Genomic DNA, 43,212 nt, shown 5'->3' with positions numbered 1-43,212 from the left:
GTCTTGTCTTTGCTTGTGTGAGTTTGCGGCCGGGCCCGGGCGGGTATGTTTTGGGTGTGGGGGTGGTGGTCCCGTGTTCATCCCCCCCCCCTCACGTCGTAGTGCTCCCCGGTGGGGCCGAACGGCCCCGGAGGGTCGGACCGGTCAAACCTTCTTAAGGGACCCCCGGCCCTCAGTCGTCGAACGGGTATGCGCCATACTTGCTTGTGAATGTGAACGCGTTCACAAACGTGTCCCGGTTGCTCCGCTGATCTGTGTGATTAATGGGGCAAACTGCCGCTGTTACCGCGGCGAGGTAAGGAGACTGACGACGTGGAATTGGCTCTGGCGCCAGAGACACTGGCGCGCTGGCAGTTCGGCATCACCACCGTCTACCACTTCCTGTTCGTCCCCCTGACGATCTCGCTCGCCGCCCTCGTCGCCGGCCTTCAGACCGCCTGGGTGCGCACCGAGAACGAGAAGTACCTCAGGGCGACGAAGTTCTGGGGCAAGCTCTTCCTGATCAACATCGCGATGGGTGTCGTCACCGGCATCGTGCAGGAGTTCCAGTTCGGCATGAACTGGTCGGACTACTCGCGCTTCGTCGGCGACATCTTCGGTGCTCCGCTGGCCTTCGAGGCGCTGATCGCCTTCTTCTTCGAGTCCACCTTCATCGGTCTGTGGATCTTCGGCTGGGACAGGCTGCCCAAGAAGATCCACCTGGCCTGCATCTGGATGGTCTCCATCGGCACGATCCTGTCGGCGTACTTCATCCTCGCGGCCAACTCGTGGATGCAGCACCCCGTCGGCTACCGGATCAACAACGTGAAGGGGCGTGCCGAACTCACCGACTTCTGGCACGTGCTGACCCAGAACACCGCACTTGCCCAGGCGTTCCACACGCTCACCGCCTCCTTCCTGACCGGCGGCGCGTTCATGGTCGGCATCGCCGCCTTCCACCTGTTCCGCAAGAAGCACATCCCCGTGATGAAGACCTCGCTGCGGCTGGGCCTTGTCACCGTGGTCATCGCCGGCCTGCTCACCGCGATCAGCGGTGACACCCTCGGCAAGGTCATGTTCAAGCAGCAGCCGATGAAGATGGCCGCCGCCGAGGCGCTCTGGGACGGCCAGGACTCCGCGCCGTTCTCGGTCTTCGCCTACGGCGACGTCAGCAAGGGCCACAACAGCGTCGAGTTGTCCATCCCGGGGATACTGTCCTTCCTCGCCGACGACGACTTCGGCTCGTACGTCCCCGGCATCAACGACACCAACAAGGCCGAGCAGCAGAAGTACGGTCCTGGCGACTACCGGCCCATCATTCCGGTCACCTTCTGGGCGTTCCGCTGGATGATCGGCTTCGGCATGGCGTCCTTCGCCATCGGGCTGGTCGGACTCTGGCTGACCCGCAAGAAGTTCATGCTGGCCCAGCACCTCAGGGTCGGCGAGGACGAGGTGCCGCATCTGGTGCTCTTCAAGAACAAGGCGCTCAGCCCGAAACTCGGCAAGCTCTACTGGCTCGTGGCGATCTGGACCCTGGGCTTCCCGCTGATCGCCAACTCCTGGGGCTGGATCTTCACCGAGATGGGCCGTCAGCCGTGGGTCGTCTACGGCGTGCTCCAGACCCGGCAGGCGGTCTCCCCCGGCGTCTCCCAGGGTGAGGTCCTCACCTCGATGATCGTCTTCACCGCGCTGTACGCCATCCTCGCCGTCGTCGAGGTCAAGCTGCTGGTGAAGTACATCAAGGCAGGCCCGCCGGAGCTCACCGAGGACGACCTCAACCCGCCCACGAAGATCGGCGGCGACCCCCGTGACGCCGACAAGCCGATGGCCTTCTCCTACTAGGCCGAGGGAGCTGCACAGTCATGGAACTGCACGACGTCTGGTTCGTTCTGATCGCCGTCCTGTGGACCGGTTACTTCTTCCTGGAGGGCTTCGACTTCGGGGTGGGCATCCTCACCAAGCTGCTCGCCCGGGACCGCCCGGAGCGGCGGGTGCTGATCAACACCATCGGGCCCGTCTGGGACGGCAACGAGGTGTGGCTGCTGACGGCGGGCGGTGCGACCTTCGCCGCGTTCCCCGAGTGGTACGCCACGTTGTTCTCCGGCTTCTACCTGCCGCTGCTGATCATTCTGGTCTGTCTCATCGTCCGGGGTGTCGCCTTCGAGTACCGGGCCAAGCGGCCGGAGGAGAACTGGCAGCGCAACTGGGAGACGGCGATCTTCTGGACCTCCCTGATCCCGGCATTCCTGTGGGGTGTGGCCTTCGGCAACATCGTGCGGGGTGTGAAGATCGACCAGAGCTTCGAGTACGTCGGCAACTTCTGGGATCTGCTCAACCCGTACGCCATCCTCGGTGGCCTGGTGACGCTGACGCTGTTCACCTTCCACGGGGCGGTGTTCACCGCGCTCAAGACCGTCGGGGACATCCGGGAGCGGGCGCGGAAGCTGGCGCTCGTGGTCGGTCTGGTGACCGCCGTGCTGGCGCTGGTCTTCCTGCTGTGGACGCAGGTCGACAGCGGGGACGGCAAGAGTCTGGTGGCCCTGGTCGTGGCCGTGGTGGCCCTCGTGGCGGCTCTCGCGGCGAACCAGGTGGGGCGTGAGGGCTGGTCGTTCGCCTTCTCCGGCCTCACCGTCGTGGCCGCCGTGGCCATGCTGTTCCTGTCGCTCTTCCCGGACGTCATGCCGTCCTCGCTCAACCCGGACTGGAGCCTCACGGTCACCAACGCCTCGTCGAGCCCGTACACCTTGAAGATCATGACGTGGTGTGCGGCGATCGCCACGCCGATCGTCCTGCTCTACCAGGGTTGGACCTACTGGGTGTTCCGCAAGCGGATCGGCACGCAGCACCTCGCCGAAGCCGCGCACTGAGTCCGATCGGGGGTGTGTTTCACGTGAAACACACCCTTCTGGTCCGAAGGGCATGTTTCACGTGAAACCGATCGATCCGCGCCTTCTGCGCTACGCCCGCGCCACGCGCCTCTTCCTGGTGGCTGTCGTCGGCCTGGGAGCCCTCGGGGCAGGACTGGTCATCGCCCAGGCGATGCTCATCGCCGAGGTGGTGGTCGGCGCGTTCCAGCACGGGCTGACGATCGGTGAACTCGGCACTCCTCTGATGCTGTTGGCGGCCGTCGCGGGCGGACGTGCCCTGGTCGCCTGGCTCACCGAACTGGCGGCCCACCGTGCGAGCGCGGCCGTGAAGTCGGAACTGCGGATGCGGTTGCTGGAGCGGGCGGCGGTACTCGGTCCGGGATGGCTGAGCGGCCAGCGCACCGGATCGCTGGTCGCCCTCGCCACCCGGGGAGTCGACGCCCTCGACGACTACTTCGCCCGCTGTCTGCCGCAGTTGGGTCTTGCCGTCGTCGTACCGCTGGCCGTGCTCGCGCGGATCGTCACCGAGGACTGGGTCTCCGCCGCCATCATCGTCGGCACGCTGCCGCTCATCCCCCTGTTCATGATGCTGATCGGCTGGGCCACCCAGTCCCGGATGGACCGGCAGTGGCGGCTGCTGTCCCGGCTCTCGGGGCACTTCCTCGACGTGGTCGCGGGACTGCCGACGCTGAAGGTGTTCGGGCGCGCCAAGGCGCAGGCCGACTCGATCCGGCGTATCACCGGCGAATACCGCCAGGCGACCATGCGCACCCTGCGGATCGCCTTCCTCTCCTCGTTCGCGCTCGAACTGCTCTCGACGCTCTCGGTGGCCCTGGTCGCCGTGACGATCGGTATGCGGCTCGTCCACGGCGAGATGGACCTGTACATCGGCCTGGTCATCCTCGTGCTCGCCCCCGAGGCGTATCTGCCGCTGCGTCAGGTGGGGGCGCAGTACCACGCGGCGGCCGAGGGGCTCGCGGCGGCCGAGGAGATCTTCGCCGTGCTGGAGACTCCCGTCCCGGCGACGGGAACGGCCGCCGTGCCGACGGGAGGTGTCGCCTTCGAGGGAGTGACGGTCAGGTATCCCGGACGCTCCGTGGACGCCGTGGCCGGAGCCTCCTTCGCCGTGCAGGCCGGGGAGACGGTCGCACTCGTGGGGCCCAGCGGTGCGGGCAAGTCGACGCTGCTCCATGCCCTGCTGGGCTTCGTGGACCCGGCCGAGGGACGGATCCTGGTCGGTGGGGCCGACCTGGCCGGCCTCGACCTCGCACAGTGGCGGTCCCGGATCGCCTGGGTGCCGCAGCGGCCGCATCTGTACGCCGGGACGATCGCGGAGAACGTACGGCTGGCCCGCCCCGAAGCGGACGACGAGGCGGTACGCCGGGCGCTGCGGGACGCGGGAGCGCTGGAATTCGTCGACGCCCTTCCGGCCGGGACCGCCACCGTGCTCGGTGAGGACGGCACGGGTCTGTCCGCCGGACAGCGGCAGCGGCTCGCGCTGGCCCGCGCGTTCCTCGCGGACCGGCCCGTGCTGCTGCTCGACGAGCCGACGGCGGCGCTCGACGGCGCCACGGAGGCCGAGGTCGTCGAGGCGGTGCGGCGGCTGGCGGTGGGGCGGACCGTGCTCCTCGTGGTGCACCGGCCGGCGCTGCTGGCGGTGGCGGACCGGGTGGTGCGGCTGGAACCGGCCGAGTCGGCCGTTCCCGAGGCGGCCGGGTCCGCGAGCGCTCCGGCCCGTCCTGCCGAGACGATGACCGGGGAGACGTCCGTCGCCGCCGACGAGGCCTCGGCGCACACCACGACGAGCACCCGGGGCACCCTGGCCCGGGTGCGTTCCATGGCCGGCGCCCGGCGGGGGCGGCTCGTCCTGGCCCTGTTGCTCGGCGGCCTCGCGCTCGGCAGCGCCGTCGGGCTGATGGCCACCTCCGGGTGGCTCATCTCGCGGGCCTCGCAGCAGCCGCCCGTGCTGTATCTGATGGTGGCGGTGACGGCGACCCGGGCTTTCGGGATCGGGCGGGCCGTCTTCCGCTATGCCGAGCGGCTGGTGTCGCACGACGCCGTGCTGCGGATGCTGGCCGACACCCGGGTCGCCGTGTACCGGCGGCTGGAGCGGCTGGCGCCCGCCGGGCTGCGCCAAACCCGCCGGGGTGATCTGCTCGCGCGGCTCGTGGCCGATGTCGACGCCCTTCAGGACTACTGGCTGCGCTGGCTGCTGCCGGCCGGAGCCGCCGTGCTCGTCTTCGCCGGGTCCGTCGCGTTCACGGCCTGGCTGCTGCCCGAGGCGGGCGCCGTGCTCGCGGCCGGACTGCTCGCGGCCGGGGCCGGGGTGCCGCTGGTGACCGCTGCCGTGGCCCGGCGTGCGGAACACCGCCTCGCCCCCGCCCGCGGCGTGCTCGCCACCCGGGTGGCCGACCTGCTCACCGGCACCGCGGAGATCACCGTCGCCGGAGCCCTGCCCGTGCGCGCCGAGGAGGTCCGCGCGGCAGACAGGACACTCACCCGGATCGCCTCGCGGGCCGCGGCGGCCACCGCGCTCGGCGACGGGCTGACCGCGCTGCTCTGCGGCCTGACCGTGACCGCCGGCGCCGCCGTGGGCGCCCAGGCCGTCGCCGCCGGGCGGCTGGACGGGGTGGCGATGGCCGTCGTCGTCCTGACACCGCTGGCCGCCTTCGAGGCCGTCCTCGGGCTGCCGCTCGCCGCACAGTCCCGGCAGCGCGTCCGCAGGAGCGCACAGCGTGTGTACGAGGTGCTCGACGCCCCCGAGCCCGTTCGCGAGCCGCAACGGCCCCGGCAGGCACCGGCGTCGCCGTTCCCGGTCGTCGTGAAGGGACTGTCCGCCCGGCACGCCGGACAGGACCGGGACGCGGTCCGCGGGGTCGACCTCACGCTGGCGCAGGGGCGCCGGATCGCCGTCGTCGGGCCGTCCGGATCCGGCAAGACGACGCTCGCACAGGTGCTGCTGCGCTTCCTGGACGCGGACGCGGGCTCGTACACGCTGGCGGGTGTGGACGCGCAGGCCCTGGACGGCGACGACGTACGGCGGCAGGTCGGACTGTGCGCGCAGGACGCGCACCTCTTCGACAGCTCGGTGCGCGAGAACCTGCTCCTCGCCAAGAAGGACGCGACCGAGGACGACCTGCGGGACGCGCTCGTGCGAGCCCGGCTGTGGGACTGGGCGGACAGCCTGCCCGACGGCCTGGACACGCTGATCGGCGAACACGGGGCCCGGCTGTCCGGCGGGCAGCGGCAGCGGCTCGCGCTGGCCCGGGCGCTCCTCGCCGACTTCCCCGTGCTCGTGCTCGACGAGCCCGCCGAGCATCTCGACCTGGCGACGGCCGACGCGCTCACCGCCGATCTGCTGGCCGCCACCGAGGGCCGCACGACCCTGTTGATCACCCATCGGCTGGCCGGTCTCGAAGCCGTGGACGAGGTGCTCGTACTGGACGAGGGGCGTGTGGTGCAGCGCGGGACCTATGCGGAACTGGCGGCCACGGCCGGGCCGCTGCGCAGGATGCTGCTGCGGGAGGCGGAGTCGGAGCTCCTGGTGGCGACGGGGTGACCGGCCGACCGCAGGCCGCCGCGCGATGACCGGCCGACGCTGTCGACTTTCGGTGCAAAACGGTACTCATTAGGCTCGGGGCATGTCCACGGCCTCGTCCCGCGAATCCCGGTCGGAGCCGTCGGCCGAACCGGCGGGACTGGTCCTGCGGCTGCTGGAGGCCATGCGGTCCGTCGGCGGGGGCCTGGAGCTGCACTCCACCCTGGACCGTATCTGTGAGACGGCGGCCGACCTGACCGGGGCCCGGTACGCGGCCATCGGTGTCATCGCCGAGGACGGTGAGGGACTCTCCGACTTCGTGCACCACGGGATCGACGAGGCGACCGCCCGCCGGATCGGACGGCGGCCCGACGGGCGCAGGGGACTGCTGGGCGCACTGATCCGCGACCCGGAGCCGGTCCGGCTCGCGGACCTTGCCGAGGACCCGCGGTCCTGCGGCTTTCCCGCGCACCATCCGCCGATGCGCAGCTTCCTCGGGGTCCCCATCTGCGTTCACGACGCCGTCTTCGGCAATCTGTATCTGACCGAGAAGCGCGGTGGCGGCCCCTTCCACGACCACGACCTCGACGTGGTCCGGGTGCTGGCCATGGAGGCGGGCATCGCGGTGGGCAACGCCCGCCTGTACGAGGCTGCTCAGCAGCGTGAGCGCTGGATCGACGGTTCGGTCGCCGTCACCACCGCCCTGCTGTCCGGCGGTGACGCCGACGACGCCCTCCAGGTCGTCGCCGAACAGGCCTGCCGGCTGTCCGGATCGGCCGTCGGCGCGGTGCTGCTGCCCGCCGACGAAGGCGGCCTGGAGATCGTCGCCGTGGCCTCCCGTCCGCCGTCGGCCCTGCTGGGGGTGGTCGTCCCGCCGGAGAACCGGGTCGTCGCCGAACTCCTCGACGGGCAGCCGGTCTTCGTCGACGACGCGGCCACCGACCCACGCCTGTCCACCGGGTTCATGCACGGCTACGGGCCGACGATGATGCTGCCGCTGAAGAGCGACGGGCGCGTTCTGGGTGCCCTCGTCACACCACGTGCCCGCGGGGAGCGGCCGTTCACGCGGAGCGAGCGCACCCTCGCCGCGCAGTTCGCCGCACAGGCCGCGCTGGCCCTGATGATGGCGGAGGCACAGCGCGACCGGGAGCGGCTCGCGGTGTACGAGGACCGCGAGCGCATCGCCCGCGGCCTGCACGACGTCGTCGTCCAGCGGCTGTTCGCGGCGGGGACGATGCTGCAGCACGCCCGGCGCGGGTCCGTCGTGCCCGAGGTGCGGGAGCGGGTCGACAGGGCCGCCGTCGAGCTCGACGTCACCATCCAGGAGATCCGCAGCGTGGTCTTCGCGCTCCGCCAGGACCTCGGCACGGCCGCGTCGCTGCGCACGCGCATGCTGCGCGAGATCAACACGGCCGCCGTACCGCTCGGCTTCAGGCCGGCGCACCGATTCGTCGGTGAGGTCGACGGCCTGGTCGGCGACCTCACCGGGACGAACCTCGTCGCCGCGCTGCGGGAGGCGCTCTCCAACGCCTTCCGGCACGCGGGGGCCGCTCGGATCGATGTCGTGGTCGACGCGACGGCGACCCTGCCGGACGGCCGGCCCGGCGTGCGGCTGACGGTCGCGGACGACGGTGTCGGAATCCCCGAGGGAGGCCGGCGCAGCGGCCTGTGCAATCTCGCGCGGCGTGCCGAGTCGCTCGGCGGCGGCAGCCGGTACGGGCCGGGCATCGGGCCCGGCGGCCGCGGCACGACGCTGGTGTGGGAGGCACCGTACTGAGCCCGCTGGGCTGTCCGTACCGGGTCGTCCGTGCTGGGCCGTCCGGGGTGACGGGTCCCCCGTGCGTACGACTTGAACAGGACCGGGCCCCCTCGACCCGGTGATGATCACTGACATGCACTCAGTTCGCCTTCGCCCGCTGCTGGTTCCGGTGCTGCTGTGCGCACTGGCGGTGTTCGTGGCGCACTCCACGGGAGCCGGCGGGGATGCCGGGGAGGGACAGGATGTCCAGGGTTCGGGTGCGGGCGCGGAGGTGGTGCGGCTGTATCAGGCGGACGCGGCGGTGGCGCGGCAGTACGAGGCGGGGCGGCACGAGGCCGAGGAGCTGCTGGCCGGGGTGCGGCGGGCCGGGCGGCTCCTGGACCGCGAACGCCGGGCAGGTGCCGCCCTGCGCCAGGACCGGGGCCGGACCGCCCGCTCCCGGGACGGCGAAATCCCCCGGGACGATGCCGGAATCCCCCGGGGCGCCGCAGTCCCACGGGCGGCCGCGCGGCTCGCCGGGGCGGAGCGGGCCGTCGACGACGGAATCGCGAGGAGCCGCCGGGCCGAGGCACGGCTGGTGGCCGAGCAGGCGAAGGCCACCACGCGCTGGCGGCTGGCGCAGAAGCGCAACCGCGTGCTGGCCGAGGTGCGAAGGAGCATCGCGGCGAAGCTGGGCGAGGCCCGAGAGCGGTTGCAGGCGCGGGCCGCCGCCTCGGTCGCCGCGGGCAGCTGCGGCGGCACGGTCCGGCTCGGCCGGCCGTCGAAGAGCGTCACGAGCGCGTGGGTGGCGCCCGTGGAGGAGTACGGGCTGTCCGCGGGCTTCGGCAGCCGGGGCGAGCGATGGGCGCACCGGCACACCGGGCAGGACTTCGCCGTGCCGATCGGCACCCCGGTCCGGGCCGTCGGCGCGGGCCGGGTGGTGAAGGTCGCCTGCGGGGGTGCCTTCGGCATCCAGGTCGTCGTCCGCCACGACGGCGGCTACCGCACCCTGTACGCCCATCTCGCCGCTGTCTGTGTCGAACCGGGCGACCGGGTGACGGCCGGCCGGTGGATCGGCCAGTCGGGCACCACCGGCAACTCCACCGGCCCGCACCTGCACTTCGAGGTACGGGCCGGTGCGGAGCCGGAGTCGGCACTGGACCCGGTGCCCTGGCTCCAAGGCCGCGGGGTGCCGGTGGGACAGCCGGCGGACCGGCCCTAGAGTCGCTCCGCCAGAATCCGTTCGATCACGACCGCCACTCCGTCGTCGTTGTTGGCGACCGTCCGTCCGGAGGCCGCGGCGACCACGTCCGGGTGGGCGTTGCCCATGGCGTACGACCGGCCCGCCCAGGTCAGCATCTCGACGTCGTTGGGCATGTCCCCGAAGGCGACGACCTCCTCGGGGGAGATGCCGCGCTCGGCACAGCACAGCGCGAGGGTGCTGGCCTTGGAGACGCCGTGGCCGCTGATCTCCAGCAGGGCGCTCGGGCTGGAGCGGGTGACGCTGGCGCGGGTGCCGATCGCGAGGCGGCCGACGCCGAGGAAGGCGTCGGGGTCGAGGTCGGGGTGGTAGGCGAGGATCTTCAGTACCGGCTCGGTGCCACAGGGGCCGTCGGGCGCCAGCAGGTCCTCGGCCGGGGCGAGATGGTCGGGGATCTCCATGTGCAGCTTCGGGTAGGCGGGCTCCTGGTGGAAGCCGTAGGTCTGCTCGACGGCGACCACCGTGCCGGGGGCCGCGTCGCGCAGGAGCTGTACGGCGTCCAGCGCGTTCTGCCGGGCCAGCTCCCGCACCTTCACGAACCGGTGGGCGCCGGGGCCGCCGTGCAGGTCGACCACGGCCGCGCCGTTTCCGCAGATCGCCAGGCCGTGCCCGTGGACATGAGCGCTGACGACGTCCATCCAGCGGGCCGGGCGGCCGGTGACGAAGAAGACCTCGATCCCCGCCTCCTCGGCGGCGGTGAGGGCGGCGACCGTGCGCGGCGACACCGACTTGTCGTCGCGCAGCAGGGTGCCGTCGAGATCGGTGGCGATCAGCCGTGGGGGAACGGCGGCGGCCTGGGTCGCGGATGCTCTGGTCGCTGAGGTCACCCGGTCATTCTCGCGCATGCCCACGCAGGCATGCCGGTGTGTACCGGTGAGACATGGACGACCCGGTGCCGGAGGTCAGCCCAGCTGTGCCAGGGCCTCCATGGCGATCTGTTCGAAGACCTTCATGTCCGCGGCGAAGTCGGATTCGGGGATGGGCCAGTGGACGACCAGCTCGGTGAAGCCCAGCTCCTGATGCCGGCCGGCGAAGTCCACGAACGCGTCGAGCGACTCCAGCGGACGGCCGCGGTCCGGGGTGAAGCCGGTGAGCAGGATCTTGTCCAGCTCGTTCACGTCCCGGCCGAGCTCGGCACAGGCGTCGGCCAGTTTCCCGACCTGGCCGCCGAGGGCGCGGAGCGATTCCTCCGGGGTGCCGTTCTCGTACAGCTTGGGGTCGCCGGTGGTCACCCACGCCTGCCCGTACTGCGCGGCGAGCTTCAGTCCGCGCGGGCCCGTGGCGGCCACGGCGAAGGGCAGCCGCGGACGCTGTACGCATCCGGGGATGTTGCGTGCTTCGTGCGCCGAGTAGAAGTCGCCCTCGTACGACACCGAGTCCTCGGTGAGGAGGCGGTCGAGCAGGGGGACGAACTCGGCCAGCCGGTCGGCACGCTCACGCGGGGTCCAGGGCTCCTGCCCGAGGGCGGTGGCGTCGAAGCCGGTGCCGCCCGCGCCGATGCCGAGGGTGACCCGGCCGCCGGAGACGTCGTCCAGGGAGATGAGGTCCTTCGCGAGGGTCACCGGGTGCCGGAAGTTCGGCGAGGTCACCAGGGTGCCCAGACGCAGTCGTTCGGTCACGGCCGCGGCAGCGGTCAGCGTCGGGATCGCACCGAACCAGGGGCCGTCCCGGAAGGTGCGCCAGGACAGGTGGTCGTAGGTGTACGCGGTGTGGAAACCGAGGTCCTCGGCGCGGGTCCATGCCGTACGGCCGCCCTCGTGCCAGCGGAGGTACGGAAGGATCACAGTGCTCAGGCGCAGACTCATGGATCGAGCGTAAGCGGCCGTCTGCGTTTCACGTGAAACGGTCACCGCACGCATCCGAGCCGTTGGCGCGCGGTCACGTCTTCAGTGTGGCTGGGGAAACCGCAGATACTGCGGGGGCACGGCTTTCGTCAACCACACTCCGTTCGCACTGACCTGGAAGACATGGCCGTCGCGGTGCATCGCGGCGGCGTCCACGGAGAGCACGACGGGCCGTCCGCGGCGGGCGCCGACGCGGGTCGCCGTCTCGCGGTCGGCGGAGAGGTGCACGTCGTGCCGGTTCATGGGCCGCAGGCCCTCGGCGCGGATCGCGTCCAGACGGCCGGCCACGGTTCCGTGGAAGAGGTACGGCGGTGGGGGCGTCGGCGGCAGTCCGAGGTCGACCTCGACGCTGTGGCCCTGGCTGGCCCGGATCCGGGTGCCCTCGACCGCGAAGCGCTTCTTGTCGTTCACGGCGACCACATGGTCCAGCTCGTCCCGGGTGAAGCGGAATCCGTGGGCGGAGGCCGCCGCCATCAGCGCCTCGATCTCGACCCAGCCCCCGTCGTCGAGGGTCAGACCGATGCGCTCGGGCTGATGACGCAAGTGTTTCGAGAGGTACTTGGACACCTTCACGGTGCGTCTTTCGTCCATCCCGACAGCATGGCGGGAGAGACGTGGATCACGCACTTTGTTTTGCCGTGGATGTTTGGTCCACAGCCAACTCTAGTTATCCACAGATGAATTGAGCGATCTGTGGACAACTGCTTGTCGATTCAGGTGATTTCGTCAAGATCGACTGCTGCGGGGCGACTTGAGGCAACCCGACCCGAGGTGTCCGGACCCGGCGGGCGGGCTGGCGCGCAGGCGCGCAGGCGGACAGGCGCGCAGGCAGGCAGCGCAGGCAGTCAGCCCGCGGCGGTCGGACCGGCGGCTTCACCCAGCCCCAGGCTTGTTCCCGCGATCCCCCGGGAGCCCCCTCTCCGCATCGGTCGCGAACTCGGCGATCCAGGCGGCGAGCTGATCGGGCCGGGTGCGTGGGATCCAGTGCCCCGTGGGGAGGGTGCGCCGGGTCAGCCGTGGAGCCCACTGCTCCAGTTCGTCGTAGAGCCGCTGCGACAGGAACACGTCCCCGAGCGGCGTCACGAGTTGCACGGGCGCGTGCGCGCGGGCGTCCGGGCGGGGTCTGCGTAGCCTGGCCCGGACGTTGTCCCGGTACAGCCAGGCGCCGTGCGCGGCGTCCGAGGGCAGCGACGAGGTCGGGTAGTCGCCCGCAGGGACTTTCTCCAGGCGGCGCAGGAGCGCCGGCCAGCGTCTGCCGAGCGGTCCGCGCCAGGCCAGCTCCGGCAGCACGGGTGTGTGCAGCAGGTACACGTACCAGGACCTGGCGCCCTGGCCGAGGAGCTGGCCCAGCCGGCGGGGGGTCGGCCGCTTCACCCGCGACCTGATCCAGTGCCCGAAGTGGTCGAGCGACGGCCCGGACATCGAGGTGAAGGACGCGATCCGGCCCTCGGTGCGGCCGGCCGTGACGAACTCCCAGGCCTGCACCGACCCCCAGTCGTGCCCGACCAGGTGCACCGGCCGGTCCGGGCTGACCGCGTCCACGACCGCGAGGAAGTCGTCCGTCAGCTTCTCCAGGGTGAAGCCCCCGCGCAGCGGGCGCGGAGCCGTGGAGCGGCCGTGGCCCCGGACGTCGTACAGGACCACGTGGAAGCGGTCGGCGAGCCGCACGGCGACCTCCGACCAGACCTCCTTGCTGTCCGGGTAGCCGTGCACCAGGACCACCGTCGGCCGCCCTGGGTCGCCCAGCTCGGCCACGCACAACTCGACCCCGCCGGTCCGCACCCGGCGCTCCCGCGCGTCCTTCAGCGTCGTCACCCGTGTCGCCCGTGCCACCCGCGTCACCTGTCCTTCGCCCCGCGCCGCATGCGCGGTAGATCGTCGTCCAGCCGGAAGGTGCTGCACCGGCGAATCTCGCAGTTGTTAGAGGAATCGTCAATAGGGAGGGAGGCGGATGGTCCGGCACGCCCGGGGGAAGGGATCCGGCCGGACGGGCGGGGGGGCGACCTCAGGGTGACCCTGAGATTCCCGTACGACTCCAGACCGACATCAAGACAGCTCTGCGGGGTGACGACCCGCGTGGTACGCGTCACTACCGTCGACGACGTGACTGTGATCGCGACCGAAAGCCTGAGCAAGCGGTTCCCCCGGGTGACCGCGCTTGACCGGCTCTCCGTGGACGTCGGCCCCGGTGTGACCGGGCTCGTCGGAGCCAATGGAGCCGGCAAGTCCACATTGATCAAGATCCTGCTGGGTCTGTCCCCCGCGACCGAGGGCCGTGCCGAGGTGTTCGGCCTCGACGTCGCCACCGAAGGCGCCGCCATCCGCGAACGCGTCGGGTACATGCCGGAGCACGACTGCCTGCCGCCCGACGTCTCGGCCACCGAGTTCGTCGTGCACATGGCCCGCATGTCCGGCCTGCCGCCCACCGCCGCGCGCGAGCGCACCGCGGACACCCTGCGCCACGTCGGTCTGTACGAGGAGCGCTACCGTCCGATCGGCGGCTACTCGACCGGCATGAAGCAGCGGGTGAAGCTCGCCCAGGCTCTGGTCCACGACCCGCAGCTGGTCTTCCTCGACGAGCCGACCAACGGTCTCGACCCCGTGGGCCGCGACGACATGCTCGGCCTGATCCGCCGTATCCACACGGACTTCGGCATCTCGGTCCTGGTCACCTCGCACCTCCTCGGCGAACTGGAGCGCACCTGCGACCACGTCGTCGTCATCGACGGCGGCAAACTGCTGCGCTCCAGCTCCACCACCGACTTCACCCAGACCACCACCACGCTCGCCATCGAGGTCACCGACACCGACGAGCACCCCGACGGCACCCGCGCGGTGCGCGAGGCGCTGCACGCGCGCGGCGCGGAGGTCGTCGACGGCAGCGGCGGACTGCCCGGCGCGGGCCACGTCCTGCTGCTCACCGCCCAGGGCGAGCAGACGTACGACCTGGTCCGCGACGTCGTCGCCGACCTCGGTCTCGGCCTGGTGCGGATGGAGCAGCGCAGACACCACATCTCCGAGGTCTTCAAGAACGACACGGACAGCGACACACAGCGCAAGGAGGCGGTCGGCCATGACGGTTGAGCACCCCGTCGCACCCGTCCCGGCGGGTGACCAGAGCCGTATCCACGACATCGGCTACCGCGGCTACGACGGCCCGCGCCTGGGCCGCGCCTACGCCCGCCGCTCCCTGTACTCGCAGTCCCTGCGCGGGGCGTACGGACTGGGCCGCTCGGTCAAGTCCAAGGTGCTGCCGATGCTGCTGTTCGTGGTGATGTGCGTGCCGGCCGCCATCATGGTCGCCGTCGCCGTCTTCACCAAGGCCAAGGACCTGCCGCTGGACTACACGCGCTACGCGATCGTCATGCAGGCCGTCATCAGCCTGTACGTCGCCTCGCAGGCGCCCCAGTCCGTCTCGCGCGACCTGCGCTTCAGGACCGTCCCGCTGTATTTCTCGCGGCCGATCGAGACCTCCGACTACGTCCTCGCGAAGTACGCGGCCCTGGCCTCGGCGCTGTTCGCCCTCACCGCCGCCCCGCTGCTCGTGCTGTACGTCGGCGCGCTGCTGGCCAAGCTCGACTTCGGCGACCAGACCGAGGGATTCGCGCAGGGACTCCTCGCCGTGGCCCTGCTGTCGGTGCTGTTCGCCGGTATCGGCCTGGTCATCGCCGCCCTGACCCCGCGCCGCGGGTTCGGCATCGCCGCCGTCATCGCCGTACTGACCATCTCCTACGGGGCGGTCTCCACGCTCCAGGCGATCGCCGACGTCCAGGACAGCGCGAACGTCATCCCCTGGGTCGGCCTGTTCTCGCCCATCACGCTCATCGACGGAGTGCAGTCCGCCTTCCTCGGCGCGACCTCGTCGTTCCCCGGCGGCGTCGGCCCCTCGCACGCACAGGGCGTGGTGTACGTCCTCGCCGTCCTGGGCCTGAGCGCCGCCTGCTACGGCCTTCTGATGCGCCGCTACCGAAAGGCCGGACTGTGACCACGCTCAGCATCGACCACGTCTCCCGCTGGTTCGGCAACGTGGTCGCCGTCAACGACATCACCATGACCATCGGTCCCGGCGTCACCGGCCTGCTCGGCCCCAACGGCGCCGGGAAGTCCACCCTCATCAACATGATGGGCGGCTTCCTCGCCCCCTCCACCGGGTCCGTCACCCTCGACGGCCGGCCGGTGTGGCGCAACGAGCAGATCTACCGGCAGATCGGCATCGTCCCCGAACGCGAGGCGATGTACGACTTCCTCACCGGGCGCGAGTTCGTCGTCGCCAACGCCGAACTGCACGGACTGGGCGACAAGGCGGCCCGCAAGGCGCTGGCCACCGTCGAGATGGAGTACGCCCAGGACCGGAAGATCTCCACCTACTCCAAGGGCATGCGCCAGCGCGTGAAGATGGCCTCCGCGCTGGTCCACGAGCCGTCCCTGCTCCTGCTCGACGAGCCGTTCAACGGCATGGACCCGCGCCAGCGCATGCAGCTCATGGACCTGCTGCGGCGCATGGGCGACGAGGGACGCACGGTGCTGTTCTCCTCCCACATCCTGGAGGAGGTCGAGCAGCTCGCCCGGCACATCGAGGTGATCGTGGCCGGCCGGCACGCGGCGAGCGGCGACTTCCGCCGCATCCGCCGTCTGATGACCGACCGCCCGCACCGCTATCTGGTGCGCTCCAGCGACGACCGCGCCCTCGCGGCCGCGCTGATCGCCGACCCGTCGACGTCCGGCATCGAGGTCGATCTCGCCGAGGGCGCACTGCGCGTCCAGGCCGTCGACTTCGGCCGGTTCACGGCCCTGCTGCCCCGGGTGGCCAGGGAGCACGGCATCCGGCTGCTCACGGTCTCGCCGTCCGACGAGTCCCTCGAGTCCGTCTTCTCGTATCTCGTCGCGGCGTAGGAGGCCGAACATGTACGACCCCACAGTCGCCCGGCTCACCTACCGGGCCCTGCTCGGCCGCAAGCGGGCCCTCGTCCTCGGCGCGCTGCCGCTGCTGCTGATCGTGATCTCGGTGGCCGTCCGGGCCCTCACCGGGGCCGACGACCAGACCGCGGCGGACGTGCTGGGCGGGCTGGCGCTCGCCACGATGGTGCCGATCATCGGCGTCATCGCCGGCACCGGAGCGATCGGCCCGGAGATCGACGACGGCTCGGTGGTGTACCTGCTGTCCAAGCCGCTCAAGCGGCCCACGATCATCTTCACCAAGCTGATCGTGGCGATCGCGGTGACGATGGTGTTCTCGGCGCTGCCGACCCTGCTCGCCGGACTGATCCTCAACGGCAACGGGCAGCAGATCGCCGTCGCCTACACGGTGGCCGCGCTGGTCGCCTCCATCGCCTACGCGGCGCTCTTCCTGCTGCTGGGCACGGTGTCCCGGCACGCGGTGGTCTTCGGCCTCGTCTACGCCCTGGTCTGGGAGGCGCTGTTCGGCTCCCTGGTGCCCGGCGCGCGCACGCTCAGCGTCCAGCAGTGGTCGCTGGCCGTCGCCCACAAGGTGGCCGGCGGGGACCTCGTCACCTCCGACGTCGGGCTGACCACGGCGACGGTCCTGCTGGTCGCGGTCACCGTGCTGGCCACCTGGTACGCGGGCCGCAAGCTGCGCACGCTGACCCTCGCCGGCGAGGAGTAGCGGCCGGGCCCCGGCCCTGACGGCGGCTTCATCCCGGTCGGCGCACACTGGGCAGAACGGATGGACGGCTGGGAGGGCCGGGCATGGCAGAGGAGACACCGCGGGACGACGATCGCGAAGCGGGCACGCCGGACGGCGACGGCTGGGACGATCTCGTCCTGGACGAGGGGTTCATACGGGCCGCCGAGACGGCCGAGCCGTCCGCGCGGGCCCGGATGCTCGCCGCCCGCTGGCGGGCGGAGCAGCCCGGGCCGCAGCCCTGGCGCTCCGACGAACCGCCCGCCGGATGGTTCTTCAGCAAGGCCCGGCGCCGCAGATGGCGGCGCCGGTAGCGGCCGCGCGGGCCCCCGATATTCGGTGGCGTCGGGTACGGCGGTCGGGCACAGTGGTGATGTCCGAGCGGCCGGACCCGAGCCGGCGCCACGATCTGGGAGAGGAGCGGGACGATGTCCATGCACGACAGTACGTCCAGCTCCCGGCAGGGCAGCGTGCGGCGGATTCCGGAGTAGTCACCTCCGTCGATTCCGCCCTGCTGGTGAGCTGCCCGGGGCGGCCGCTTCGAGCACGCGAATCGCACTCGCGTGGGCCGCCCACCCGGAGGATTGGCCGAGAGGCAAGGCACCGGCTTGCTAAGCCGAGGTCGGGGTGTCCCCCCGCGCACGTTCGATCCGTGCATCCTCCGCAGAACCGAGAGCCCGAGAGAACCGAGAAGCCCGAGGGCTCAGCCCAGCAACCGCTCCAGCACCACCGCGATACCGTCCTCCTCGTTGGAGGACGTCACCTCGTCGGCGACCGCCTTCAGCTCCTCGTGGGCGTTGGCCATGGCGACGCCGTGGCCGGCCCACCCGAACATCGGGATGTCGTTGGGCATGTCGCCGAAGGCGATCGTGTCCGCTGCCTTCAGACCCAGGCGGCGGGCCGCCAGGGACAGGCCGGTGGCCTTGGACAGCCCCAGCGGCAGCAGCTCGACGATGCCGTGCCCCGCCATCGCCACCGTGACGAAACCGCCCGCGGCCTGACGGGACGCCTCGGCGAGCTCGTCGTCCGTGAGCGTCGGGTGCTGTATGTAGATCTTGTTCAGCGGGGCGCTCCACAGGTCGGAGACGTCCGTGAACGGGGTGGCCGGAAGCGCGCCCGTGACCGCGTAACCGGGGCCCACCAGCACCTCGCCGTCCAGACCGTCGCGGCTCGCCGCCAGGAACAGCGGGCCCACCTCGGCCTCGATCTTGGCCAGGGCCAGCGCCGCGAGCTGCCGGTCCAGGGTCACCGACGTCAGCAGCCGGTGCGCGCCGGCGTCGTAGACCTGGGCGCCCTGGGCGCAGACCGCGAGACCCCGGTAACCGAGGTCGTCGAGGATGTGCCGGGTCCAGGGGGCCGCCCGTCCGGTCACCACGATGTGCGCGGCGCCCGCCGCGGTGGCCGCGGCGAGTGCGTCACGCGTGCGCAGCGACACCGACTCGCCGGAACGCAGAAGCGTTCCGTCGAGGTCGGTCGCGATCAGCCGGTACGGGAAGTCCGGGGTGGTGCTCACTTGGCGACCGGCTCCAGGACCTCACGGCCGCCCAGGTAGGGCCGGAGCACCTCGGGCACGCGCACCGAGCCGTCGGCCAGCTGGTGGTTCTCCAGGATCGCCACGATCGTGCGCGGTACGGCGCACAGGGTGCCGTTGAGCGTCGCGAGCGGCTGGACCTTCTTGCCGTCGCGCATGCGGACGGACAGCCGGCGGGCCTGGAAGCCGTCGCAGTTGGAGGCCGAGGTCAGCTCGCGGTACTTGCCCTGGGTCGGGATCCACGCCTCGCAGTCGAACTTGCGGGACGCGGAGGCACCGAGGTCGCCGGAGGCCACGTCGATGACCTGGAAGGGCAGTTCGAGGCCGGTCAGCCACTGCTTCTCCCACTCCAGGAGCCGCCGGTGCTCGTTCTCGGCGTCCTCGGGGGCCACGTACGAGAACATCTCGACCTTGTCGAACTGGTGCACGCGGAAGATGCCGCGGGTGTCCTTGCCGTACGTGCCGGCCTCGCGGCGGAAGCACGGCGAGAAGCCCGCGTACCGCAGCGGAAGCTTCTCGGCGTCGAGGATCTCGTCCATGTGGTAAGCGGCGAGGGGGACCTCGGAGGTGCCGACCAGGTAGTAGTCGTCCTTCTCCAGGTGGTACACGTTCTCCGCGGCCTGGCCGAGGAAGCCGGTGCCCTCCATGGCGCGCGGGCGGACCAGCGCGGGGGTCAGCATCGGGGTGAAGCCGGCCTCGGTGGCCTGCGCGATCGCCGCGTTGACGAGGGCGAGCTCCAGGAGTGCGCCGACGCCGGTCAGGTAGTAGAAGCGCGAGCCGGACACCTTGGCACCGCGCTCGACGTCGATGGCGCCGAGCGACTCGCCGAGCTCCAGGTGGTCCTTGGGCTCGAAGCCCTCGGCGCCGAAGTCGCGGATCGTGCCGTGCGTCTCCAGGACGACGAAGTCCTCCTCGCCGCCGACCGGGACGTCCGGGTGCACGAGGTTGCCGAGCTGGAGCAGGAGGCTCTTGGTCTGCTCGTCCGCCTCGTTCTGTTCGGCGTCCGCCGCCTTGACGTCGGCGGCCAGCTTGCCGGCCTTGGCCAGCAGCTCGGCCTTCTCGTCGCCGGAGGCCTTGGGGATCAGCTTGCCGAGCACCTTCTGCTCGGAGCGGAGCTCGTCGAAGCGGACGCCGGACGACCTGCGCCGCTCGTCGGCAGACAGGAGAGCGTCGACGAGCGCGACGTCCTCTCCACGGGCACGCTGGGAGGCGCGCACACGGTCGGGGTCCTCACGGAGCAGGCGAAGGTCAATCACGCGCTCAAGGCTACCGGTGCGCGGTTGCCGGTTACGACTCAGATTCCGGCAGATGCGATTCGCCGCTTACGTTCACTCATGGGCGAAATATCTCGCGTGTCAATAAATAGTGACCCGCCTGTCCGGGCGGAGCACGTCCCGGGCGGCGGCTGACCGGATTGCCTTGTGGAGGGCGGGAGTTTGGGACGCGGCTGTCCACAGGCGTCCACACCCCCGACGAGTTATCCACAGGCTGTGAGGATGATCTGTGGATGTTGGAATTGATCACTCCGGCCCGTCTGGCGGGGCTCTGGTTTCTCGGCGTAAACCCCATTTCCCCACACTTTCGAGTGGAAAGAGTTCACCCTAAAGGGTTGATCGAAGGAAAAGGGTGGACGAAAGGTGGTCCATCAGGGTGAGGGTGCACTCGGGCCCTGTGGGCCGATTTGTCGACTGAATGGTGCTTCACTGTCGACTTGTCCCCAGGTCGAGATGAGGACCTGTGGATAACGCCTGTGGATAACCAGAATGCGGCAGAGAACGGACCGACCTGACTAGAAACGGCCGTCCTGGCAACGCGCCACCCAGTCCGCCGCCTCCACGAACTCCGCGTCCGACGTCCCCCGGGGCAGCGCTCGTACGTCCTCGACGCCGATGTCCGCGCGCGGGTAGGAACCGAGGAACCGCACCTCCAGGCAGATCCGCTTCAGCCCCGTCAGCGCCTCCGCCACCCGTCGGTCGGAGATGTGCCCCTCGGCGTCGACACAGAAGCAGTAGTTGCCGATGCCGGCGCCGGTCGGACGGGACTGGAGCAGCATGAGGTTGATGCCGCGGGTGGCGAACTCGCCCAGCAGGTCGCGCAGTCCGCCCGGGTGGTCGTCGCGCTGCCGGAGCACGACGGACGTCTTGTCCGCGCCGGTGGGAGCCGCGGGCCGGGCGGGCCGGCCGACCAGCACGAACCGGGTCTGGGCGTTCTCGGCGTCGTGGATGCCGGTCTCCAGCGGTTCGAGACCGTAGCGGGCGGCCGCGAACTCCCCCGCGAAAGCCGCGTCGTAGCGGCCCTCCTGGACCAGGCGGGCGCCGTCCGCGTTCGAGGCGGCCGACTCCCAGACCGCGTTCGGGAGGTTGGCCCGCAGCCAGTTGCGCACCTGCGGCTGCGCGGCCGGATGCGCGGTGACCGTCTTGATGTCGGACAACCGGGTGCCGGGCTTGACCAGCAGCGCGAAGGTGATGGACAGCAGCACCTCGCGGTAGATCATCAGCGGCGCGCCCGCGACCAGCTCGTCCAGGGTGGTGGTGATGCCGCCCTCGACGGAGTTCTCGATCGGCACGAACGCGGCCTCGGCCTCGCCGGTGCGTACCGCGTCCAGCGCGGACTGCACGGACACGTACGGGATCAGCTCCCGGGTCGCCGCTTCCGGGAGGGTCCGCAGGGCGACTTCGGTGAAGGTGCCTTCGGGGCCGAGATACGCATAACTGGCTGGCATGGCCTCACCCTAGTGGCCCGTGCAGGCAACCGGCGTGCCCGTCTCGACCGGTGGCCGGGGCTCATCCCTCCAGCAGCCGCTGCCCCACGTACTCCCCCTCGGCCGCGCCGCCCGGCACCGCGAACAGCGCGCTGGCCTCGTGGCGGATGTACTTCGACAGCGCGTCGCCCCGGTCGAGCTTGCGCTGCACCGGTACGAAGCCGCGCAGCGGGTCGGCCTGCCAGCAGACGAAGAGCAGCCCCGCGTCCGGCGTGCCGTCCGGGTCGATGCCGTCGTGGTACGAGAAGGGGCGCCGGAGCATGGCCGCGCCGCCGTTGGTGTCGGGCCGGGTGATCCGGGCGTGCGCGTCGAGCGGGACGACCAGATCGCCCGCGGAGTCCCGCTTCTCCAGGTCCATCGCGGTCGTCTCGCCGCCCCCGGACAACGGCGCGCCGGTGTCCTTGCGCCGTCCGATCACCTGCTCCTGGGCCGCGACCGAGAGCCGCTCCCAGTCGTCGAGGAGCATGCGGATACGGCGTACGACGGCGTAGGAGCCGCCGGACATCCAGGCCGGGTCCTTCGAACCGGACGCGGGCACGAAGATCCGCCGGTCGAAGTCGGACTCGGCGGGCTTGGGGTTGCGGGTGCCGTCCAGCTGGCCCATGAGGTTGCGGGCGGTCATGGGGCGCGCGGTGGCGCCGGGCGAGCGGTTGAAGCCGTTCATCTGCCAGCGGACCCGCGCAGCGCTGCCCGCGTCCTTCTGGACGGCGCGCAGGGCGTGGAAGGCGACCAGGGCGTCGTCGGCCCCGATCTGCACCCACAGGTCGCCGTCGCTGCGGGACTTGTCGAGGTGGTCGGAGGAGAAGTCGGGCAGCGGGTCGAGGGAGACCGGGCGCTGCTTCTCCAGCCCGGTCCGCGTGAAGAAGCTGTGGCCGAACCCGAAGGTCAGCGTGAGCGAGGACGGACCGGCGTCCCGGGCCACGCCGGTGTCGTCGTGTGCGGCGGCCGCGCCGGACATCAGCCGTTCGGCGGTGACCGACCAGCGGCGCAGCAGCGCGGCCGCCTCCCTGCGGCCCGCACCGGCCGTCAGGTCGAAGGCGACGAGATGGCCACGGGCCTGGAGGCCCTCGGTGATGCCGGGCTGATGTTTCCCGTGAAACATCGCCCGGCCGGTGCCGAGCGCGGTGAGCGGGGTGGCCTCGGCGGGCGCGGCGGCGTAGCCCGCGGCCGCGCCCGCCGCGCCGAGGACGAGCCCGGTGGCGCCGGCGGTGCCGAGCAGCGTGCGCCGGGTGAGGCCCCCGGCGGCGGGAGCCGGTGCGGAGCCGTCAGCCCCGGGGGCGGCCTCGGGGGTACGGGTCTGCGGGATGGACGGGTCAGGCATGGTGCGGTTCAGCCGATCTGCGCGTTCTTGGAGACGGTCACCTGGTCGACGTCGGAGGTCCGCACGGTCACGGCGATCTTCCAGTCGCCGGCCATGGGGAGCTGTACCCCGCTCGCCGCCCAGTGTCCGGTGGTGATGTGGTCGGGGACGACGGGCAGCGGGCCGATGCTCTTGGCGGCGAGGGTGAAGGCGACCTTCACCTCGGGGACGTCGAAGCCGCGGCCGTTGGGCCGTTCCACGTAGACGTGCATCTCGTTGGCGCCGACCCGCGCGGGGTCGAGGTCGACGGTCACCACGCCCTTGCCGTCCTTGCCGCCGGTGTCGAAGGGCATGTCGAGGGTCACCGCACCCGAGGCGGAGGGGTCCGAGGAGGCGGACGACGAGGACCCGGTGGCGGCCTTGGCGTCCTGCTCGGTACGGCCGGGTTCGGTCTGGGTCAGCACGGTGGTGACGGCCAGCAGGACGACGGCGACGCCTGCTTCGGCGAGCACCGACCGGCGCAGCCCGTGGCGCTCGGGGTCGGCGTCGCGCAGCCGCTTCTGCTGGGCGGCCTCGACCGCGGCACGCTGCCGGGCGAGCTGGGCGGCGCGTTCGGGGGCCCCTGCGGTCGCCGCCTTCGCGCCGGCCTCCGGGACACCCGCCGCCTTCGCGCCGGTGGCCGTCTTCGTGGCCGCGGACACGGAACCCTTCCGCGCTCCCGCGGGCTCCTTGGCCTGCTGGACGTCGTCCTCGTCCGAGATGGCTTCCTCGTCCGAGGTGCCGTCCCGGTCCTCGCGCGGCTTCACCAGGGCGTGGGCCGTCGGCGAGTCGGACAGCCGTGCCGTCCACCGGCGCGAGACCCAGGCGATGCCGACGAGCAGCGCCACCAGGCCGATCTTGACGAGGAGCAGCTGGCCGTAGGCGGTGTCGGTGAAGGCCGACCAGGAGCCCAGCTGACGCCACGACTGGTAGACACCGGTCGCCACGAGAGCCAGGACGCTGCCGAAGGCGACCGCCGAGAAGCGGCGTACGGCCTGGCTGTCGACGGGTGTGTGCGCGGGGGCCCGGTAGAGCGCGACGAGCAGGGTCGCCAGCCCGCCGAGCCAGGTGGCGACGGCCAGCAGGTGGACGACGTCGACCGGCATGGCGATGCCCGGCTGGAGGCCGGTCGAGGCGTGCTCGGCCATCGCCCAGCTCGCGGCGAGCCCGGCGGCCACCACGGTTCCGCCGAGCGCGAGCCCGAAGGTCAGGTCCCGCTTCTCCTCGGCCTCGCGCTTGTCGTAGGCCCCGAACAGCACGGCGATGAACAGCGCGGCCGCGGCGAGCAGCAGCAGCCGGGAGACCAGTGCGGCGCCGGTCTTGGTCTGGAGGACCGTGCCGAGCAGGTTCAGGTCGAAGATGTCGCCGACCTTGCCGGAGCCGGTGTAGGAGCCGCGCAGGAGCAGCAGGGCGAGGGTGGCCGCGGTCAGCGTGATCCAGCCGGAGACGACGAGCCGCTGCACGGCCCGCACCCCGCTGCCGCGCTGCCAGCAGGCGAGGACGAAGGCGGCCCCGCCGGTCAGCACGATGAAACCGGCGTACGACAGGTACCGCCCGAAGCCGTACAGCCAGCCGACCACCCCGCCGCCGACGGTCGGCCCGTCGGCGGAGACCGCGGTCCGCGAGGGAGCGCCGACGGAGAAGGTGTAGGCGCCGGCGACGGGGTGGCTGTCCGCCGAGACGACCTGGTAGGTGACGGTGTAGGTGCCGTCGGGCAGTCCGCTGTGCAGCCCCACGGCGTACGTGGTGCCGCTGGTGTTGGCCGGCTTGCCGGTGTCGACGCGCTTGCCCTTGGGGTCGAGTACGCGCAGCGCGTCGTCGGACAGGGCGACCTGCTCGGAGAAGGTGAGCGAGATCTGCGTCGGTGCCTTGTCGACCACCACCCCCTGCGCGGGGTTGCTGCCGGTCAGCGCGGCGTGCGCGGAGGCCGGACCGGCGGCGACGAGGCTCGCGCCGATGACGGCCAGGAACAGCAGCACCAGGGTGCGCACGCGTGGGGCGATGGTCTGTGTCAAGGTGGTCCCTCCCTCAGTGCCCGGTCTTGGGGTTGTACGTAGCCGACTTCACCGGTATCTCGACCGTGACAGGGCCGGATTGCGCAAAGTGCAGCTCGACGGTCACCTTCTGGCCCTGCGTGGGCCTGCGCTTCAGCTTCTCGAACATCAGGTGGTTCCCGCCGCTTTCGAAGACGAGCCGCCCGTGGGCGGGTACGTCGAGGGAGGTCACCTCCTGCATCGAGGTGCCGACGGTCTCGTGGACGGTGACGCTGCCCGCGATGTCACTGGTGACGGAGGTCAGTTCGTCCTTCGCGGAGCCCGTGTTGGCGATGGTCAGGAAGCCCGCGGCCATCGAGGCGGAGACCGGCTGCGGCATGTAGGCGGAGCTGACGGACAGCTCGGCCCCCGAGGCGCCCGCGGCATCGGAGTCCGGGCCGCCGCAGCCCGCCAGGACCAGTGCCCCGAGGGTCACCCCGGCCGCCACCGCGGTGGCGGTGCCCCGGCGCCTCACGGGTTCTCCCCCTTGACGATCTTGGGAAGGTCCTTGGTGTAGTCGTCGACGGTGGCCTGGTCGCTGTAGACCAGATAGCCCGCGTCGGTCTTCGGCGAGAAGGCGATGACCTGGGTGCCGTGCGTGGAGACGGTCTTGCCGTTCTTGTCCTGGTGCGGTGCCTCGACGGTGATGCCGACGCTACGGGCCCCGGCCTGGATGGTGGCGAAGTCGCCGGTCAGGCCGACGACCTGGGGGTCGATGCCCTTGAGCCAGGCGCCGAGCGCGGCCGGGGTGTCCCGCTGCGGGTCGGTGGTGACGAACACGATCCGCAGTCTGTCCTGGTCGGCCTTGGACAGCTGCTTCTTGGCGACGGCGAGGTTGTTCATCGTCAGCGGACAGATGTCGGGGCAGTTGGTGTAGCCGAAGTAGATGAGCGTGGGCCGGCCGGCGGTCTCCTTGCGGAGGTCGTACGACTTGCCCCGGGTGTCGGTGAGGACGAGGTCCGGCTTTTCGAAGGGCTGGTCGAGCACGGTGGCCGCCTGCTGCGAGGTCTCCTCGGAGACGACGGTGACAGGACCCTCGCCCTTGTCGCCGCTGCCGCAGGCGGAGAGCGTCAGCGTGGCGGCGGCGAGCAGCGCGGCCGCCGCGAACGTCTTCTTGCGCATAGAGAAATGTCCCAGATGTGTGAACCGCGCCGTGCACCGGGGGCCGTACGACCCCCGGTGCACAGCAGTGAAGGTCAGGCTCGGGCGTTGCTGTCGGTGCCGCGGCGGCGGCCGGCGGCCACACCGTACGCGACCCCGGCCACGCCGACGACGATGCCGACCACGCCCAGCACACGGGCGGTGGTGTCGGAGCTGTCGGCGGCGGGTGCGGCCTCGGCGCTGCCGCTCGCGGCCGCCTTGGCGTCGTCGTGCTCGGCGGAGGCGTCCTTGGCGGAGGCCGAGCCGTGGGAGTGGCCGTCCTCGGTGGCGGCGGACAGCTGAAGCACCGGAGCCGGGTTCTCGGGCTCCTCCGCGCCGTCCTCCTGCACCTCGATCCAGCGCACGACCTCGTTGTTGGAGTACGTCTGGATCGCCTTGAAGACGAGTTCGTCGGTGTCCTCGGGGAGCGTGCCGACGGAGAGCGGGAACTTCTGGAAGTAGCCGGGCTCGATGCCCTTGCCGTCGGCGGTCCAGGTGACCTTGGTGACGGCCTCGGAGATCTTCTTGCCGTGCAGGTCCAGCGGCTTGGCCAGCTTGGACTTGGTGACCTGGACCGTCCAGCCGGCGATCGGCTGCGGCATCACCGAGGCCAGCGGGTGGTCGGCGGGGAAGGCGACCTCGAGCTTGGTGGTCGAGGCGTTGTCGCGCTCGTTGGGGACCTTGAAGTCGACGACGGCGTAACCGCCCTTGGCGGCCGCGCCCTCCGGCTGCACGCTGACGTGCGCGAAGGCCGGGGCGGACAGGGCCAGAACGGCCGAACCGGCGAGGGCGACGGCGGCGGCGATACGGGAAGCCTGCATGAAGGGAGCACTCCACTTCGTGTGGTTGCGGCGCGGGATCCGCCACGGGGTCCGGTGGGCTCCGTGGACTCCGACGGGGTCCGGTGGACTCCGACGGTTCCGACGGGTCCGGTGGACTCCGGTGGTGGATTCCGGCGATGACGATGACGAGGGGTGCGCGTACGGGTGGGTGATCCCCGGGCCGGCCGGACATCACGGGCGCACGCGCGCGTGCCGCACGACGACGGCTGTCCTCGCCACGCGGAACTCCCGCGAAGTGGCTCGGCCGGTCGTGTCAGGCAGCGAGGGCGAGTGTCGTCGCGGCCGGCGGACCGCGTCTGATCACCGAGTGCTGGAGGGCGGCGGTGCGCGGCTCGGGCCGGGCGGGCGCGTCGGTACGGGGCGGGCGCGGGCCTGCCTCCGGCGCGACCGGCAGTCCGGCGAGCAGGGCGCGCACCAGCGCGAGCGCGTTGCCCAGGGAACGCACGAGCGCCCCCTCGGTGACTCCTTGCGCCGACAGCTCGACGAGCCGCAGCACGGCGCTGTCGCCCCGGCGCAGCAGCCAGCCGACGGCGAGCGCCGCGAGGGCGTGGCCGAGCAGCATCGGCAGTGAGGGCAGCAGCGAGGCGAGGGAGTCGGCGGCGGTCGACAGGGCGTCCGCCGGGTCGTGCACGACGGCGGTGCCGGTCGCCGTGCCGGTCCCCGTTCCCGGGTAGAGCCGCGCGTCGGCGAGGATCCGCTGGGCCTGGGCGGGGCTGAGTGCCGAGGCGGTGCCTCCGCACAGGATGTGCGCGGCCTGCTGGATCAGCGCGGCGTCGGACAGCGAGCCGGCCGTGGACCCCGTCGACCCCATGGACATCGTGGAGTTCATGTTCATGGCGCCGGACGCGGAGCCCATGGCGCCGTGCTGTCCCAGGCCGAACAGCACGTGCAGCACGGTCTGGCCGGCGGCGAGCAGTGCGGTGATCCCGGCCAGCGAGCGCTCCCGGCCGGCGAGCGGTGCCACGACCGCCAGCGCGCCCAGGAACCCCGCACCCAGCGTCCACAGAGGCACCGTCGCGCAGGAGGCGAGGGCGTGGCCGCACGCGGCCAGCACGACGCAGACCGCGGCGAACACCGCGGCCCGCAGCAGCCGGAGACCGCTTCCGGTGCGCATGGTGCGTGGGTGGGGGGCAGACATGGCGGCCCCATCATCGCACCGGCCCCCTCGGGTCCCGACGGCAGGGCGGCTCGAGAGCCGGGACACCGGGAACCGGAAGATCACCTTCTGGCACGGTTGATGCGCATGGGTCGCACATACACCGTTCGATCCCTTCGGCGCATCCTCCGGATGGGCGGCATCACATGAAAAGCGCGCTTACGCAACGGCACTCGGGGCAATACGTAACGGTATGTCGAGGCGCAGCCAGGAGGCTGGAGCATGAGCATCTGGTGGTCACTCCATCTGCGGTGCGAAGCTGCGAGCGTTCCGCTCGCGAGGCGCCTGCTGCTCGGCACGATGGAGACGGCGGGCGTCGATCCCGACATCTCCTACGACCTCTCGGTCGCCCTCAGCGAGGCCTGCGCCAACGCCGTGGAGCACGGCGGGGGCACCCCGCACGGCGGCTGTCCGGAGGCGTACCGGGTCACCGCCTATCTCGACGGCGAGAAGTGCCGTATCGAGGTCGCCGACTCGGGACCGGGCTTCGCGGGTGACTACGGCGACTACGGCGACTACGGCGACCACGGCGACCACGTCGACCACGGCGGCTACAGAGACACCGACGGCCACGACGGCCACGACGGCTACAGAGACCACGGCGACCACGGCGGTCACCGCGCCCACGACGGTCACGACGGCCACGATGTCCTCGCCGTGCATTCCGACGTGCCGTGCCCCGACGTCTACGCCGAACAGGGCCGCGGACTGCATCTCATCCACGAGCTCGCCGACCACGTCCACTTCGGCAACCGGCCGGGGCGTGGCGGAGCGGTGGTGAGGTTCGACAAGATCCTCAAGTGGAAGAAGGGCGCGCCGCTGATGGCGGTGTAGCGGTCCGGGCGAGCGGAACGCGCGGTTCGGCCTTCCCGGGATTCACAGCCAGTTCCTGGCTTCGCCCCATGTCCCCGACGGGCCGTGTCCCCTACGTTCACGTCCATGACGGGAAACCACGGCACCCGGCACCTCCCCCTCGGCGCCCGCTGTCTCGCGGGGGTACGGACATGAGGGGCCGCGAGGACGAGGCGCTGGCGCGGGTCGCGGTGGACGCGCTGACCGGGCAACTGGCGCTGGTCCCCAAGCCCGGGCTGCCCGATCCGCGCGATCTCGCCGCGCGCGCCACCCGCCAGGACCACCGCCTGCTGCGCTGGTCGGCCAAGGCGCTGACGCCCGGGCTCGCGGCGATGGCCGCGGCCGCCCGTCGCACCGGCGAGCCCACACCGCAGCTGCGCGCCGAACTGGGCGCGATAGGGCGGTGCACCGAGCACTCGGTGCACCTGGCCGGCGGCGGTCACCGGGGCGCCCTGTGGGCGCTCGGTCTGCTGGTCGCGGCGGCCGCGCTCGACCCCGGCGCGGGAGCCCGCGAGGTGGCGGCGAGCGCCAGGCGGATCGCCGCGCACAGAGACCGTGGCGCCCCGCGGCGGCCGTCGAGGGGGTCGTCGGTGTCGGTGAAGTACGGCGCGGCCGGCGCCCGCGGTGAGGCGAAGGCCGGATTCCCGCACGTACGGCGGGCGTTGGACGCGCTCGATGCCGCGCGCACGGCCGGTGCTGGCGAGGAACAGGCCCGGCTCGACGCCCTGCTGACGGTGATGTCCACCCTCCAGGACACCGAACTGCTGCACACCGCGGGCCCGCTGGGCCTGCGGCACGTCCAGGCCGGTGCCCGTGAGGTCCTGGCGGCGGGCGGTACCGCGACGCGGCCGGGCCGGGCCGCCCTGGCCGCTCTCGACACCGATCTGCACGCCCGCGCGTGGAGCCCGCGGGGCAGCGCCGGGCTGCTGGCGGGCGCCCTGTTCCTCGACACGCTGCCGGTCGGCCCGCGCGGCTGAGAGCGAGGGCCGGCGGCCGTCCACGGGACCGTCCGGGTACCCGGGACCCGTGCTCCGGGCACGGATACGGCCGGGCACCGCAGCGGTGCCCGGCCGTTCGCTGCCGTTGTCAGCCCTTGAGCGAGGCCATCCAGGACTCGACCTCGTCGGAGCGGCGCGGCAGGCCGTCCGACAGGTTCCGGTTGCCGTCCTCGGTGACCAGGATGTCGTCCTCGATGCGCACGCCGATGCCGCGGTACTCCTCGGGCACCGTCAGGTCGTCGGCCTGGAAGTACAGACCGGGCTCGACGGTGAGGACCATGCCGGACTCCAGCGTGCCGTCCACGTACGACTCGACGCGGGCGGCCGCGCAGTCGTGGACGTCCATGCCGAGCATGTGGCCGGTGCCGTGCAGCGTCCAGCGGCGCTGGAGACCGAGTTCGAGCACCCGCTCGACCGGGCCCTCGACGAGACCCCACTCGACGAGCTTCTCGGTCAGCACGCGCTGTGCGGCGTCGTGGAAGTCGCGGTACTTGGCGCCCGGGCGGACCGCCTCGATACCGGCCTCCTGGGCCTCGTACACGGCGTCGTAGATCTTCTTCTGGATCTCGCTGAAGCGGCCGTTGACCGGCAGCGTGCGCGTGACGTCGGCGGTGTAGAGCGTGTGCGTCTCCACGCCGGCGTCCAGCAGCAGCAGGTCGCCGGAGCGGACCGGGCCGTCGTTGCGCACCCAGTGCAGGGTGCAGGCGTGCGGGCCGGCGGCGGCGATGGTGCCGTAGCCGACGTCGTTGCCCTCCACGCGGGCGCGCAGGAAGAAGGTGCCCTCGATGTAGCGCTCGCTGGTCGCCTCGGCCTTGTCGAGGACCTTCACGACGTCCTCGAAGCCGCGCACGGTCGAGTCGACGGCCTTCTGCAGCTCGCCGACCTCGAAGGCGTCCTTGACCAGGCGGGCCTCGGAGAGGAAGACGCGCAGTTCCTCGTCGCGCTCGGCGGTGACCTTGTCGGTCAGCGCTGCCTCGATGCCGGCGTCGTGGCCGCGCACGACGCGCACCGGGCCGGTGGCCTCGCGCAGCTTGTCGGCCAGCTCGCGCACGTCGGCGGCGGGGATGCCGTAGAGCGCCTCGGACTCGGTGAGGGAGTGCCGGCGGCCGACCCACAGCTCGCCCTGCCCGGAGAGCCAGAACTCGCCGTTCTCACGGTCGGAGCGCGGCAGGAGGTAGATCGTCTCCTGGTGACCGTCCGCGGTCGGCTCCAGGACCAGGACGCCGTCCTCGGTCTGGTTGCCGGTCAGGTACGCGTACTCGGTCGACGCCCGGAAGGCGTACTCGGTGTCGTTCGAGCGGGTCTTCAGATTGCCCGCGGGAACGACCAGGCGCTCACCGGGGAAGCGCGCGGACAGCGCGGCACGGCGGGCGGCGGTCTCGGCGGCCTGGGCGATCGGCTCCAGACCGCGCAGCTCCGTGTCGGCCCAGCCGGACTTCATGTTCTCGGCCAGCTCGTCGGACACGCCCGGGTACAGGCCGTTCTTGCGCTGCTTGATCGGCTCTTCCGACTCAGTCTCCGGGGTCTCCGGGGTGAGCTCGTCGGCCACGGTCATCCTCCTTGATACGGCACTGGACCGTGTCCATCGTACGGTCGTATGCCCAGGAGCCCAGGGCCGAAGGACCTTCGTCCTTGCTCGGCGATCTTCGTCCGCGGCCCGTGGACCTGCGTCCGGGGCCCGGGAGAGCCCCACCAGGGGCCGGGGGGCGGGCGCCGAGGGCGGTCACCGGGGAGGACCGAGGGGGCACCCGGAGAGGGCCGAGGGGTGGTCGGCGCGGGGCGTCAGTCGAAGCGGGCCGCCAGCAGCACCACGTCCTCCGCGCCGTCCGCCGCGTCCAGCCCGTCCGGCAGTACGGTGCGCAGCACATGCTCCACGACCGTGTCCGGGTCGGTCCGCAGCGCCCTGGGGACGCTCGCCGCCGCCGCGTGCAGCCGGGCGAAGGCCCGGTCCCCGCAGTCGCCGGTACGGTGCAGCAGCCCGTCGGTGTAGAGCAGGACCGTCTCTCCCGGTTCCGTCTCGAACTCCACGCTGGGCGCCTCCCAGCAGGCGAGCATCCCGAGCGGCGCCGAGACGGAGGTCTCCACGAACTCCGTGCGCCCGTCGCCGACCAGCAGCGGTGGGCAGTGTCCGGCACCGGCCAGGGTGACCTTGCGCAGCGCGGGTTCGCAGTAGGCGAACAGGGCGGTGGCGGAGCGGGCGGGCTCGGTGAGCCGCAGCAGCAGCTCCAGGTCGGACAGGACGGCGACGGGATCCTCGCCCTCCATCACGGCGTACGCCCGCAGGGAGGCGCGCAGCCGGCCCATCGCGGCGACGGCGCTCGGCCCGGACCCGCTGACGGACCCGACCGCCAGGCCCAGCGCGGCGTCGGGCAGCGGCAGCGTGTCGTACCAGTCGCCGCCGCCGCGCGGCCCGGTGCGGTGCCGGACGGCGAGCCGGACCCCGGGGACCCGGGGCAGCCGTGAGGGCAGCAGTTCCTCGGACATGGTCGCCATGCACGCGCGCGTGCGCTCGACCTCGACGAGCCGCGCGAGGTGCTCGGTGGCGTAGCGGACGTACAGGCCGACCAGGTGGCGCCGGCGTTCGTCCGGCTCGGCGGGCTCGTCGTAGAGCCACACGGCGGCGCCGAGGCGGCCCGCGGCCTCGGTGGACAGGGGGAGCGCGTAGCTGGCGGCGTAGCCGAGCCGGGCGGCCACCTCGCGGTGGCGGGGGTCGAGCCCGTCCTCGGCGAACAGGTCGGGGCGCACGATCTCGCAAACGCCGCCGGGCAGTCCGGCGTCGGTGTCCAGAAGTGCGCCCTGGGGCAGGGCGCTGCGCGGCACGGTCTCGATGTGGCCGAGATCGGCGCGGCCCAGGCCCAGACCGATGGTGGTGTCGGGCCCGAACCCGTCGTCGGGTTCCAGGACGACGAGTCCGCGCCGGGCGCCCACCAGGGCGGAGCCGGCCCCCAGCAGCTCCTGGAGTGCGTCGGACAGGGTGTCCGTGCGGATCAGGCGTTCGGTGAGTTCGTGCAGCGTCGTGAGGTCCGAGACCCAGCCGGCGAGCCGGTCCTGGAGCACGGTGCCGGGCGGTGTGCGGCAGGCGATGTCGGGTGGGACGGACGAGCTGTCCGGTGCGGCAGGCGCGGGCGCGACAGTGTGTGCGGGTGCGGGAACCGTTGAATCGATTCCAGCCACTTTCGGAGGGTGAGGGGCGTTCATGTCATCCGGCTTTCCGACCGGTGCGTATTGCTCAAAAGCATCGCAAACCCCCATGTCATTCTGCGCCGCTAGCAGTGTCTCCACATGTACACGCACTCGTGAGGAGATGTCCAGCATTGTCCTGCTGGGATTCCTGGTGTCCGAGAGGTTTCCGGGAACTTTTCACGAGTCCCTCCTCCAGCCCTTGCGGGAAAGCAAAGTTGGCCTAAAACTGACTCGGGTAACGGGCGATTGCGGTCGACTGGCCTTGCTCGACGGAGCGTCACAGCGGTCGTGATGGGTACGTACTCGGTAAGGGCCAGGGGCGGTTGGAGACCACCCGGAACCTGGTGACCGACCCGGGCGTCATAGCCACCGACGACCTAACCCCATCCTCCCGTGGCGGAGGCGGAGAGAAGTACGCGGAACGGCAAAACGCCAGACTTCGCCACCCCCATGCCACGCCCCATGCTTTTGTCAGACGCAGTGTGGACGGAACGGCCGCGGACGCAGCCAACGTTCGGCCCAGCGGGGTTCCCCTTGTCTCGGACAGGGGTGTGATGCGCCAACAGGTACGCACAGTGAAGTGATCGACACATGGTGTGATGTGGTCCTCGGTGTTGCCAGGCGTGCAACGGAAAGGAACGAGCGCTCATGCGCGAGATCCTCGGAAGGCGACGCAGGCTCCTGTCCCAGCGCAATGGCGGGGGGCCTGAGTTGATCGGCGCGGCCCTGAGCTTCGCGGCGGAATGGCAGTGGCCGGTGCTCCCGGGAGTGGCGGCGGACCCGCAGGGGCGCGCCCGCTGCGGCTGCCCGGACCCGGAGTGCACGGTGCCCGGTGCGCATCCGTTCGACCCCGGCCTCCTCGCGGCCACCACCGACGCGCGCATGGTGCGCTGGTGGTGGACCAACCGGCCGACTGCGCCGATCATCCTCGCCACCGGCGGCCGGGCGCCCTGCGCGGTCAGCCTGCCCGCCCTCGCGGCCGCGCACGCGCTTGCCGCGCTCGACCGCAAGGGGATGCGCCTCGGCCCGGTGGTGGCCTCGCCCACCCGGTGGGCGCTGCTGGTGCGTCCCTACTCGATGGAGCAACTGGGCGAACTGCTCTACGCCCAGGACTTCGTCCCCGGCTCCCTCCGCTTCCACGGCGAGGGCGGCTATCTCGCCCTGCCGCCGTCGGAGACCGGCCAGGGTGCCATCCGCTGGGAGCGTGCGCCGCTGCCCGGCTCCGCCGCACCGTGGGTACCCGACGTCGAGGCCGTGGTGGACGCGGTCGTCGAGGCCCTCACTCGTACGGGTGTGAGCGCGCCCGAGTTGTAGGGGTGTCGGACGCGCGCCGGGCGGGGCGCCTGCCGGGGGTCGTTATCTTCCGGTTCATGAACGTTCGTCTTCTCGCCCTCGCGGGCGTTGTGGCAGGTGCGGCGGCGCTGCCCCTGGCCATGGCGTCGGCGGGGCAGGTGGGGCTCACGAGCACGGGACGGCCGGTCGTACGTCCGTCGGCGGACGGTGAGGCGGCCGGCGCCGCGGCTTCCGGTGCTTCGGCCTCCGGTGGCTCGGATTCCTTTGGTGCGGCCGGTTCGCCGGGTGTTCCGGGGGCCTTGGGGGCGACGGGGCTGATGGATCCGGCCGACTCGACGGGTTCCGTGGGTTCCACGGGGTCCGCGGGGGACGCGAAGGCGCCGACCCCGGATCCCCGCCGTTCTCCGCTGGTGCTCGGCCTGGGCCTGGCCACCGCCGCCCGCTGCGGTCCCGAACTCACCTCGCCGGACGGCATCGAGGCGCAGACCTGTGTCATGACGCAGGGCGAGGACACCTGGGCGCGCACCTACTACCGCAACGCGACCGGCGGCGGTCTCGGTGCCGCGCTGAGCCTCATGGGGCCCGCCGGGCGCACGCTGCAGATCGACTGCGCGGTGGGCACCGACGACGAGCCGGGGATCTGCGAGACGCCCCGCGAGCCCACCCGGGGCGCGCCGGACGCGTACACGGCGGTGGCGGAGTTCGCGGGCCCGTCCGGGCGCGGTCCGCTGCTGCTGCGTTCGGGGAGCAGCGCGGAGGGCTCGGCCACGCGCACCGGCGGGGACGCGCCGGGAAGCGGCTCCGGGCCGGACGCGGGTGGGAACTCGGGCCCGCGCGGGGCCGGTTGAGCGGCCGGGGCGGTGCGCTGTCGCACGCGTCCCGCCGGGGCGGGGTGCACCGGTCGGCGCCGGGCATGGAAAGACCCGGTTGCTGGCGACGGGGGATGCACCAGCAACCGGGCTACTGGAACGGTAACAAGAGATCGGCCCTACGCAAATTCGATCTCTTGTTTCCCTCGGCTATTCGGACACCGCCCAGTAGGCCATGACAGGGCTATTCGGACACCGACTGGCCTGCTCCGGGCGGGAGTTGTGGCTGGAGTCACGGCAGCCGGACGATTCCCCGGGCTGACCGACCGGTCAGCCCGAGGGGACACGGCACCGGTATGTCAGCTGAGCGTCACCTGGCGGTTGGTGAGTCCGCCGCGCGCGCGGCGCTCGTCGGGGGTGAGCGGGGCGTCCGAGGCCAGGGCGGCGGCGAGCCGCTCGGCGAACTCGGCCGCCGGCTTCTCGATCTCGTCCGCGCCGACACCGCTCGGCAGGTCCCAGACCGGCACGGTCAGGCCGTGCGCGCGGAAGGAGCCCACCAGACGGGTGCCCTCGCCGAGGCTGGAGCGGCCGGCCGCGTGCAGTCGGGCCAGAGCGTCCAGAAGGTGCTCCTCGGCGTGCGGCATGACCCACCGCAGGTGGTTCTTCTCCGGGGTCTCGCACCAGTAGGCGGAGTCCACGCCGGTCAGCTTCACGGTCGGGATGGCCGCGTCGTTGGCCCGCTCCAGGGAGGCGGTCACCTCGGGGCTGGCGTGCTCCGCGTCCGGCACCCAGAACTCGAAGCCCTCGTGCACAACTGGCTCGAAGGTGCCTTCGGGGTCGAGGAGGTCCTGGAGCCGGGGACCGTCCGCCGGGGCGCGGCGGCCCTGCACCGGGGTGCCGGGCTGGGCCTCCAGCGCGCGCAGCAGCGTGTCGGCGAGGTCGCGGCTGATGTCGCCCGACGCCGTGTCGTTCTGGAGACCGAGCAGCACCGAACCGTCGTCGCGGCGCAGCGCGGGCCAGGCCATCGGCAGGACCGTGGCCAGGGTGACCGAGGGGACGCCCTCGGGCAGGCCGTCCTTCAGGGACAGCTCCACCGTGGCCGCGGGCACCAGTTCGCGCAGCGCGACCCAGTCGCACTCGCCCGCGAGCCCCTCGAAGGGGCGGTGCACCAGCTCGGCCGCGGCCTGGGCGGCGGCCCGGCCGTGGCACGCCTTGTAGCGGCGGCCGCTGCCGCAGGGGCAGGGTTCGCGGGCGCCGACGACCGGGATCTCCGCATCGCTGAGCTGCGGCCGCCTGGCCGTCGTCTGGGGTCGCTTCTTGGCCATCGTGCGTGTCTCCCGGTTACGGCTCGTCTGTACGGGCGGGAGCCTAGCCGCTCGTACGGGAACCCACGGGACCTGTGGACGACGCATGCGGCGGTGTCCCGTCACGCGGCCGGCCCGTCCGGGCGGACGCGTACGCGACGAACCGGTACAGGACGGCCGCGCCCGCGCCGGGTCCGTACCCGGGCGACACGTATGCGAGGGCCGTGCGGGTGAGGAGGGGTGCGCGGCGCCCGGGAACCGGCACCCGGCGGGGCCGCCGCCCGGGGCTCAGCCCAGGTCGTCGAACGCGTCCGCGAAGGAGAGGTCGCGCATCGCCGGCACGGCCGGCGCCGTGACCCGGGAGGCGAAGCCGGCCCTGCCGTACCCGGCGTCGGGATCGTGGACGTCCTCGTGGACGACGACCCACACCGTGACCTCGCCCCGGGCGTCGTCCCGGACGCCCCAGTCGTCGGCCAGCGCCGTGATGATGGCCAGCCCGCGGCCGCCGTGCGCGGTGACCGAGGGAGTGGCCGGGGCCGGGCGGGTCGGTCCGCCGCCGTCCGTCACCTCGACGGTCAGCCTGCCGCTCTGGTCGACGCGCCACGCGGCCCGGACGTCACCGTCCCCGGCGGGTGCGTCCCCCAAGGGCCTGCCGTGCTTGCACGCATTGCTCAAAAGTTCGGAAAGGATCAGTACGGCATCGTCGATGACCGATTCCGCTACACCGCCGCTGCGCAACTGATCGCGCATCCGGTGTCTTGCAGCCCCTACGCCCGCAGGGCCATGGGGTACGGCCATGCTCGACGACGTGGGCACCTCCTGTGCCACCACCAACGCCACCCCCGAGACCTCCTTCGCCCCACGCCACGGTGTGGATGCCCCATTGGCCTGTACCGGAAACCGGCTGATCCACGTGTCGTGACGCACTCGAGGCGATCGAACACGGAGCGAACGCGCCGGAGCACTTCCGACGGGGAGTGGCTGGATTTCGTCGGTATGGCCGAGATCGGAGGATGCTTCACCGAAACGCCTGGGTCAAGAGTTGTTTCATGGGACAGCCGAGTCAGCGGCCCAATTGTTGGAGAACGGTGCGCGGCCGGTTGGTGATGATGGCGTCGATGCCCAGGCCGACGCAGAGATCGACGTCCTCGGGCTCGTTCACGGTCCACACGTGAACCTGGTGGCCGGCGCCCTTCAGGCGCTCGATGTATCCCGGGTGGTTGCGCACGATCCGGATCGAGGGACCGGCGATCCGGACCCCCGCCGGCAGCCGTCCGTCGCGCAGCCGCGGCGAGACGAACTGCATGAGGGACACCGTGGGAAGCGTCGGCGAGGCGGCCCGCACGCGGTGCAGCGAGCGCGCCGAGAAGCTCATGACGCGCACGGGCGACTCCTCGGGCGCGGGCGGGGCGTCCAGGCCGAACCGTCTCAGGAGCAGCAGCAGCCGGTCCTCGACCTGCCCGGCCCAGCGGGTGGGGTGCTTGGTCTCGATGGCCAGCTCCACCCGCCGTCCCGAGTCGGCGACGAGTGCGAGCAGCCGCTCCAGGGTGAGGACGGAGGTGTCCTCGGGGTCCTCGGGGCGGACCTCCCAGTCGGGCTCCTCGTCGCGCAGGTGCCACAGCTCCCGCTTCTTCCAGGAGCCGAAGTCCAGCGCCGCCAGTTCGGCGAGCTCCAGGGCCGACACCGCTCCGCGCCCGTTGGACGTACGGTTGACGCGGCGGTCGTGGACACAGACGAGATGGCCGTCGGCGGTCAGCCTGACATCGCACTCGAGTGCGTCCGCGCCGTCCTCGATCGCTTTCCTGTACGCGGCGAGGGTGTGCTCGGGGGCATCCTCGGAGGCTCCGCGATGGGCGACGACTTGGATGTGGTGCTGCCGTGCTTGGGTCACCGCGTCATGGTGTCACCGGCTCGGGGCGGGCGTCGGGCCGGAGGCATCCGAAAAAGTGTCCCGAGCAGGGCAGAATGTCGGATATAAAGAATGGTCGTGTTCCCACAGCCACCGCTTATGGTGCTCTGACGGCCCGTGGGAAAAGCTGTCCGCATACACATGCACATGCACAGCTGCAGCGCGCCGGGTCGACGACAAGCGTGAGCGAGCGTGACCGAGTGCGACCGAGAACAAACAGCCGTGGATCGAGGAGAAGAGCTGTGAGCACCGAGAACGAGGGCACCGAGGTTCCCCAGGCCCCGTCAGCACCTCCTGTGCCGGTGGAATCTCCCGTGGCTTCCCCGCAGGCCACCACGCCCGACAGCGCGCCCACGACTCCGGTCCCGCCGGTGGCGCCGGCCGCTCCCGGAATGCCGCAGCATTCCGGGCCCGCGCCCGCGTACGCCTCGGCCGGTCCGTACGACGGGGGCCAGAACACCGGATCCGCGCCCGAGGGCGGCTGGCCGCCCCCGCCGCCGGTCACGCCCGCGTACGCCGACGGCGGCGGTGCGGGTTCCGGCTGGGGTGCCTCGTACCAGCCGTCCGCGCCCAAGCCCGGCGGCGGCCGCGGCGGTCTCGTCGCGGCGGTCCTGGTGGCCGCGCTGGTCGCCGGCGGTCTCGGCGGCGGGCTCGGCTACACGCTGGCGAAGAACGACGACAACGGCTCCACGACCGTCTCCTCCTCCACCAGCGGCGGCGCCGTCAAGCGTGACCCCGGCACCATCGCGGCGGTGGCCTCCAAGGCGCTGCCGAGCACCGTCACCATCGAGGCCGAGTCCACCAACGGCGAGGGCGGCACCGGCACCGGCTTCGTGTTCGACACCCAGGGCCACATCGTCACCAACAACCACGTCGTGGCCGACGCGGTCGACGGCGGCAAGCTCACGGCCACCTTCCCCGACGGCAAGAAGTACGACGCCGAGGTGGTCGGCCACGCCCAGGGGTACGACGTGGCGGTCATCAAGCTCAAGAACGCCCCCTCGGACCTGAAGCCGCTGACCCTCGGCAACTCCGACGACGTGGCCGTCGGCGACTCCACCATCGCCATCGGCGCCCCCTTCGGCCTGTCCAACACGGTGACGACGGGCATCATCAGCGCCAAGAACCGCCCGGTGGCCTCCAGCGACGGCACCGGCAGCCAGGCGTCCTACATGAGCGCCCTCCAGACGGACGCCTCGATCAACCCGGGCAACTCCGGCGGTCCGCTGCTCGACGCCCAGGGCAACGTCATCGGCATCAACTCCGCGATCCAGTCCACCGGCAGCGGCGGCCTCGGCGGCACCAGCCAGTCCGGCTCGATCGGCCTCGGCTTCGCCATTCCGATCAACCAGGCCAAGTACGTCGCCCAGCAGCTGATCAAGACCGGGAAGCCGGTCTACGCGAAGATCGGCGCCTCGGTCTCTCTCCAGGACTCGGCGAACGGCGCGAAGATCACCGACCAGGGCGCCGGCGGTGCCTCCTCCGTCGAGTCCGGCGGCCCCGCCGACAAGGCGGGCCTGAAGTCGGGTGACGTCATCACCAAGCTCGACGACCACGTGATCGACAGCGGTCCCACCCTGATCGGCGAGATCTGGACCCACAAGCCGGGCGACCAGGTGACGATCACCTACGAGCGCGACGGCAAGACCCACACCACCGAGGTCACCCTGGGTTCCCGTACCGGCGACAGCTGACCGCGCCGGGCGACTCGCGCGCGCGTGCCAACCCGTTACTCTTGTCCCCGCGCCGCCGATGACCGGCGACGCGGGGAGGTGTGCCCGAGCGGCCGAAGGGAACGGTCTTGAAAACCGTCGTGGCAGCGATGTCACCGTGGGTTCAAATCCCACCACCTCCGCGCAGTTCATGAGCGTTGCAGGCCGGAAGGGGTGTCTCTCACCGAGAGGCACCCCTTCTGCATGGCCGGTCCCCTGTGTCCCCCTCGGCCTGATCTGCCATGTCCGTGACATGGCTAGGATGGGACGACTTCGGGGGCGGAGGGGGAAGTTGACGATGGTGCGACGCAGGATGCTCGCTTCCGTCGGGGTGGCCGCGCTGGTGCCGCTGGTCGCTTCAGCCGCTTCCGCGCAGGCGGCGTCGGGCTCACTGGCCGTCACCACGCTGGGGCGGCACGGCACCAAGGTCGCGACGGCCGTCACCGTCGTCGCCGTGCCGTCCGGCCGGAGGTACACCGTCAGGTCCGGCAAGCGGATCAGCCTGCCGACGGGGCGCTATGTCGCGATGACCGACATCTACGAGAGCGCCACGGACGGTCTGGGCACCGACACGCTCGGCGCGCAGGTCGTACAGGTGTCGGGGAGCACGTCGGTGACCCTCGACGCGCGCAAGGGCAAGGCCGTCAAGGTGTCGCTCGACACGCCCGCCGACGTGACCGGCCCGGCGCGGCTCGACGCGCGGGTGTGCGCCGCCGTCACCGACATGCCCTCCGCCTACGGCGTGAGCGGATGGAACGAGGCGGGGCACCTCTACGTCATCCCGAACTCGTCCAAGCTGCTCAAGTTCGGGTACCTGGCGAACTGGTCCGGCAACGACAGCTACGTCGTCGCGAAGAACACCACGGGCATCCCGACCGCGCCCGGTGGGTCGTTCAAGCGGTCGAACCTGGCGACGATGCGTTTCTCGGTGCGCAGCGGTACGCAGATCGCCACGCAGCACGACACCGCGCTCCAGCCCCACCCGAAGGCCGACGACTGCACCACCGACCTGATGGCCGAGGTCCGCAACGACAACGCGCCGTACGTCGCCACCGCCCATGTGACCCCCGGGACCTGGCAGCCGCGCGACGACATCTTCGCGAGCAACGGCGAAGTCGTCGGCGGCGGTTTCGCGAAGCTCAGGACGCCGGCGGCGGGACAGAGCCTCACCCAGCCCTTCGGCCGCGCCGTATGGGGCCCGACGTACTTCCTGCCGACGGTCTGGCAGAAGTCCGTCGACTTCGTCGCGGACGCCCTGATCGGGGACCCCGACATCGGCACCGGCGGGGCCGACCCGACGAAGGAGACGGTCGTCCTGTCCAAGGGGAGCACCGTCGTCAAGAAGCAGACCCTGAGCAACTGGGGCTCCTCCGAGGACGTGTTCTCCGCCCGGATCCACACGGCCGGCTGGTACCGCCTGACCGTCGACGCGCGCCGCTACCGCCCGGGCATCACCTTCCCCGCCGGGATGCTGTCGCCGCGCACCACCGTCGACTGGTACTTCAAGGCCGACCCGGCCAAGTCGGCGGTCGCGCCCGTGTTCCTGACCCGCTTCCTGCCCACCGGGCTGAACACCCGCAACCAGGCGGCGCCGAACACCACCACGACGGTCGACGTGAGCGCCCTGCGCGGCTCGCAGAGCTCCGACGTGAAGTTCACCAAGGTGACCGCCAAATCCGTCCGGGTCTGGTCCTCCGCCGACGGCGGCAGGACCTGGAAGGCGGCGGCGGTCAGGCACTCCGGCACCGGCTGGCAGGCGTCCGTGCGCAACCCGGCCTCCGGCGCCGTCGCCCTGCGCTCCGAGGTGACCGACTCCGCCGGGGACCGCTCGGTGGAGACGGTGTACCGGGCGTACGCCATCGGCTGACGGCTGCGGCCGGGAACCGGCCTCATGACCAGGGCCGGTGGGATGTCAGCCGGGCTGCCGAGGCGATCGTCGCGCGTGCCTCGTGTTCGGCCAGGCCGGTGACCACCGCCGCGTCGACCAGGGGCGCGAGGAGGGCGGGGCCGATGCCGTTCTCGTAGGCGCGGCAGGCCGCCCAGAACAGGCGGGTGTTGCGCTGGCCCTCGTGCGCGGCGAGGACGAACTGGACCAGGCCCTGGCCGTGGCCGTCGGCGGCGGACGTCGTGGCGCGGTGGGTGCGGGGCGGCGGGAGCAGCAGGCGCAGCAGCGCGGGCGGGCAGGGGGCCGGGGCGAGCCGGGCGCAGCCGGGGGCGACGCCGTAGACGCCGTGGGCGGTGCGGGAGCCGGGGCCCACGAGGTAGCCGCCGGCGCCGCGGATGTCGATGCCGGGGGCGAGGCGGCCGGCGGAGTTGGGGACGACGACGTGCGGCGGCCCGGTCAGCCAGAGGTGGCGGCCGCCGCTGGGGGTCAGGACGACGACGGTGGCGGGGATCGTGAACAGATGGCGCCGGGCCAGTTCGCGCAGGGCCGCGGGGGCGTCCGTACCGGACTTGGTGTCCAGGTCGACGCCGATCAGATGGTGCGGGGGCAGGCCGCAGGCGATGCCGTAGCCGGTGGTCCAGGGGGCGGCGGCGAACAGCGCGCGGATGCGTACCGGGTCGGTCGAGGCGTCGTACACGCCGTGCCCGAAGCGGCCGCACTCGCCGTGGCAGGGCGGGGCCGCCGGGTCGCGGCGGTGGGGGGATCGCAGGGCCGGGAGCTTCGTCCGGGACAGGGGGAGGACGGCCAGGCCGCGTTCGGCGGCCGACAGGGCGTGTGCGAGGGCCAGCGTCGTGGCCTGCCGGTGGGTGGTGGCCATGCATCCATGTTCGTACTCACGTTCGAAAAAGGGAAGAGGGGGAGGTCCGACGCGCCGAGGCCAGGTGGAATGGCTGGAAATATGCCGGAACGCTTCACCCCTTGCGCGGCTTGAGCGCGGGATGCCCGTACTGCCCTGAGCTGGGACGTTGGGTCGACGAAAGTGGCGAAAGGGGTTTATCGACTTGTCCTCACACTTGAGAGCGAATCGCACCTTCCGGGCTGGTTCGGCGGGGATCCGATGGGCAACTCTGGTCTCGCGACGTCGTGCACCACGCCGAGGCGGTCGGCCAACTGCCTGGTGAGCAGCCCTGTTTCAGATATTCCCGGGCCTCGGTCCGGACGCGTAACCAGTTCTGGAGGAACAACATGGCAAGCATCCGTACCGCCCGTGTTCTCGCCGCCGCTTCCGCCCTTCCGCTCGCGGCCGTCCTGTTCACCGGCGTCGCGGCGGCCGACGACGGCTCCTTCGCGAACGACGGATCGAACGCGGGTGCCGCGAGTGTCACCGGCAGCGGGGTCGGCCGCGACAACAGCGGCAACTCGTCCACCACACAACAGCAGGCGGTCGGCACCGGCGCTTCGAACCAGACCAATACCGCCCAGGTCAACGGGTCCGCGTTCACCGCCCTCAACCAGGGCAACTCGAACGTCCTCGTCAACTTCGGACCGCTGTGGCGGTGACCCGCGGCGGCGGGTGACCGGTGCGCCGGCTCCGGTC

General features: G+C 71.7%; 36 protein-coding genes, 2 tRNA genes and 1 pseudogene. 20 read left to right on the top strand and 19 right to left on the bottom strand.

Features of this window, described 5'->3' with window-relative positions; genetic code table 11:
• The first annotated feature begins 312 nt into the window (after positions 1 to 312).
• From ABT085_RS09805 to ABT085_RS09785, 5 genes are all read left to right on the top strand, one after another.
• Positions 313 to 1,821 (top strand): cytochrome ubiquinol oxidase subunit I, encoded by a 1,509-nt coding sequence (locus tag ABT085_RS09805; protein ID WP_351604087.1) that lies wholly within the window; start codon positions 313 to 315, stop codon positions 1,819 to 1,821.
• 20 nt (positions 1,822 to 1,841) lie between these two features.
• On the top strand, positions 1,842 to 2,846 hold the full coding sequence (cydB, locus tag ABT085_RS09800) for a cytochrome d ubiquinol oxidase subunit II (protein ID WP_351604085.1): 1,005 nt from the start codon (positions 1,842 to 1,844) through the stop codon (positions 2,844 to 2,846).
• A 61-nt stretch (positions 2,847 to 2,907) separates the two neighbouring features.
• Positions 2,908 to 6,405, top strand: coding sequence for a thiol reductant ABC exporter subunit CydD (cydD, locus tag ABT085_RS09795; RefSeq protein ID WP_351604083.1), 3,498 nt, complete (start codon positions 2,908 to 2,910; stop codon positions 6,403 to 6,405).
• Between the two features lie 82 nt (positions 6,406 to 6,487).
• Positions 6,488 to 8,161, top strand: a complete 1,674-nt coding sequence (locus tag ABT085_RS09790) for a GAF domain-containing sensor histidine kinase (RefSeq protein WP_502982704.1) — start codon at positions 6,488 to 6,490, stop codon at positions 8,159 to 8,161.
• A 115-nt stretch (positions 8,162 to 8,276) separates the two neighbouring features.
• Entirely contained in the window at positions 8,277 to 9,344 is a 1,068-nt protein-coding gene (locus tag ABT085_RS09785) for a M23 family metallopeptidase (RefSeq protein WP_351604081.1), read from the top strand.
• Here ABT085_RS09785 and ABT085_RS09780 read toward each other — a convergent pair.
• The 4 genes and pseudogenes from ABT085_RS09780 to ABT085_RS09765 form a co-directional block, all read right to left on the bottom strand.
• The gene (locus tag ABT085_RS09780; protein WP_351604079.1) at positions 9,341 to 10,228 is read right to left on the bottom strand and encodes a Cof-type HAD-IIB family hydrolase; all 888 of its coding nucleotides are present in this window, start codon (positions 10,226 to 10,228) and stop codon (positions 9,341 to 9,343) included. The two genes, ABT085_RS09785 and ABT085_RS09780, sit on opposite strands and share 4 nt — an antisense overlap.
• 57 nt (positions 10,229 to 10,285) lie before the next feature.
• On the bottom strand, positions 10,286 to 11,188 hold the full coding sequence (locus tag ABT085_RS09775) for an LLM class flavin-dependent oxidoreductase (RefSeq protein WP_351604077.1): 903 nt from the start codon (positions 11,186 to 11,188) through the stop codon (positions 10,286 to 10,288).
• Positions 11,189 to 11,269: 81 nt separating this feature from the next.
• Positions 11,270 to 11,818: an RNA 2'-phosphotransferase gene (locus ABT085_RS09770; protein WP_351604075.1), complete on the bottom strand. Its 549-nt coding sequence runs from the start codon at positions 11,816 to 11,818 to the stop codon at positions 11,270 to 11,272.
• Positions 11,819 to 12,133: 315 nt separating this feature from the next.
• Positions 12,134 to 13,042, bottom strand: a pseudogene (locus ABT085_RS09765) (alpha/beta fold hydrolase); the annotation flags it as partial.
• Positions 13,043 to 13,336: 294 nt separating this feature from the next.
• Here ABT085_RS09765 and ABT085_RS09760 point away from each other — a divergent pair.
• The 6 genes from ABT085_RS09760 to ABT085_RS09735 all read left to right on the top strand — a co-directional run bounded on the left by ABT085_RS09760 (position 13,337) and on the right by ABT085_RS09735 (position 17,532).
• Positions 13,337 to 14,311: an ABC transporter ATP-binding protein gene (locus ABT085_RS09760; RefSeq protein WP_351604089.1), complete on the top strand. Its 975-nt coding sequence runs from the start codon at positions 13,337 to 13,339 to the stop codon at positions 14,309 to 14,311.
• On the top strand, positions 14,301 to 15,212 hold the full coding sequence (locus ABT085_RS09755) for an ABC transporter permease (RefSeq protein WP_351604073.1): 912 nt from the start codon (positions 14,301 to 14,303) through the stop codon (positions 15,210 to 15,212). Before ABT085_RS09760 ends, ABT085_RS09755 begins: the two co-directional genes overlap by 11 nt.
• Positions 15,209 to 16,120 carry an ABC transporter ATP-binding protein gene (locus tag ABT085_RS09750; RefSeq protein ID WP_351604071.1) on the top strand — a complete coding sequence of 304 codons (912 nt, stop codon included), beginning with the start codon at positions 15,209 to 15,211 and terminating at the stop codon, positions 16,118 to 16,120. The genes ABT085_RS09755 and ABT085_RS09750 overlap by 4 nt, the downstream gene beginning before the upstream one ends.
• A 10-nt stretch (positions 16,121 to 16,130) precedes the next feature.
• On the top strand, positions 16,131 to 16,850 hold the full coding sequence (locus ABT085_RS09745; protein ID WP_351604069.1) for an ABC transporter permease subunit: 720 nt from the start codon (positions 16,131 to 16,133) through the stop codon (positions 16,848 to 16,850).
• 83 nt (positions 16,851 to 16,933) lie between these two features.
• Positions 16,934 to 17,182: an SGM_3592 family protein gene (locus ABT085_RS09740; RefSeq protein ID WP_351604067.1), complete on the top strand. Its 249-nt coding sequence runs from the start codon at positions 16,934 to 16,936 to the stop codon at positions 17,180 to 17,182.
• Between the two features lie 264 nt (positions 17,183 to 17,446).
• Positions 17,447 to 17,532 (top strand) — tRNA-Ser (locus tag ABT085_RS09735).
• Between the two features lie 39 nt (positions 17,533 to 17,571).
• Here ABT085_RS09735 and ABT085_RS09730 read toward each other — a convergent pair.
• From ABT085_RS09730 to ABT085_RS09690, 9 genes are all read right to left on the bottom strand, one after another.
• Positions 17,572 to 18,381 (bottom strand): HAD family hydrolase, encoded by an 810-nt coding sequence (locus tag ABT085_RS09730; protein ID WP_351604065.1) that lies wholly within the window; start codon positions 18,379 to 18,381, stop codon positions 17,572 to 17,574.
• Positions 18,378 to 19,655, bottom strand: coding sequence for a serine--tRNA ligase (serS, locus tag ABT085_RS09725; protein WP_351604063.1), 1,278 nt, complete (start codon positions 19,653 to 19,655; stop codon positions 18,378 to 18,380). The genes ABT085_RS09730 and serS overlap by 4 nt, the downstream gene beginning before the upstream one ends.
• 533 nt (positions 19,656 to 20,188) lie before the next feature.
• Complete coding sequence (gene pheA, locus ABT085_RS09720; protein ID WP_351604060.1) at positions 20,189 to 21,121, bottom strand: prephenate dehydratase; 933 nt, start codon at positions 21,119 to 21,121, stop codon at positions 20,189 to 20,191.
• Between the two features lie 61 nt (positions 21,122 to 21,182).
• Positions 21,183 to 22,481 (bottom strand): iron uptake transporter deferrochelatase/peroxidase subunit, encoded by a 1,299-nt coding sequence (efeB, locus tag ABT085_RS09715; protein WP_351604057.1) that lies wholly within the window; start codon positions 22,479 to 22,481, stop codon positions 21,183 to 21,185.
• Between the two features lie 8 nt (positions 22,482 to 22,489).
• A complete protein-coding gene (locus tag ABT085_RS09710; protein ID WP_351604055.1) occupies positions 22,490 to 24,514 on the bottom strand; it encodes a copper resistance CopC/CopD family protein in 2,025 nt (674 codons plus the stop codon).
• Between the two features lie 13 nt (positions 24,515 to 24,527).
• A complete protein-coding gene (locus tag ABT085_RS09705) occupies positions 24,528 to 25,007 on the bottom strand; it encodes a copper chaperone PCu(A)C (protein WP_351604053.1) in 480 nt (159 codons plus the stop codon).
• Positions 25,004 to 25,654, bottom strand: a complete 651-nt coding sequence (locus ABT085_RS09700) for an SCO family protein (protein ID WP_351604051.1) — start codon at positions 25,652 to 25,654, stop codon at positions 25,004 to 25,006. Before ABT085_RS09700 ends, ABT085_RS09705 begins: the two co-directional genes overlap by 4 nt.
• 74 nt (positions 25,655 to 25,728) lie before the next feature.
• On the bottom strand, positions 25,729 to 26,493 hold the full coding sequence (locus ABT085_RS09695) for a YcnI family copper-binding membrane protein (RefSeq protein WP_351604049.1): 765 nt from the start codon (positions 26,491 to 26,493) through the stop codon (positions 25,729 to 25,731).
• A gap of 274 nt (positions 26,494 to 26,767) precedes the next feature.
• Positions 26,768 to 27,652: a hypothetical protein gene (locus ABT085_RS09690; protein ID WP_351604047.1), complete on the bottom strand. Its 885-nt coding sequence runs from the start codon at positions 27,650 to 27,652 to the stop codon at positions 26,768 to 26,770.
• A gap of 240 nt (positions 27,653 to 27,892) precedes the next feature.
• On the opposite strand from ABT085_RS09690, the gene ABT085_RS09685 reads away from it, so the two are divergent.
• Positions 27,893 to 28,504 (top strand): ATP-binding protein, encoded by a 612-nt coding sequence (locus ABT085_RS09685; protein WP_351604045.1) that lies wholly within the window; start codon positions 27,893 to 27,895, stop codon positions 28,502 to 28,504.
• A gap of 170 nt (positions 28,505 to 28,674) precedes the next feature.
• Positions 28,675 to 29,499 carry a triphosphoribosyl-dephospho-CoA synthase gene (locus ABT085_RS09680; protein ID WP_351604043.1) on the top strand — a complete coding sequence of 275 codons (825 nt, stop codon included), beginning with the start codon at positions 28,675 to 28,677 and terminating at the stop codon, positions 29,497 to 29,499.
• Between the two features lie 109 nt (positions 29,500 to 29,608).
• Here ABT085_RS09680 and ABT085_RS09675 read toward each other — a convergent pair whose 3' ends face one another.
• Together ABT085_RS09675 and ABT085_RS09670 are read right to left on the bottom strand one after the other, a co-directional pair.
• Positions 29,609 to 31,075 carry an aminopeptidase P family protein gene (locus ABT085_RS09675; RefSeq protein ID WP_351604041.1) on the bottom strand — a complete coding sequence of 489 codons (1,467 nt, stop codon included), beginning with the start codon at positions 31,073 to 31,075 and terminating at the stop codon, positions 29,609 to 29,611.
• Between the two features lie 227 nt (positions 31,076 to 31,302).
• Positions 31,303 to 32,835 (bottom strand): PP2C family protein-serine/threonine phosphatase, encoded by a 1,533-nt coding sequence (locus tag ABT085_RS09670; RefSeq protein WP_351604039.1) that lies wholly within the window; start codon positions 32,833 to 32,835, stop codon positions 31,303 to 31,305.
• A 516-nt stretch (positions 32,836 to 33,351) separates the two neighbouring features.
• Between ABT085_RS09670 and ABT085_RS09665 the strand changes: the two genes are divergently transcribed.
• Entirely contained in the window at positions 33,352 to 34,017 is a 666-nt protein-coding gene (locus ABT085_RS09665) for a bifunctional DNA primase/polymerase (RefSeq protein ID WP_351604037.1), read from the top strand.
• A gap of 56 nt (positions 34,018 to 34,073) precedes the next feature.
• Positions 34,074 to 34,844: a hypothetical protein gene (locus tag ABT085_RS09660; protein ID WP_351604035.1), complete on the top strand. Its 771-nt coding sequence runs from the start codon at positions 34,074 to 34,076 to the stop codon at positions 34,842 to 34,844.
• Between the two features lie 320 nt (positions 34,845 to 35,164).
• Here ABT085_RS09660 and ABT085_RS09655 read toward each other — a convergent pair whose 3' ends face one another.
• Positions 35,165 to 36,130, bottom strand: coding sequence for a DUF5926 family protein (locus ABT085_RS09655; RefSeq protein ID WP_351604033.1), 966 nt, complete (start codon positions 36,128 to 36,130; stop codon positions 35,165 to 35,167).
• A 267-nt stretch (positions 36,131 to 36,397) separates the two neighbouring features.
• The gene (locus ABT085_RS09650) at positions 36,398 to 36,949 is read right to left on the bottom strand and encodes an ATP-binding protein (RefSeq protein ID WP_351604031.1); all 552 of its coding nucleotides are present in this window, start codon (positions 36,947 to 36,949) and stop codon (positions 36,398 to 36,400) included.
• On the opposite strand from ABT085_RS09650, the gene ABT085_RS09645 reads away from it, so the two are divergent.
• Entirely contained in the window at positions 36,906 to 37,031 is a 126-nt protein-coding gene (locus ABT085_RS09645; protein ID WP_351604092.1) for a hypothetical protein, read from the top strand. The genes ABT085_RS09650 and ABT085_RS09645 overlap by 44 nt on opposite strands.
• Before the next feature lie 141 nt (positions 37,032 to 37,172).
• Here ABT085_RS09645 and ABT085_RS09640 read toward each other — a convergent pair whose 3' ends face one another.
• The gene (locus ABT085_RS09640) at positions 37,173 to 38,000 is read right to left on the bottom strand and encodes a glycerophosphodiester phosphodiesterase family protein (protein ID WP_351604029.1); all 828 of its coding nucleotides are present in this window, start codon (positions 37,998 to 38,000) and stop codon (positions 37,173 to 37,175) included.
• Positions 38,001 to 38,260: 260 nt separating this feature from the next.
• On the opposite strand from ABT085_RS09640, the gene ABT085_RS09635 reads away from it, so the two are divergent.
• The 3 genes from ABT085_RS09635 to ABT085_RS09625 all read left to right on the top strand — a co-directional run bounded on the left by ABT085_RS09635 (position 38,261) and on the right by ABT085_RS09625 (position 41,597).
• Positions 38,261 to 39,712, top strand: coding sequence for a S1C family serine protease (locus ABT085_RS09635; protein WP_351604027.1), 1,452 nt, complete (start codon positions 38,261 to 38,263; stop codon positions 39,710 to 39,712).
• 74 nt (positions 39,713 to 39,786) lie between these two features.
• Positions 39,787 to 39,873 (top strand) — tRNA-Ser (locus tag ABT085_RS09630).
• Positions 39,874 to 40,043: 170 nt separating this feature from the next.
• Entirely contained in the window at positions 40,044 to 41,597 is a 1,554-nt protein-coding gene (locus ABT085_RS09625; RefSeq protein ID WP_351604025.1) for a hypothetical protein, read from the top strand.
• A 22-nt stretch (positions 41,598 to 41,619) separates the two neighbouring features.
• On the opposite strand, the gene ABT085_RS09620 is transcribed toward ABT085_RS09625, so the two are convergent.
• Positions 41,620 to 42,492: a bifunctional DNA primase/polymerase gene (locus ABT085_RS09620; RefSeq protein WP_351604023.1), complete on the bottom strand. Its 873-nt coding sequence runs from the start codon at positions 42,490 to 42,492 to the stop codon at positions 41,620 to 41,622.
• A gap of 368 nt (positions 42,493 to 42,860) precedes the next feature.
• Here ABT085_RS09620 and ABT085_RS09615 point away from each other — a divergent pair, with 368 nt between their 5' ends.
• On the top strand, positions 42,861 to 43,175 hold the full coding sequence (locus ABT085_RS09615; RefSeq protein ID WP_351604021.1) for a hypothetical protein: 315 nt from the start codon (positions 42,861 to 42,863) through the stop codon (positions 43,173 to 43,175).
• Positions 43,176 to 43,212 lie beyond the last annotated feature (37 nt).

Origin of the sequence: Streptomyces sp. NPDC002265 (assembly GCF_040296125.1) — a bacterium.
Classification (GTDB): Bacteria; Actinomycetota; Actinomycetes; order Streptomycetales; family Streptomycetaceae; genus Streptomyces.
Note: the sequence above shows the minus strand (reverse complement) of the source record. Positions and strands in the feature narration are given on the sequence as shown.

Excerpts from the sequence above, each read along its gene's own strand:
- cydB (WP_351604085.1), top strand. The coding sequence starts at position 1,842 with ATGGAACTGCACGACGTCTGGTTCGTTCTGATCGCCGTCCTGTGGACC.
- ABT085_RS09790 (WP_502982704.1), top strand. The coding sequence starts at position 6,488 with ATGTCCACGGCCTCGTCCCGCGAATCCCGGTCGGAGCCGTCGGCCGAA.
- ABT085_RS09785 (WP_351604081.1), top strand. The coding sequence starts at position 8,277 with ATGCACTCAGTTCGCCTTCGCCCGCTGCTGGTTCCGGTGCTGCTGTGC.
- ABT085_RS09780 (WP_351604079.1), bottom strand. The coding sequence starts at position 10,228 with ATGCGCGAGAATGACCGGGTGACCTCAGCGACCAGAGCATCCGCGACC.
- ABT085_RS09775 (WP_351604077.1), bottom strand. The coding sequence starts at position 11,188 with ATGAGTCTGCGCCTGAGCACTGTGATCCTTCCGTACCTCCGCTGGCAC.
- ABT085_RS09770 (WP_351604075.1), bottom strand. The coding sequence starts at position 11,818 with ATGGACGAAAGACGCACCGTGAAGGTGTCCAAGTACCTCTCGAAACAC.
- ABT085_RS09755 (WP_351604073.1), top strand. The coding sequence starts at position 14,301 with ATGACGGTTGAGCACCCCGTCGCACCCGTCCCGGCGGGTGACCAGAGC.
- ABT085_RS09745 (WP_351604069.1), top strand. The coding sequence starts at position 16,131 with ATGTACGACCCCACAGTCGCCCGGCTCACCTACCGGGCCCTGCTCGGC.
- ABT085_RS09740 (WP_351604067.1), top strand. The coding sequence starts at position 16,934 with ATGGCAGAGGAGACACCGCGGGACGACGATCGCGAAGCGGGCACGCCG.
- pheA (WP_351604060.1), bottom strand. The coding sequence starts at position 21,121 with ATGCCAGCCAGTTATGCGTATCTCGGCCCCGAAGGCACCTTCACCGAA.
- efeB (WP_351604057.1), bottom strand. The coding sequence starts at position 22,481 with ATGCCTGACCCGTCCATCCCGCAGACCCGTACCCCCGAGGCCGCCCCC.
- ABT085_RS09700 (WP_351604051.1), bottom strand. The coding sequence starts at position 25,654 with ATGCGCAAGAAGACGTTCGCGGCGGCCGCGCTGCTCGCCGCCGCCACG.
- ABT085_RS09695 (WP_351604049.1), bottom strand. The coding sequence starts at position 26,493 with ATGCAGGCTTCCCGTATCGCCGCCGCCGTCGCCCTCGCCGGTTCGGCC.
- ABT085_RS09690 (WP_351604047.1), bottom strand. The coding sequence starts at position 27,652 with ATGTCTGCCCCCCACCCACGCACCATGCGCACCGGAAGCGGTCTCCGG.
- ABT085_RS09685 (WP_351604045.1), top strand. The coding sequence starts at position 27,893 with ATGAGCATCTGGTGGTCACTCCATCTGCGGTGCGAAGCTGCGAGCGTT.
- ABT085_RS09680 (WP_351604043.1), top strand. The coding sequence starts at position 28,675 with ATGAGGGGCCGCGAGGACGAGGCGCTGGCGCGGGTCGCGGTGGACGCG.
- ABT085_RS09675 (WP_351604041.1), bottom strand. The coding sequence starts at position 31,075 with ATGACCGTGGCCGACGAGCTCACCCCGGAGACCCCGGAGACTGAGTCG.
- ABT085_RS09670 (WP_351604039.1), bottom strand. The coding sequence starts at position 32,835 with ATGCTGGACATCTCCTCACGAGTGCGTGTACATGTGGAGACACTGCTA.
- ABT085_RS09665 (WP_351604037.1), top strand. The coding sequence starts at position 33,352 with ATGCGCGAGATCCTCGGAAGGCGACGCAGGCTCCTGTCCCAGCGCAAT.
- ABT085_RS09660 (WP_351604035.1), top strand. The coding sequence starts at position 34,074 with ATGAACGTTCGTCTTCTCGCCCTCGCGGGCGTTGTGGCAGGTGCGGCG.
- ABT085_RS09655 (WP_351604033.1), bottom strand. The coding sequence starts at position 36,130 with ATGGCCAAGAAGCGACCCCAGACGACGGCCAGGCGGCCGCAGCTCAGC.
- ABT085_RS09645 (WP_351604092.1), top strand. The coding sequence starts at position 36,906 with ATGCTCGACGACGTGGGCACCTCCTGTGCCACCACCAACGCCACCCCC.
- ABT085_RS09625 (WP_351604025.1), top strand. The coding sequence starts at position 40,044 with ATGCTCGCTTCCGTCGGGGTGGCCGCGCTGGTGCCGCTGGTCGCTTCA.
- ABT085_RS09620 (WP_351604023.1), bottom strand. The coding sequence starts at position 42,492 with ATGGCCACCACCCACCGGCAGGCCACGACGCTGGCCCTCGCACACGCC.
- ABT085_RS09615 (WP_351604021.1), top strand. The coding sequence starts at position 42,861 with ATGGCAAGCATCCGTACCGCCCGTGTTCTCGCCGCCGCTTCCGCCCTT.